Source organism: Martelella alba, assembly GCF_005217455.1.
In the GTDB taxonomy this organism is placed as follows: Bacteria; Pseudomonadota; Gammaproteobacteria; order Enterobacterales; family Enterobacteriaceae; genus Acerihabitans.
The window spans coordinates 57,672-115,342 of record NZ_SZPQ01000019.1 but is presented as its reverse complement, the minus strand read 5'-3'; the positions used below and the strand labels follow the sequence as shown (position 1 = coordinate 115,342).

The following is a 57,671-nucleotide window of genomic DNA, read 5'->3' as shown; positions in this document are numbered from 1 at the left end:
CTCCAGTGAAGAGCTTATTCCCCTGGCGATACGAATAAAATTTTTGACGAGGGTTTTATTATTGTCATCACGCCAGGCGATATCCAATTCAGCATAAGGCGATTCCATACCGGCGATGTTGCGATAAATCACTCCGTGATTATTATTCCTCGCCACCGACAGGGGGATCAGGGCCAATCCCATCCCCGCCCCGACCAGACTCAGCAAGGCATGCAACTGATTTACCTCCTGAACGATAATCGGGAACATGCCGTGCCGTTTGAAGATTGGCATAAATTTACTATTGATATACCTGGCCTTTTCAATTGAGGTAAAGATGAACTTTTCGTTGTTCAACTGACGAAAATCCACTTCATCAAATGCGGCCAGATCATGCTCCCGCCACATGGCGATTACGTAGGTTTCCCGTAGCAGCGTGGCGGAGCGAAGCCAGTCGGCATCAAACATCGGCCGTAACAATCCCACATCGATTTTGCCCTGTTGCAGGGCGCTAAACTGCTCCCCCGAGGTCATTTCATGCAAAGAAATCCGCACATCCGGGTACTGCCTGCGAAAGGCGATAAGCAGGGGGGAAAGTATGCTGAATGGCGCGGCATCCACATAGGCGATGGTCAGTTTGCCTAATTGCCCTTTTGCCGCCCGGCGCGCCGTTTCGACTGCTTTATCAATCTGGGTTATGACATCCTGGGCGTCGCTTAAAAAAACCTGCCCGCAGTCCGATAGCCTGACCGACCGCTTGGTACGCTCGAATAGCGCCACGCCCAATTCTTTCTCCAGACGGGCGATTTGCTGGCTTAATGCGGACTGCGTCAGCCCCAGCCGCGAGGCGGCGCGGCTGAATTGCAGTTCTTCCGCCAGGACCAGAAAGGAAATCAGACTTTTTTGATCCATAAATGTGATGTGCTCGTAAAATTTTCATAACTAATAAGTAACATTAATTTGTAGCATGTTTTTTATTAATTATCCTGTTCAATATCCCAGAAATGCGTGTCGCGTCGCATCGGCCTTATCGCCGTCGGCGTGGCGCAGAAAACCCAGGAAATATAGGATGGAAAAACCACTGACGGCTACCGGCGCGCAACCGCGTCCCAATGTGCTGTTTATCAGCGTCGATCAATGGCCCGGGCATTTGTTCGGTTTCGCGGGCAATCGTACTATCGACACCCCAACCCTCGATAATCTGGCGCGTAACGGCGTTTATTATCCCAATGCTTTCGCCGAATGCCCCATTTGCATTCCAGCCAGACGTAGCATGATGACCGGTACATCGCCGCGCAGGCACGGCGACAGACTGTTTCAGCCCGCTTTGCCGATGCCGCCGTTGCCCACTTTGGCGAAAACGTTTGTTAATGCCGGTTATCAGGCGCTGGCCACCGGCAAGTTGCATGTGTATCCGCCGCGCGACCGGATAGGCTTTGAGGAAGCTTTTATCGCCGAGGAAGGCCGCAGCCATTTGGGCGGCGTGGATGATTATGAAATTTTCCTGGCCGAACAGGGACATGCCGGCGAGCAGTTTATGCATGGCATGAGCAATAACGAATACAGCTGGCGCACCTGGCACCTTGAGGAAAAACTGCATGTCACCAATTGGATAACCGCCACGGCGGCCAAGCACATCCGGCGGCGCGATCCCACCCGTCCGGCCTTTTGGCATGTCTCCTATACCCATCCGCATCCGCCGATCACGCCGCTGGCCGCCTATTTTGAGCGCTACCGCCATCGCGACATGGAAAAACCGCAACGGGGAAGTTGGTCGGACCGTGAAAATCTCCCCTATGCGCTAAAAATGGCGCGACAGTTATGGCCGGCGCTAAGCGACGCGCAATATGCCGATATGCGCCGGGCTTTCTATGCGCAATGCACGCATATCGATCATCAAATCCGACTGCTTATCGGCTCGTTGCGGGAAGAAGGCATTCTGGATAATACCGTGATCCTGTTCACCAGCGATCATGGCGACCTGTTGGGTGATCACCACCTGTTCGCCAAGCGGTACCTCTACCAGGGATCGGCACAAATCCCGATGATCCTGGTGGAATGCGCCTCTGCCCCCGAACAGCGCAGGAACCGGATCGACCATCGCCTGGTCGGATTACAGGACATCATGCCGACATTGTTATCGCTGTGCGGTATTCCCGTGCCGGAAAGTTGCGAGGGTTTGTCCATGGCCGGCTCCGTAACCCGGGAGTCTCTGTATTGCGAAGCATTAGGCGGGCCGCTGGCCACCCGAATGATCACCGACGGCCGATTCAAATTGATTTGGTATCCGGCCGGGAATCATTTTCAACTGTTCGACCTGGGCAAGGATCCCCATGAGCTCACGGATATCTACGCCCAGGCGGAATACGGCGACATCGGCGGCGCATTGCGGACGCGATTGCGGCGTGAATTGTATGGCGAAGATCTGCAATGGGTTGACGGCGAGCAGTTTATCGGCTGCGCGGAACCGGCGGTTACTGCGCCGGCCAATCGGGGGTTATCGGGTCAAAGGGGGATCCATTACCCGCCGTTGCCCATGGCAAGCGATCCCGGCCATGTTGTGGGATTCGGTTAGGTTATCCGGCACGCGGGCAATAAGACAATGTGAACTATAACGAGTCTATAATTTAATTCATTCTGGAAGGTAGAGCGATATGACACAAGAACCGACAGCATTGCCGGCGGATGCCGCATTGCATAATGATGAGCTGGCCAGAACATCGTTTAATAAGATTGCCGCGCGATTATTGCCTTTTCTGGTGTTATGTTATTTTTCCGCGTTTCTCGATAGGGTTAATGTCGGTTTCGCCGCCTTGACCATGCGCGGAGATATCGGGTTGTCCGCCATCGTTTTCGGTTTGGGCAGCGGGATTTTTTTCATCAGTTATTTCCTTTTCGAAGTTCCAAGCAATCTCATGCTCGATCGCGTCGGCGCCCGGCGCTGGATTGCCCGGATCATGATTTCCTGGGGAATACTTTCCGCCTGTTCGGCGTTTGTCTGGAACGGTACGTCTTTTTTGGTTATCCGTTTTTTGCTTGGCGCCGCGGAAGCCGGGTTTTACCCTGGTATTTTGGTCTATCTGACCCAATGGTTTCCCAATAAGAAACGCGCGCAGATTATTTCCGTATTGTTGCTGTCCAATCCGCTGGCAACCATCGTCGGCGGGCCGGTATCGGGATTTATTTTGCAATACGGCGCCCATTATGGTCTGCGGGAATGGCAGTGGCTGTTTATCCTTGAATCCATTCCCGCTATAGTGCTGGGGTTTATCGTATTATTCCGACTGCCGGAAAAGGTCGAGCAGGTCCCTTGGCTGACGGTGGATGAAAAAAAGGCGGTCAGGCATGTCCTTGATGTGGATATGCGCGAGCGTCGGCAGACCGCAAAGGTGGCGTTAGCCAATATTTTTTTCCACCCGTATGTATTGAGTCTGGCGCTGGTTTTCCTGGGGATTTCGATGACCAACGCCACGGTGAATTTTTGGTTGCCGCAACTGATTAAAAGTTCGGGATTCTCACTCCTGGCGACCGGTTTTCTGTCGGTTATCCCGTATGTGGCGGCCGTGTTGGCGCTGCTGATCTGGGGCAAACGCTCGGATCGGAAAAACGAACGCGTATTTCATATCATTGCCCCGCTGGCGCTATCCATCGTCGGCATCGCCATTACCGCCGCCGGCCATCAACCCCTGTACAATATCCTCGGGCTGACTATGGCCTCCGCCGGATTGTTTGCCGTGCTGCCGGTATTCTGGACACTGCCGCCGCAATTTATGGTGGGCGCCGCGGCGGCGGGCGGGATCGCGGTGATTAATTCCATCGGTAATCTGGGGGGATTTTTCGGACCTTCGGCCATGGGCTATATCAAGGATATGACAGGCAGTTTTTCCTCAGGTCTGATGGTCAACGTGGTGATGTTATCCGTCAGTCTTATCACGGTTATCCTGTTTTCCTATAAAACGGGCCTTCGACGCCTCAACCGGGCGACGCAACAGTCGCCGAAACCCTGACGGCGGCGTTCCCGCCCAGGCGCGTCTTAACCGCCGTCCTCAAGGCCGCGTAACAGCGGCCGTTTTCCCGTTCCGGTCCTTCGCGCCGCCCGCAGACGAAGCGGTTTCTCAGACGGCATGCGCCGGCGAAAGCCGCTACCCGTAGCGACGATGGCGATGTGTTAATGCTTTTGGCTGTTTTGGCTACCGGTCGGATCACGATCCACCGCTAACTATGCGCATCATCACAAATCCGCTATTTCCCCTTTATGCGCATTGACTGCGCAGCGGCAACAGCGCACCATTATCAAAATACAGAACAATAGTTCTATATACAGAACTAAAACCATACCCTTTCAAATGACTGTGAAGGAACGGAGCAATGACCACTGTTTCAGATAAGCCCCTGACCCGGGGGCGTTGGTTGCATATCATTCCCGCCACGATACTGGTCTATATCGTGGCATACATGGACCGGACCAATATCGCCATCGGCATCGCCGGCGGCATGGAAGAAGACCTGGGCATGGCGGCTTCTTTCGCCGGCCTGGTGGCGGGCATCTTTTTTATCGGATATATCTTCCTGCAGATCCCGGGGGGACAAATCGCCGAGCGCTATAGCGCCAAAAAACTTATCGCGTTCACCATCATCGCCTGGGGCGGTTTTGCCCTATTGACCGGTTACGTGCGCAGTCCCGCCGAATTGCTGATGATTCGCTTTACCCTTGGCGTGGCGGAAGGGGCGGTGTATCCCGCCATCCTGGCACTCATAGGCCATTGGTTCCCCAATGAGGAGCGCGCCAGGGCGATCGCTTATTTTCAAATGAACCTGGCGATTGCATCGATTATCACGGGCCCGCTGTCCGGTTGGCTGATTGAACTGCACGGTTGGCGGATCATGTTTATTGTGGAAGGGGTCTTGTCGCTCGGTTTGCTCTTTGTCTGGCTGCCGCTGGTGTCCGATCATCCCTATCAAGCGAAATGGCTGGACCCCCGTGAACGGGACTGGATCGCGCAAAAACTGGAGCAGGACCGGTTGCTTAGCGTCGGGAATTGCGACAGCAGCGTGAGAGACGTTATCGGCAGTCTCAATCTTTGGAAGCTGGTAGGCATTTACTTTTTGGTCCAGGTGGGTTTTTACGGCTTTGCGCTGTGGATGCCCAATTTGATTAAACATCTTACCGGCAGCGGTATGACCACCGTGGGATTTTTAACCGCGGCGCCCTATGTGTTGTGTGTATTCGGGCAATATTTCATCGCCAAGTGGTGCGACAAAACCCTGAACCGCCGGTTGTACACCGCTATTCCCTTGCTCGGGTTTGCGCTTTGCCTGACTTTGTCGCTGCTCCTGAAAGACAATGTCTGGCTCGCTTACGGCATGATGGTGATTTGCGGCTTCTTCCTGCAAGCTTATGCCGGTCCGTTCTGGACCCTGCCGCCTTTGCTGTTCACGTCCAATGTGCTTGGCGGCGTGCGCGGCACCATCAATGCCCTGGGTAATATCGGCGGTTTTATCGGCCCCTATCTGGTGGGTTTGCTTACGGTCGCTCTCAGCCAGACCGCCGGCTTGTTTGTGTTGGTTTCCGCTTTGCTGCTGGCGGTGGCGCTCCTATTTACGTTGCCGGGCATCACCGCCCGTCCGTTGGGGACGCAACAACCCGCCAAGACGGAAAACGCTCCGCTGCTTAAACATCAAGGAATTGCAAAATGAACCAGAAATGTCATAACGCCCGTGATCTGTGGTCGCAACTCGACGCCCTGCGGATGGGAATGAACTACAGCAAGGAAGATATCAATAAGCCCCAGGTCCTGGTGGACGATTGCTATGGCGAAAGCTATCCGGGAAGTTTCCATCTCAACGCCTTAGGCGATGAGGCGGTGCTGGGGGTGCATGAAAGCGGCGGCCGGGCGGTTCGTCATCATGTTACCGATATCTGTGACGGCTGGGGGCAGGGCCATGACGGCATGAATTACATCCTCGCCTCGCGCGAGGCCATCGCCAATATGGTGGAAATTCATGCGTCGGTGGTGCCTTACGACGCCGGCGTGCTGATTTCCAGTTGCGATAAATCCGTGCCGGCGCATCTGATTGCCGCCGCCCGTTTGGATCTGCCCCTGGTACACATCCCAGGGGGGGCGATGCGCCCGGCGCCCAATATGGGTACCTCCGATTTGGGCGGTTTGACGGCCAAACTGAAGAAAGGAGAAATTGGCGTTCAGCAGGTGGAAGCCATGCAACAGTGCGGCTGCCCGACGGCGGGGGCCTGCCAGTTCATGGGTACCGCCAGTACCATGCAATGCCTGTCCGAGGCATTGGGATTGGCGTTGCCCGGTAGCGCCATCATCCCGTCGACACTGGCGGAAATTCGCCGCGTGGCCCGCGCCGCCGGCCATCAGGCCATGTATCTGGCGGAAAAGAATATCACCAGTCGCAAAATTTTAACGCCCGCCGCATTTGAAAACGCCATTAAGGTACATGCGGCCATCGGCGGCAGCACCAATGCGATGATCCATTTACCGGCCATAGTGCATGAACTGGGATGGGAGTTGAAACCGGCGCTATTCGATAACATTAACAGCCAGATTCCCTACCTGACCAATATCCAGCCGAGCGGCCAATATGTGACCGAGATGTTTTGGTTTGCCGGCGGCGTGCCCATGGTGCAGTGGCTTTTGCGCGACCAGCTTGATTTGGATGTCATGACGGTCACCGGCCGTACCCTGGGCGATAACCTGGAAATGCTACAGCAGTCCGGCTTTTTCACCCGTAACCACGGCTATTTGAGTAACTACCGCGTTGCGCCCGAAGAAGTCATCCGTAAACCGGAAAACGCGACGAAAACCGGATCTATCGCCGTACTGAAAGGCAATATCGCGCCAGATGGCGCGGTGATCAAATATGCGGCCTGCCATCCCGATATGCACCATCATGTCGGCCCCGCCCGGGTGTTCAATTCCGAGGAGGATGCGCAGCAGGCCATTATTCACAACCACATCGAACCCGGCGATGTGCTGTTCATCCGCTATGAGGGACCCAAGGGCTCCGGCGCGCCGGAAATGCTGATGACCACCGACGCCATCGTTTATGATCGCCGGCTGGACGGCAAAGTGGCGCTTATTACCGATGGCCGTTTTTCCGGCGCCACCAGCGGACCTTGCGTGGGGCATGTGTCTCCCGAGGCGGCGGACGGAGGACCTATCGCCCTGGTACGGGACAATGATCTTATCGAGATGGATGTCGCCGGTCGTGCGCTGAATATGATAGGCATCGACGGCCAGCGCCGGTCGCCGGAAGACATTACCCGCGAGCTGGCCTTCCGGCGGGAGCAGTGGGTGAGGCCGGATTACTCCGATCGGCGCGGGGTATTCAGACAATTTACCTTGCACGCCGCATCCCTGATGGCCGGCGCCTATACCGAGTAACAAACCCACCGGGCGTCGCGCACCAGAGGCGCCCGGTCCATCTCTTCGAAAGGAAAAAAAATGTCGAACTTAGCACAGTTTAGCGGCGTCTTCCCACCGGTACCGACCGTGGTTGATGAACAGGGACAATTGGACAAAGCGGGTATGGCGGCCCTGATTGATGATCTTATCGGCAAGGGCGTCAACGGGTTGTTGTTTCTGGGCAGTGGCGGCGAATTTTGCCATATGACCAAAGAACAGCGGTTCGCCGTTGCCGAGTTCTGCGTCCGTCATGTCGCCCGGCGGGTGCCGGTGCTGCTTGGCATCAGCAGTAGCGCCACGACGGAAGCGATTGAGTTCGGCAAGCACGCCGACAGCCTTGGGGTGGATGCCGTTTTGACGTTGAATCCGTATTATGCGCGTTTAACGGACCAGTCAATCTACCGGCATTTCCGCCAAATCGCCGAGAATGTGCGCACGCCGATCATTATCTATAATTTCCCGGCTCTGACCGGCCAGGATATCACTATTGCCGTGCTTAAACGGCTGGCCGCCGATGTCCCCGGTATCATCGGTATCAAAGATACCGTGGACAACATCAGCCACATACGGGAAATCATCAATGAAATCCGGCCGTTGCGTCCTGACTATGTTATCTTTTCCGGATACGACGAGTATATGCTGGACAATCTGATCCTGGGCGGCAACGGCGGCATCCCCGCCACGGCGAATTTCGCGCCGGAAATCACCTGCGGAATTTATCACGCCTGGCGGGACAAGGATTACGCCACCCTGTTCGCGTTGCAACGCAAACTGGCGTCGCTCTCCACTGTCTATAGCCTGGATACGCCCTTTTTCGGCATCGTCAAGCAAGCCATCCGGTTGTGCGGGCTGGATATCTCCACCCAGGTACTGACCCCGGCGCTGCCGGCCGATGAAGAAAAAACGGCCGGGCTTATCACCGTGCTTAAGCGGGCCGGTTTGCGTCTGACGGTTTAAGCGGCGGCGCGGTTGGCGCGCCCATTGGCCGGCGGGCCGTTTGCCGGTATGACACGGCTTCAGCGCAACCGGGCGGAGAGCTTGTGTCCCGCGTCTATCATTAACTGCGCCAGCGATTCCCGTTTATCGTCCGGCATCTGGAACGTGACGCCGGATACGCTCAGCGCCGCCACCACGTTTCCCCGCGAATTGCAAACCGGCACGGCAATGCAACGCACGCCGGGACTGTCCTCTTCATTATCATAACCCCAGCCTCTGGCGCGAATCTGCGCCAGCTCGTTTTTCAACTGGCCGATATCGGTGATGGTGGCCGGGGTATAACGGGCCAACGGCTGGCTGGAGGGCAGCAGCGCATCAAGCTCCTCTGGCGCAAGCCAGGCTATCAATACCTTGCCAAGGCCAGAACTGTGCAGCGACAGGCGTTTGCCTTCCCAACTGCGGATAATGATGGCCTGGGGGCTTTCCACTTTAAGCAGATAAATGGGCGCCGCGCCCTCCAGCACTCCGAGATGGCAGGTCAACCCGGTGGAATCCCTGATTTCCTCTAAAATGGGCAGGGCGATTTTTTTGATATCATATTGTTCGGCGGCTTTGTTGCCCAATTCGTACAGGCGCAGTCCAAGATAAAATTTGTCTTTATCCTGGCGCAGCAGGCCATGCGCCAGCATGCCATTCAATAGCGATGACGCGCTGCTCTTGGCGATACCGACGTTCTGATAAATCTGGGTAAAGGTCGCGCCCTGGGTCTGCGAGAGGTAATCGCAGATGCGCACGACTTTATCAAGGGCAGGGACAGGCGTTGTAATCGATTTCATAGGCTAATCAGCGACTCATCCGTTTTTTTCTTTTGTGAATCGCCAGTATACCCGTTTGCCTACCCGAAGGCAGTCTTCGTCAGGCGGCCTTTGCGGTTGCTATTAATCGATAAGCCCGTGTTCGTCGTAAAACGGCCAGGGGCCATCGAACCGGCCGATAGGACAATAGTGCGTGACGATGCCCTGGTCCTGACGCCAACGGTGCAGCAGCAATCCGGGCGGCTCCAGTACGAAGTTGGCCGGGCCGTCCGGCGAAAAATCCGGCGCCACTTGATGCGCAAGGCCCGGCGCGCTGCACACCGGGGTGCTTCCCAGCCGCGTGACCATGAAGCGATGTACATGGCCGCAAAGCAGCAGCTCGACCTGCGGCGCGCCGGCCAGCAAATGCTGAAGTGGTCGGGTATCGCGCAGATTCTGCCGATCCATATGGCCGATTCCGCTATAAAACGGATGATGGTGCAGCATCACCACGGTGGGTTTTGCCGGCAAGGCGGCCAATTGCCGCTCTAACCATTCCAGCCGCTCGGCGCACAACGCTCCCCAGGGTTGTCCGGGGACGGTGGAGTCCAGACCTATCAATCGCAGTGGGAACCGGTCCGTCGTCCAGTGGAGAAACGCTCCCTGGCAAGGCAGCCAGTCTTTATCGGCAAAGGCCTGACGAAACGCCGCGCGATCATCGTGATTGCCGGGAATGGCGAACCAGGGGGCGGACAGGCGGTCTAGCGCCCGGCGCGCTTCGGCATATTCTTCCGGGCGACCGAAATCGGTCAAATCGCCGGTAACGACCACCGCGTCGGCAAGCGGCGTCAGTGCGTTGATTTGGGCCACGCCGTTTTTCAGCGCGCCAAGGGTATCCACTTTGCGGTATGACAGCCGGCCGCCGGCCTTGATGTGCAGGTCGCTTATCTGGACCAAAACAAAACTTTTTTTCAACTACGGACTCCTCAAGAAAAAGGATCGATACGAAACAAATCCGTGACGGCGGCGTGCAGCCCCACCCGCTGACCCGGCGACCAGCACTCTCGCGCGGGGCAGTCCACCAGTATCGGGCGCTCCTGGCCGGTGTTGACCTGTACCCGCTGAGTCTGGCCGAGAAAGGTGCTGTGCAGGACATTGCCGCTTATCAGCGCGCCGTCGTTGTCCCCCAGGCGGAGGTTTTCCGGGCGGCAATAATAGGCGCCGGTAGGCAATGACAGGCGGTTAATCGCACCAACGAAATCCGCGACGAAGGTCGTGGCGGGGCGCTGATAAATGTCGCGCGGCGTACCTATCTGCTCAATACACCCGTGCCGCATCACGGCGATCCGATCACCCAGCGCCATGGCTTCTTGTTGATCGTGGGTCACATAAATCGATGTGATTCCCAGCCGGCCAAGCAGCGTGCCGATATCCTCGCGCAGTTTCTCGCGCAATTTGGCGTCCAGCGCCGCCAGCGGTTCATCGAACAACAGCACCCGTGGCCGTGCCGCCAGCGCCCGGGCTAGTGCCACCCGTTGTTTCTGCCCGCCGGACAATGCCTGCACTTGTCTATCGGCGAAGTCGCCTAAATCCACCATCGCCAGCATTTCCGCCGCCCGGGCGCGGATTTCCGCTGCCGGGAGGCGTTGGATACGCAATCCATAGGCCACATTGCCCATCACATCCAGGTTGGGAAAGAGCGCATAGCTCTGAAATACCATGCCGACGTTGCGTTTCTCAATGGGCAGCGCGGAAACATCTCGTTCGTCAAACCATATCTTTCCTCCCGGATCGCTGCGCTCCAGTCCGCTGATGATTCTCAGGGTCGTGGTTTTACCGCAGCCGGACGGGCCAAGCAGCACCAGATTCTCCCCAGGGCGGATATCCAGGTCCAGCGGGCGGAGCGCCACATGGTCGCGATCAAATGTACGCGCGCAGCGGCGCAGGCGGATCCCGACAGGTTGTGTCATATCGCTTTTCCTTGATGTTTCGCCGCCTGCGCGGCGGGACGGCCGAGAAAATGCAACCCCGCCAACAACGGGATCAGCATGATCAAAAACAGCGTCGTGTAGGCGGAGCCGATCTCCAGCCGCAAAGAGGCATAGCTGTCGGCCAGGCCCACGGGCAGGGTCTTGGTCAACGGGGTATGCAGCATCCAGGTAATATTGAATTCGCCCACCGACAGCGTCACCACCATAAAGGCCCCGGCGATGACCCCGGACAGACAATTGGGCACCACCACCGTCAGAAAACGGCGCAAGGCCCCCGCGCCAAGACTGGCGGCGGCTTCCTCCATCTGGCGCATATCCACCGCTTTCATCACGGCCAGTACCGGACGTACCATAAACGGCAGTGTGAACAAGACATGGCCTATTAAAATAAACGTCCAGCTTTGTCGTAAAACGGAAAATCCGCCATAAACCAGCAACAGTCCCAGCGCCGTGGCCAGCCCCGGCACCGCCACAGGCAGCATCAGGCACTCTTCGATGACGGCGGCGAACCGCGTTGAACTTTGCGACAGCCCCCAGGCGGCGGGGACGCCCAGCGCCACGGTACACATAAGGCAGGCCAGGGCGATGATCAACGACAACCAAAACGTCGGCGCATACATCCCCCAGACTTCCCCTATCCAGCGCAAGGTCAGCCCGCTTCTAAGCCCGATAAAATAGTTTTCGGTAAAACCCGCCATCACCGACATGCCCACCGGTACGATCAGGAACAGGCAGACCAGCAAGGTTACGGTGCATTGCAGCCATAGCAGCGGCCGGTTCATAGGGCGGCCTCCGCGGTCACCGTGGTGAAACGGCGCGCCAGCAGCAATGCCGCCCAGGTCACCAGGCCCAGCAGTACCGACAACGCCGCCGAGGTGGCGAAATTGGCATAATTGGTAAATTCTCCATAGATCGTCAGCGGCAACACGTTGAGATCGGTACCGAGGGTGAACGCGGTGCCGAAGGCGCCCATGCAGGTCGCGAAGCACAATGCGGCGCTGGAGAACAGCGCCGGCGCCAGCCCCGGTAAAATCACGTCCGCCGCAATTCGCCAACTGCCGGCGCCCAGCGAACGCGCGGCCTCTTCCAGGTTGCGATCCAGTTTGCCGCAAGCGGCGGTTAGCGTCATGATGACACGGGGGAGAGAGAAATAAAGATACCCGAGAAACAGGCCCGTCATGCTGTAGGCGAAAGTCCAGCGTTCATTGGTCAATGCCATGCCCAAATGGGCGAACAGGCCTTGCCGTCCGCCAAGCATGATAATCAGAAAACCGACCACTACCCCCGGCAACGCCAGGGGAAAGGTGAGAAGCGCCAACAACAATCCCTTGCCTGGGAAGCGCCGACGGGCGAGAAAAAACGCCACTATCGTGGCGATCGCCACTGTCGCCAGCGCCACGGCGATGGAAAGCAGCAGGGTGGCAACCAGACTTTGCAGGTATCGCGGGTGCGTCAATACAATCCAGTAGGCGTTTTGCCGCGAGCTATTGTCCAGCGTGGTACCCAGCGCCACCAGATAAGCAAAGGGTATCAGCCAGAAGGCGCAGAATACCGCGAGCGCCGGCGCCAGGGCGAACCCGGCGGCGCGCGGCAGGCGGAATCGGCGCCGGCGCCGGACCGGATTGCCGAACCCCGGCGCGGCGATTTGCCGGGAAAACGGCATCACTTCACCTCACTCATATAGCGTGCCGCAAAGCCTTTTTGCGCCTCCGCCATTTGCTGATAATTCACCGTGCGGGCGCGGGCATAGTCGCTGTCCGGCAGAAACTGCGCCTTGGCGGCGGCGGACATGGCGCTTTGTCGCACCGGGCGCAGCCAAGCGTTGGCCCAGATGGCCTGGCCGCGGTCCGAGAGCACATAATCAATCACCTTTTTGCCTTCTTCGGCATGCGGCGCGTTCTTCACCAGGCTGATGACATAGGGAACCTGGATACTGCCTTCTTTGGGAATTACAAAGACGACATGCGCGTGATCTTTGTAGCGGGCGCGGTAAGCGTCGAAATCATAATCGAGCAGAATAGGGATTTCGCCGGACAGCACGCGGGCATAAGATGTTTGTTTCGGGACGATTGGTTCGTTTTTGATCAGTTTTTTGAAATAATCGATGCCCGGCGTGAAGTTATTCAATGTACCGCCTTTCGCCAGGTTGACCGCCACGGCGGCGGCATAGCCGACAAAAGCGCTGGCCGGGTCGAGATACCCCACCATGCCTTTATATTCCGGTTTGAGAAGATCATCCCAGGACTGAGGGACCGGAGCGCCGTTCAGCGCATCGACGTTAACCATAAAGCCGATGGTGCCGGAGTGTATCGCCACCCATTTACCGTCGGGATCCTTCATGTCCGCGGGGATAGCGTTCCAGCCCGCCGGGCGGTAAGACGCCAGCACGCCGGTTTTCGCCGCCTGGATGCCAAAGGTCACGCCGAGATAAACCACATCCGCCACCGGATTGGCGCGTTCGGCCACCAGTTGGGCCAACGCCTGGCCGGAGTTTTTGTTGTCCGGCGGCACGACGATGCCGGTATCCCGCTTGATGGCGGCAAGCTGAGCCGCCCAATCGGCCCATTCCGGCGGACAGTTATAGCAGATGGCGGTAGCCGCCCGGGCTTGCGCGGACAGCACCATGGCGCCGGCCAGGCAAAGTGATGCAAGAACGGAGGTTTTCATGACGTTTCCCCAATGGTGGTACGATGGTTGAGAGGGGCCGCGGCGATACTTTCGCCATGGCGAAGGGTGAAATCAAGAATTCGCGACGCGGCATTCCCGCCGGCCAACAGCGCCATCAGGTTTTCTATGGCTGCTTCGCCCAGCATGCGGCGCGGCTGGACCACCGAGCAAAGCGACGGATACACCATTTCGCCGAGCGAGATGCCGTCGAACCCGACAATGGACAACTGCTCCGGTATGCGATAACCGATGCGTTGTAAACTGCCGATGGCGCTAAGCGCCAGCATGTCGTTGGAACACAGCAGGGCGGTCAGTGCCTGCGCCCCCGATAGCCAGGGCCGGAGCATATCGACTTCCACACGCGTGTGGTGCGCCATCTCAATCAACGGCAGCGGGACGACGTTTTGTTCTTCCATGGCCTGGCGATAGCCCAGGTATCGCAGGCGGGCGCGATCGGATTGCCGCACTGGCCCGGCCGCCATACCGATGCGGATATGGCCGAGGGATAATAGATGGCGTGTCGCCTGGTACATTGCCCGTTGATTGTCGACGCTGACGGTAGCGAATCGGCAATCAGCGGCGGGATTATGCACTAACACCACGGGCAGGCTTTCCCGCTCCAGTAACGTCAGGCATTGGCTGTGCCGGGCGTCGGCCACGGTAAGCACCAGACCGTCCACCCGATGGCGGAGCATCTGTTCCAATACCACGGATTCACGCGCCGGATCGTAATCGGTGGTGGCCACCATCAGCGAATAGCCGTGCAGGCGCGCAGTGTTCTCCATCCCCTGCAACTGTTCGCTGAATACCGGATTGGCCAGTGTGGGTATCATCACGCCGAGGATTCGGGTGGACTGGGTCCGCAACTGGCGCGCCACATAGTTCGGTCTAAACCCCAGGGTTTTTGAGGCGGCATAGACCTTTTGGCGGGTGGCCTCCCGAACCTTATCCGGGTCCGAAAAGGTTCGGGCGGCGGTGGCGCGCGATACGCCGGCCAGTCGGGCAACACTCAATAAATCCGTCATCGCCACTCCTTGCGCATGTTTGCGATCGATCTCATTTGGCCGTCAGCCTAGGCAGAGAAGATGTCATTTTCATGAAATGGAGATGAAGAAAAGATGTCGCCGATAAAAGATGTCGCCGGTCAGGACGCGCTGCCGTTCACCCGTGACCTTATTCAGGCTGGTTGCTCAGGGCAGGCCAAATCCATTGATTTCCCGCAGGTGTGGGGCGGCTCAAGCAGGCTTTGGCGCGTGGTATTACCATGTCGGCCGCCGGCCATTTCGTTTTGCCGCGCGGTTGCGCCGTAAAAGAGGGCTTGATTTGGAAATGATCATTCTCTAATATGGTCGGCATGAAGACGACAAACCCCTTATCAGTGCCGCGCTTGCCGGGAAGACCCCGCGAATTCGACGCGGAAGCAGCCCTTGACGGCGCTCTCCAGGTATTTCGCGAGCGCGGCTATCATGCGACATCCATCCCTGATCTTTGCCAAGCCATGCAATTATCTGCTGGTAGCCTATACAAAGCGTACAAGGATAAACGCAGTCTGTTTCTGGCCGCTTTCGACCGTTATGTCCGCCAACGCCATACCCAATTGCGGCCGTTGCTGGAGAGGCAGCCCACGGGACGCGCCAAGATCGGAACCCTGTTGCAATTTTATGCCGAGTCTTCTTTCGGCAGCGAGGGGCGGCGAGGCTGCCTGGTGGCGGGCAGCGCCGCCGAACTGGCCACTTATGACGATGAAATGGCGGCGAGGGTCGTTGGGGCATTGCAGGATCTTGAGTGTCTGCTGGCTAAACTTATCCGCCAGGGACAAGCCGACGGCTCCATTGCCGATGGCGTGTCGGCCGATGACACCGCCCGTACCCTGCTATGTGTGGTGCAGGGCATGCGCATTATCGGCAAACTTGGCAAAAGCCGCGAAGGAATGTTATCAGCGGCGCAGGCCGCGCTATGTTTGCTGTGATTTTTTTAGGGTTAATTAGGAAACAATCATTTCCTATTCTATTCGTCAGGTTCCGGCACGCATGGCCGTTTAGGAGAGGAGGGGACTTATGACCAGAGAAAGAACGGCGGCGCAACCTGTCGCTCAGTGGGTTGACGCCGGGCCGGCGTCGCGTCCGGTGGTCGGGCTGCCTGGATTTACCCATCGGTTCGCCACCGTTGAGGGCATCCGGCTGCATTATGTCATCGGCGGTAAAACCGACGGGGATTGGCTGGTACTGGCCGCCGGTTTTCCGGAAAGCTGGTATGCCTGGCGCTATGTGTTGCCGTTGCTGGCGGCGCATTTTCGGATTATCGCGCCGGATCTGCCCGGACAGGGCGATTCCGATCGCCCCGCCGCCGGTTACGACACGCAATCGCTGGCCGGGGTGTTGCATGGGTTATTGCAGCAGTTGACGCTTCGCCGCTATTATCTGGCGGCCCATGATGTCGGCGCCTGGGTCGCCTGGTCCTATGCCGCGCTTTATGGCGATGAAGTACGCCGGCTGGCGTTACTGGATGCCGGTATACCGGGCGTCACGTTACCGGAAAATCTACCGGCCGGACCGGAACGTGGTTGGCGCACCTGGCATTTTGCTTTTCATCAGATAGCCGATCTTCCTGAAACGCTGATCAGTGGTCGTGAACGTGAATATCTCAATTGGTTTTTACGGCGTAAAGCGGCTGATCCCGGCGCCTTTAACGATGAGGCTCTGGAAGAATACCTGCGGGTGTTTGTCAAAGAGGGCGGATTGCGCGCCGGACTGGCCTATTACCGGGCTGCGGAGGTATCGGCCCGGCAGAACCAGGCGCAAAAGGCGGCCGGCAAATTGCGCATGCCGATGCTGGCCGTCAGCGCCGACCAGGGTTCTATCACCGATATGGCCGGACCGCTCAGACCTTTTGCCGAGAATGTGCGTGGTGTGGTAATAGCCCATTGCGGCCATTTTATACCGGAGGAACAACCGGCGGCGCTGGCAGGGGAACTGCGGGCGTTTTTCCGCGCGTGACCCACCGCCGAAAAGCGGTTTGCGCGACATTTGCCCAGAGAAAAAGAGAGGCGTGCGGGTCAGGAACGCTGAGATAAAAAAACGGGCCAGGGTAGGCCCGAATGATGAAGACAATAGCAATGCGTTCTAATGGACGCACCTTAAAGGATTCGCCGCAACGCGGCAAACTTACTGATCATCTCTGCGAAGCTCCACGCAAAATCCGAAATTCATTTTATTCAATGAAATTTGTTTATATTAAGTTGAAAAAACATTATCGGGGTAGAGAGGGTAATGCGATGCTGTCGTGCGTCTTGTCGCAGCTCGGATAGCGGCGGCGAGCGAATATCGCACATAGACTCGTTATACTTCAATCTGCCTCTTTGTTGGCTGCGCTCGCTCACCCCCGTCACATCGTGATCCAGGTTTCTGAGATTTGCCCACTTGCCGTCGCGATGCAACTCGAAGTATTTCGAGTATACGATGATCGCTAAAATTATATTTTTTGACATTCATACTGTGATTTATTTTGCAGTGTTTCTTTAACCTGCCGGGTTGATTTCTCACTCGGAGAAACCTTGATGTTTAACATTATCTGGTAAATTCAAAGCATACTATTCTCGCTTTTGGTCGTTATCTTAAAATGAATGCTGATTGTCCCCTTGCCGGTGCCAATGGGTTTCCGATAAATTTGCCGCCGCTGATCGTCGCAGTGCGACCTGAAGTATGACGAGTGGGTATACGGATCTTTTTACAACAACAACATCACCACCACAATAGGAAAACTGAGAGGCCAGGTAAAAGCGATTAATACCGCGCACAGGGCGCGTATTTTCCACGATGGATCACAACTCACCCGGTAGGTAATGATACCGGAGATGGCAACGCCCAGGGAATAAATTAATTTGATATAATCCCAGCCCGTGATCAGTTCAATATCCATTTTATTCCCGTCATATTCCAAGTCGCCTCTCTGTAGGCCGCGCTCGCTCGCCCCGTTGCAGCGTTGATTATGCTGCTGGGGACTTCTTTGCTTGCCGCCGTGATGCAACTCGAATTAATCAGAGTATACACGGTTTTCATTACCCGCTTGATTGATTACAGTCCGTTATTCGTTAGGCTTTACATATCCCAGACCGTACTCGTCTCAGGTCATGTCGTCTCTTTATTGGCGGGCTGCTAGCATGAAGGATTCACCGTCCGCTCGCCGCCCTCTTGCAATGCGGATATTGGGGTTGAAATCAGAACATCAAGCAACGCGCGGGTCCGCGAAACGGGGACAATGCATCTGGACAAGACCGGCTTTTAATCGATCAAGAAACAAAACAGGCTTATGATACCAAGGGCGATAGCCAAAGCGGATATGACATTAACGTCCTGATTATTCAGATACATGGTCGCCTCCTCATGCTGTTGGAAAACATCATGGGGCTTTTCCACCCGCCGGGTTGTGACTTACTGTGCAAATTTGTAAATTTCCATTTTATACTTGTCATACTTCTCGCTGCCGCTTTGTTGGCCGCGCTCGTTCACCCCGGTCACAGCGTCATCTCTGCGCGCGGGGACGATGGGAGGCACCCCGCCTCTCGCCGGAGGCCCGATGTTGGCGGTTCACATACGTTCCCGGCGAATGTGCCATTGTCTTGCCGTGGTGATGCAACGCGAAGTATTCAACGTGTATCTTTCATCTCGCGGCGCAAAGGACGGCGCCCAAGCATCGCCATCGTATGCCTGTTATCCGGCTAAGCCTGGAACCGCTTTTTCACCCATTCCCTCGCGCGCTGGATGTGCAAGTACAGTGCCGGGATCAAAATGATCCCGACCGCCGTCGCCGCCAGCATGCCGCCAAAAACCGTGATACCAATAATTCGACGACTCATGGCGCCGGCGCCGCTGGCGAATACCAGCGGCATCACGCCCAAGATAAAGGAAACCGCGGTCATCATGACGGCGCGAAAGCGTTGATGGGCGCCATCGCGAGCGGCCTGGGCAATCTCGGCGCCTTCCTCGCGCCGCGTCTTGGCGAACTCGACGATGAGAATGGCGTTTTTCGCCGACAGCCCAATCAGTAGCACCAAGCCAATCTGCGCATACACATCATTGGAAAATCCCATCGCCCGTAATCCCGCCACGGCGCCGGCGATGGCGAAAATAACTGAGAGCATGACCGCCAGCGGAATACTCCAGCTTTCGTATTGCGCCACCAGAAACAGATAAGCGAAAATCAATGCCGCCGCGTAAATGTACACCGCCTGTCCACCGGCCTGCTGTTCCTGCCAGGACATGCCGCTCCAGGCATAACCGTAGCCGGCGGGCAAATGTTGTCGCATAAGGTGTTCCATGACCTGCATGGCCTGGCCGGAACTGACGCCGTCGGCGGCCGAGCCGCTGACCGATACCGCGGGAAACTGATTGAAATTACTGATAACCGGCGCGCCCAGGACAGGCATTGTCCGTACCAGATTGGCCAACCGCACCAGCGCGCCATTGTCGCTGCGAACCGTAATTTGCCCGATTTGTTCCTGGCGCTGGCGAAAGGTCATGTCGTTTTGTAATTGAACGTGAAACAGCCGGTTATTCCGGGTGAAATCGCCGACATTGGCGCCCCCCATGGCGGTTTGCAGCGTGGTGAAGATTCGGCTTACCGGTACCCCCAGCAAAGCCGCGCGATCCCTGTCGATGCTCAGGCCGATTTCCGGTACCGTGGCGCTGAATGTGGTGAAGACGCGGTTAAGCCGGGGGGATTGATTGGCGGCCAGAATCACCGCCCCGGCCACTTGCGCTAATGCCTGGGGCGATTGTCCTTCCAACGCCTGAATACGAAGATCGAAACCGGCGGCGCTACCCAGACCGCTGATTGCCGGGGGGTTAAACGCCATGATCATGGCGGACGGAATGGCCGACAGGTTGGCCTGGACTTCAGACAAAATCTTATCGACCGGCGGCCGTTCGCCCCAGGGTTTGAGCATAACGAAGGCCAGGCCGGCATTGGCGGCATTGCTGCCGCTAAGCAAACTGAATCCGGTGATCTCTATCAGATTCGCCACCGCCGGATTGCCCGCGATCTGCCGATAGACCTGATCCATAACCCGTTGGGTGCGTTCCAGCGAGGCGCCGTCGGGAAGTTGAATGTTCACAAAAAAATAGCCTTGGTCTTCCTCCGGTAAAAAAGAGGTGGGAAGCCGGCTGTAGCCGAACCAGGTGGCGGCGGCCACCGCCAGCAGCACGACGATGACGGTGGCCGACCGTTTGCCGGTTGCCATGGCCAGGGTGACGTACCCGTCTCGTATTCGGTTCAACGTTCTATTGAAAGCGCCGAAAAAACCTCCGCTGGCCGGCGCGCGACGCGTTATCAGCGCTGCACACAGCGCCGGCGTCAATGTTAAGGCGGTAATGCTTGAGAGGATAACCGCCGCTGACAGGGTAACGGCGAACTGGCGGTACAATTCGCCGGTAATGCCCGGCAGCATGGCGATAGGCGCGAATATCGCCATCAGCACCAGCGTGGTGGCGACGACCGGACCGGCTATCTGCCGCAACGCCTGGCCGGTGGCCGCTTGCGGCGAAAGCTCGGGATGTTGCTCCAGCAGGCGTTCGACATTTTCCACAACCACAATAGCGTCATCCACCACCACGGTAAGCGCCAGGATAATCGCAAACAGGCTTAATGTATTGGCGGAATAACCGAACCCGTACAACACCGCGAAGGTACCGAGGAGTGAAACCGGAATCGTCAGCGCAACGATAAAGATGGCCCGCAGACTTTGCAGGAACAGATAGACCACCGTCAGCACCACCGTCAATGTCAAGGCCAGTGAAATGAGAATCTCATCAATGGTGGCGGTGACCGTGGTGGTGGAATCGTACTCTATCGAATAAGCCATGTCGTCGGGAAAGTCGCGGGCCAGCCGGGCCATTTCCGCCTTTACCGCGCCGGCCACTTCCAACGCATTGGATCCTGGCGTCGGGTAAATGGCCAAAAAAGCGGATTCCGCGTTATTAAGGGATGAATTGACCTGATAATTTTGTGCGCCGAGATCCACACGCGCCACATCGCCGAGCCTGACCATCCCGCCCTGTTCGTTGGTGCGGATGATGATCCGGCTGAACTGCTGGGCGTCCTGCAGGCGCCCCTGGCCGCTGATAGTCAGGGTTTGTTGTTGTCCGGCGGGGGCGGGGGCCGAACCGATTTGACCGGCCGCCGCCTGGATATTTTGCTGCTGCAACGCCTGGACGATATCCTGCACGCTGATGTCCAGCGACTCCATACGCTGCGGATCCAGCCACACGCGCATGCTATAGTCGCGTGCGCCGAAAATCTGCACATCCCCCACACCGTCGATCCGCGCCAGGGCATCTCGCAGGCGCAGGTTGGCATAATTGCTGAGAACCAAATTGCTCAGGGTTCGTTCGGGGGAGAATACACTGACCCCCAGCAGTATGTTCGAGGCGCGCTTGCGTACCGATACGCCGTTGTTCAAGACTTCTGCCGGCAATTGCGCGCTGACTTGCGAAAGACGATTCTGGACTTCGACTGCCGCCATATCCGGATCGGTGCCGCTGGCGAAGGTCACATTCAATTGATAGCCGCCGCTGTTGGCGCTATTGGATTCCATATACAGCATGTGTCCGACCCCATTGATCTGCGCCTCGATGGGGGAGGCCACCGCTTCCGCGACATCTCGAGCGCTGGCGCCGGGATAGAGCGCGGTCACCGAAACCACCGGCGGGGCGATATCGGGAAATTGCTCCACCGGAATGACTTTAAGGGCCGTCAGGCCGACCAGCATGATGACGATCGCGATGACCATGGCGAATTTAGGACGCCGGATGAAAAAAAGCAGCATGGGCGGGCCTCACTCCTGTATCGCCGGCACGGCGGCCGGATTGTCCACATCCGGGCCTTCCGGCACTGCCGGGACGGGATTAACCGCCATCCCGGGCCTAACGCGCTGTAATCCTTCGATAATGACCCGATCGCCCGCCGCCAACCCCTGCGTAATCTCGTACTCCTGATCAAACTGGCCGCCAAGCTTCACCGGCCTGACCTCCACCTGATCCCGTTTATCCACCAGCAAGACGAAAAAGCCCTGGCGGTTTTGCTGCAACGCGGCGATAGGCGCCAATACCACGGGGGTAACATGCTCCGACGTCAGCGACACATTGACAACGCCGCCGGGCAGCAGTAAATGCCGCGGATTGGGGAAACGGGCGCGCACGGTTACCGTCCCGGTCCGGCCGTCAATCCGGTTATCCACGGATTCGAACACGCCCGATTCGGCATATTGCCGACCGTCAGCCAGTTGCAGGCGAGGGGTATAGCCGCTGTCGGCCAGGTTGTCGGCGTCGACATGCGGCCGACCGGCCGCCTCCAGGTAATCCCGTTCGTTAATGGCGATGGCCACCCGTATCGGATCCAACTGCACCAGATGCACCAGAGAGCCGCTAGCCGGATTCACCAGGCTGCCTATGCTGAAATGGCTATGGCCGATGCGCCCGGCAAATGGCGCGGCGATGCGGGTGTAGCCCAATTGTAACTGCTGGATGCGCAGATTGGCCTGCGCCTGCGCCTGCGCCGCATCGGCGCCGTCGCGCTGAGCTTGCGCGGCATCCACGTCCGCCCGGCTGACGGATCGCTGATCCCCAAGCCGTTGCAACCGGGTCAAATTGAGCTGGGCATGACGCGCCGCGACCCGGGCGCTGTCGAGTTGCGCTTCAGCCTGGGCCACGGCGGCTTGATGCAAGGCGGGATCGATTTCAAAGAGGATATCTCCAGCCTTGACCATCTGGCCGTCGTTAAAATCCTGCTTGGCGATAAAGCCTTCCGTGCGGGTAATGATATCCACGGCTTTAATGGCTTCGACGCGGCCGAGATAATAGAGCGAGTGCGGCGGAAGCCTTTTTTCAATAACCGCGACGGTCACCGCGGGCAAAGGTTCGGCCCGCACGTTAAAAACAACGTAGAATGACAGTAAGATCAGTAAAGAATAACGTCCTGGCGTGATGCGGTTAAAAAGCTGCATGGTGTTGTCCGATATTGATTGTGGTGTTTTCGCCGATGACAGCCATACCCGTTATCGTTTTTATCGCTCCTTGGGAACCATCAATGGGTATTCACCGCCGCTTCAGGCGTTGACGGCTCGATTTTGTTATCTATACGTTGCAGCATATAAGGGTAGAAAGGGTTAGATGAGAGCCGCATTAATGAATCCAGTCCAACCACCAGCACCGAGCGTTCTCCGCGGGCGGCAAAGGCGCCGAGGCTGATACCGTACTGATTCCGCGGATTCGGATAACGGCCGTACAGCGAATCGCTGGTGGGAAAAGGCAGCGCCACATGGGACAGCGAGAAGATATCCGCCGGATATTCGATTCCCAGTGGCTCTATGGTTTCCACCGTTTCTCCCGCCAATACGGTCTTGGCCACCGTATCAAGGCTATGGGGGGAGACATTGGTCACCACGGTCGTGGTATAACGGCGCGGCGGGGGGGGCAACACCCTGGAAAGCGCGGTGTAGGACGATGACCGGAGCAGGGGGCCGAAGCTTTCCGCCTGGTTGAGATCGAACAACACCACCTCGCTGCCATTGGCGGGCAAGTGATCATAGAGCGCGGTGATAATTGCCCGGGTGCTGACTGTTGAATCCATCAGGGACTGGAAAGTCAGAATCGGCGGCAAGGCCGCCAGCCGGCCATTACGGGCATCGCGGGCAATTTGCTGTTGCAATACCTGGGTCAGCTCGTAGGATTGCCGCGCGGCATTGACCGGAAATGAATTGTATTTAAACGGGTTGAATTCCGGTACGATCCCGAGCCAGGCGGCTTTGGCGAAAGCAGGAAAAAAAGCCGGCCAGCCGGCGATACCGGCGAAACGGGCAAAACGGGTCACGCCTATCATGGGGGAAATCAGTATCACCCGGGAAGGCTTGGCCAGGTTGGGATTATCCAGTGAATCCAGGGTATACTTCATGGCCAGCGCGCCGCCATTGGAAAATCCGACGATATGCAGCGGCAGGTCAGCGCCGCTGAGTATTTTGGCCTCGCGCACCGCAAGGCGGGTGGCGGCTGTCCAATCCGGCCATTTGGCCTGGGTCAGCCCGGCCGGCACCGTGCCGTGACCCGGCAACCGGATGCCCACGGCCACATAGCCGCGCCGGCGGTAATTTTCGGCTATATGTCTCAGGCTATAGGGCGTATCGGTCAGTCCATGGAGTAAAACCACCGCGCCGCGAGGCGCGCCATCCGGCATCATGATGTATGACCGATTCCAATCGGTGGCAAAGTGTCCCGGATAGATTGGACTGCCGGAATAATAACGATTGAGTGGTGTTTCTACCGCCGGCTGCAGCTTATCGGTGACATTTTCCCGCACGCTTTGGAATAAGGCATCTTCCGCCTGGATGTAATCGTCCCAACTGGATCTGTCGATATCACTCGCTGTCATATCATCGGGAACATAGGTATGCCAAAGTTGTAGTTGCGGCCCGCTTTGCGTTTGATAAACCCTTACGCTAAATACCGCGACAATAAAAATCACCAGAACCCAGATACAGCGGATCAGCCATTTTTTTACGGCCTTAATCGACATAATGGATTACCCCTGTTAATGACAAAGCCATCGATACACGCCATACTTCGCGTTGACTTTATGTTTACAGCGCCTGCCCCAGTCATGGCGTCGTCCATGCTCCTGGGAAAGCATGAGAAATATCCAGTCTCTCATCGGCGGCCCGTCGTTGACGGTTCATCATCGTTCCCGACGAATTTGTCGCTCTACTTGTCGCCGCGGTACGACTCGAATGCGTTAATGTCTATGTGAAATATAACCTGCGCGGCATGACAATTTAGATTTAGCGCACTTTTATCGAGTCATACCGCGTGGTATCGGGATGCTATCTCAACCGAGGGTTAGCGCGGTCCGCTGCTTTTCTCCAAAGCGGCCTAACCCGGCGGGTGGGTCAGCGCGGAGAAACCGTGGTGGTGCTCCCGTTCGTGGCGATAGCGACGCGCTGTCCTACATGGAACTGGCTGGTTCCCTGGGCCTGGACCACGATAATGGTGCTTCCGTCATCGCGGCGGATTTCCAGTTCCACGCCGCTACTGCGATTAGCGGCATTTTGAATGCCGGCGCCGGCGGCGGCGCCACCCACGGCGCCGGCGGCGGTGGCCAGGCTCCGTCCCCGTCCGCCCCCGACGGTATTCCCCAAAAATCCGCCTACCACGCCGCCGCCGATGGTGCCCAGGGCATTTTTGCCGTCGCCGCCCTGGATAGTGACCGGACGAACCGAAATCAGGGTGCCGTAGGTTACCGTCTGGATCTGCCGTGCTTGCGCCGCCGTAAAGGTATCGCCGGAGGATGTGCGGTTAGCGGCGCATCCGCTTAATAATGCCATGGTGATCGCAATAACAATGCCGTTTCGCTTCATAATAATCCTCGGTGATATTTCCCTTTGCCCGTGAAGGGGGGTGAACCCGCCTGTGACAAAGGGCAAATATTATTGACCGCGTTGCGGATGTGAAGATATGCGCTATCCAGCGCCAACCCTTATACATAACGTCATATTTTCGCTAGCTGCATTCACTCACGACAAATGTGCCGTTCGCCTGCCGCCGCGATGCGACTTGAATTATTGAGAAGATATCTTTCTTTTGCACGAGAAATAAATATTAATAGTTTTCAATTTATAAAAAATAATAATCAAATTAATTTTTTAATTTTGATAAAAGGAACCCTCCTTACTTGATGGTGGTTTATGTATTTCTCATACCAGAAAGAAAATGAGCCAGCGGGATTACCCTGCCTATACCCTGCGCCACTCAAGCCGCATTGCGGCGACAAGGGAGCGAGCCCCCAGAAGCGTGGCCGACTATGTGACCGGGGTGAGCGAGCGCGGCCAACAAAGAGGCAACGGGTAGTATGACGAATCTATTTTCATAATAATCGACGGAAACGATATCCGGCAAGCCTATTTTGATAAAAAAATGGCTCAGCCGCAAAATGCGCCGGAATAACTATGGCAATGATTTCACTCATGCGCGCGGGAAAAAACGGCTTGTTCGATAAATGGGACCGTCGATGGGAATAGTGACTGTCGGTGATGGAAAATGGCGGGAAACAAGTAGCGTGGGTACAGCCGCCGTCGTTGGACGGGACATTCTTTGCTCCCCGAGATAAGTTTTAGCTGCGAATTTCTTTATTGACCCAGTCGGCGATTTCCTGATAAGGCACAAACATAGTTTGTCTTCTGGCCGGATGGGTCGCCGTGAACACGCCCACCACCGCGCCGTCCTGGGCATATACCGGTCCACCGCTCATTCCGGGCACGCCCCCCGCGTTGCTCAGGCCATACAGGCAACTGGTGCCCGGTTTGTCCCACCAGCCGAATTCCTGTAAAACGCCGCTTGAAGAGGTTGGCATGGCGGTATAGGCGTTATAGCCGTAGAGATTGATTTTAGTGCCTTTATCCGCGGTTTCCAGTCTGGGAATTTTGCGTCCGCTATTGTCATGATAAATAATCGCCACATCGCAAAGGGGGTTATAGGCTTTGACCTTCACCATCATCACTTTTGCCACATGCGCGGCGGTGAGACTGTATTTCTCGCTGATAGGAAAGCTCGACCCGATTGCGCCGGCCAGCACCGGAATACCGACGAAATGAAAATCGGCTTTACTTTCCGCGGTCTTATCGACTTTATAATGTCCGACAGCGGTACAAGCGGACAAGAGCAAAGGAAATAACATTGTCGAAACATTCTTTTTCATCATTGCCGCTTCACTGTGTTGTCGCGAAATTCAAATACGCTCATGGAGCGATCGCCCTTGACTGTTATAAAGTCAAAAGTGTTAACGGCCTGATTTTGATTTTCTTTAACGGGATGATGAGGCATGGACGAAACGGGAGGCGGCGGGAAAAGGCAGGATGAACGGTTTATCTTACTTAACGTAAATTATCGAATCGATCATGCTTATTACCCTAAATAATTCCGAGGAAACACCCTAAATAGACGTGATCTTTTTATTGTAAATCTATTATGGCCCCTACAGCGTTCGCGCCTCATGGCGGCGGCGCGCAAGGAAGCCCTTCGTCGGGCAATAATGTGAACTATTTATGATGCAGCTGCCGGGGAGCGCCAACGCTTATTGACGCCGGCCATAGCGCAGACGAGGACATTGACAGGCGCGAACGCCGTAAAATAACAGGGGCGCGCCATAGCCCGCGCGGCGGGTTCTTGCGGAATGGCTATTTTGTTTAAGCTCGGTTAATGGACGGCCGGTTATGTTGAATTTTTTTACGGGAAGCCGGACGCATGCTGAAAATCCTGTTTTGTCTGTTGGCGACTCTCTTGGCGGGATGTCGGGGAAGTCACGGCAACATCGATCGGGGCGATTACTGGGCGGATACCTCCGTCGCGTCCCGGAGTCAAAACGAACGGGTCCGTTTTCTGGTGTTGCATTATACCGCGGCGGACGACGCCGAATCATTGCGGTTGTTGACCACAGGAGAGGTAAGCGCACACTATCTGGTGGGCAGCATGCCGCCCCGCTTGGCCGGAAAACCCGTTGTCAGGCAGTTGGTGCCTGAGCAAAAACGCGCCTGGCACGCGGGGGTCAGCTATTGGCAAGGGCGGGAAAACCTCAATGACAGCGCCATCGGCATCGAGATCGTCAATCCGGGTTATCGGGAAACGTTTGCCGGCAGACGGTGGTCCCCTTACACCGCCGCGCAAATCGATTTAGTATCCCGACTTGCCAGGGATATCATTCGCCGTTATCAGATAACACCGGATAATGTGGTCGCGCATAGTGACATCGCGCCGCTGCGCAAATGGGATCCCGGTCCGCGTTTTCCCTGGGAAAACCTGGCAGGCCAGGGTATCGGCGCCTGGCCGGACAAGCAGAGAGTGGCCAAGTACCTGGCGGGCCGGCCCGCCGGCGCTCCCGCATCGGTCGCGCTTGTACAGCGCGCCCTGGCCGCCTATGGATATCGCATTCCGCAAACCGGGGTGGCGGATGAAGAAACCCTCAAGACTCTCAGCGCTTTTCAGATGCACTTCCGGCCGGCCGATATATCCGGTCGACCGGATGCCGAAACCGAGGCCATTGCGTTGGCGCTGGTGGAGGAATACCGTCCGTCCGCGCTGACCGATTTTCCGGCGGCGGCAAGGAATCACACCCAGGAAAATGTTGAGCATAAATAGATTTAGCGCATAATTTGTGCAAAAGGCTCACACAACCACTTGCCGATCAGGTAAAATATCCTCCCTTTTTGACAATAGAATGAAAATGCGGAGGTAACCTGTCATGAATCTGAGCAGCGAGCAAGCAACTGAAACCAACCATAAGCCGATTATCGCCACCCTGTCGGGCGTTATCACCAAAGCGCCATGTCGTATCAAAGGCACGGCTGGCCGCCCGATGGTTAAGGCAACGCTATTGGCGGAAAGCGATAAAAGAAGTTCCTATCCCCTGACCGTGGTGGGTTTCGATATCATGGCGTTGGAGTTGATGGTTCATCTGCGTGGCGAAAGGCTTAAAGTGACTGGACGTATGGAGTGGAATGGAGGCTATTCAATTGTTGCTGATCAGATTATCTCAATCTGAAATGGACATACCCAGCGACGGCGGGCACAATTCGCTAGACGATATGCTTTTATCCCTTATCAATTATTCCCTGTCGTCACCGACTGGCAATGGCTCCACCCTTTGAACATCGGCGAATCGAAAGAAGCGAAATCTTTTAGTCACCAGGAAAATGGCCTGGGATAATACCAATTAAATCAAAAAGTTAGATCGCTTTGTTTCGATTTGCTCGCGATTCGCGCATCGCAGTGAATATCCCGCCAGGTTATCGACTAGAAAAATTACACTGTAATGGCATGGTAAACACATGATTGACGTGCTTGCCGATGCTGACATTTGTACTCTACATATTTCAAGTTGCATGGCGGCGGCAAGCGGGAACGTCTCCAGGAGCCTGGCCGACGCTATGACCGGGCGGGCGAGCGCAGCCAACCTAGAAGCAACTTGAATTGGGCGAGTATCGACGCCAGATATATTATGCATAGGGTAGCGAATGCTTTTAACAGCCGGCCTGCTTTGATGCTAGAATTTCGCCTCGTCTGAATAAGGATAGGGATATGAAGAAAATTTTCGTCGCCGGCCTGCTGACGCTGCTTCTCGGTGGATGCGCGGGTACAATGGATTACGCCAAAGTTATCAAAACACCCCCACCGCAGGGGTTGGATGGCGTGTGGATGAGCGATGGGCCGCAACGCGCGTTGGTAAGTCCGGAGGCTATCGCCAGTTTAATCATCACCCGCTCGGGGGATACCCTGGACTGTCGCCAATGGCAGCGCACGATCGCGCGACAGGGCAAGTTATACTGGCAGGATGGTAAACTGTTTAACGTCAATGTGAAAAACGAAAACCATCAACTCGTCATGACTAATGGCATGTTGCATTATGATGGTTTATCGCTTCGGCGGGTTGCCAGCCCCACGGTGGAGTGTCAGGCATATCTAACCAAAGTGGACGGCGCATACCTGTTGGCCATACGGCCCGCGCCAAAGCTGTCGGCACCCCATACCGACAAACCCCATAAAAGATCCGGTGTTCAGATGCGTAACAGCAAAGACTGAGCATGCCAGGGGTGCCAGCGAGCCGGTAAATCGCCGGCATACGTGTGGCCGGCAATCGCGCGCGGCACCGATTGGCGGTTAAGGGATACCGGTTAATCGACTGTCGCCCATAACCCAATCCTGTAAAAAAGCCTATTTTCTGAACGCTAATCCGACCATCGTTTTTGACGGGCATTTTTTATAATCGTCTTTTATTCCCTTGATTTCGGAATCAGATGATGGACATTATGCGGCGTAAGGCCTGGATTATGGTTTTCGTTTTCAGCGCGCTGTTTTGGGCAATATTCCTCACTTTTTCCTGGCATCTCTATTCAAGATAATTCAAGCCGTAGCGCGGCGACATGCCAGACGGCCTTTAAAAGCATGGCTAACACTGTGACCAGGCCGAGTGTCCGCCGCCAACAAACACAACTGGTGGTATGACGAGTAAATATAAGCATTGATTTTCCGCGATGGCTATTCCCCCTGGAGTCTCACCCGATGATGGTGGGTGAATCGCCAGGCAATAAAGGGTATTACGCTTTGGCGACATATAAGTAACAGGATTGAAAAAAAACCGGGCCTAATAAAAAGCTCACAGTCATTTCGGATTAATCCTACCGTATCACTGGCGGTGATTGTGAAGCCGATCACAGCTAAAACCGCAGCGCAATTTTCATTTTATCAATTATAATATCATGATATATAAGATTATTTACCAAAGTTACCCCACTGGCGTTTAGCGTGCGTCATGGATGGGGAATATCGCTTAAGATTTTGTTACTAATATTACAAAAAATTACCGGTTCACCTTTTGTTCTGATTCGCTACACTATTCATTCTTGTTTAAAAGTGCTGTTTTCGACCTCAAATATTCTCTTATAGGTAAACTATGTCACGCTATGGCCGCTCTCGGGCTCTGTCGCTGTTAGCTATCATGGGCATGTCCCTGGCTAGCTTTTCCACCTTCGCCGATACTGATATTTTCACTGCGCTGGATGATCCCTCAACCGCGAAAAAAAGCTTCGATGGCGATGTCCAGGGGAGTTACAACAAACAATCCGGCAATACCACCAGTTCATCCCTGGCCGCCAGCACCACCATGACCTGGTTCAAGACCGATAACGCCTACAGTATTTGGGGCGAAGCGCAGAATGACTCCTCGGATGATGTGCGTTCTTCGGAAAAATATCAGGCGGGCGCTCGGGCGCGGCACAATCTGGACACCAACAATTTCCTGTTCAGCCAAGGCAGTTGGTTGAGCGATCGCTATAATGGCTACCGTTCCCGTTCGACGCTGACCGCCGGTTATGGTAGGCAGATCCTAAACGGCCCAGTTTCCAATTTGCGGGTGGAATTTGGTCCCGGCGTTCGTCATGATGAATTCGAAGGCGGCGGTCGTCAAACCAAAGCGCTGGCTTATGCGGCAACATCGTTTACTTACCAGTTGACGGATACGACGCAGTTTATCCAAGGTGTCTCGATATTGGGCAATGAAGACATTACCGCCAACTCGGAAACCGGACTGAATGTCGCCATCAATAAAAATTTCGCGCTGAAAGTAACTTATGATGTGACCTACAACAGCAGTACGCCGGACAGCGCCCCGAAACACACGGATACCAAAACCGCCGTGTCGCTGGTGTACAATCTGTAGCGACCCTGAGGCATGCCGTTGGGAACATGAATTGTCACGATAATTTATGCCAATGGGAGTTATCTGCAGGTAAAAATCTTATTTTGCGAACTTTTATCATGTTTCGGCGACTTTCAGCTGGACAAATGGCTTACCAATTGCTGTACTACGCATGACACAGAGTTTGTGTCTCTCATTTATTTAAAGGTAAGTTTGATGTCCAAGATTAAAGGTAACGTTAAGTGGTTCAATGAATCCAAAGGGTTCGGTTTCATTACTCCTGAAGATGGCAGCAAAGATGTGTTCGTGCACTTCTCCGCTATCCAGAGTAATGGTTTCAAAACGCTGGCAGAAGGCCAACGTGTTGAATTCGAAATCACTAACGGCGCCAAAGGCCCTTCGGCCGCTGACGTTACAGCTATCTAATCCATAGCCGATTTCCAGGAAACCCGCCAAGTGCGGGTTTTTTTATGATCCCCTTGAACGTTTTTCCGTTATCGGCCATGCCGGGGCATCATGGCCGGCGAGGCGCTGCTTTATCGCTGCCAGCGCCGCCGCGGTCCGGGGGCGATTTGCGTCCGGATGTAAATCTGTTACAGATATCACTTGTAATGGGGCGGTAATAGCGGTACAAAGCGTTTAAAGTTAGCTGGATTTATGAGCAAGCATCAAGAAGGTGATTATGGAAGGTTTAAGCATTACCAAATTATTAGTGATCGGCGCCTTGATTGTGCTGCTGTTCGGTACCAATAAATTGCGCAGCTTGGGCGGTGACCTGGGTGCTGCCATTAAAGGGTTCAAAAAGGCCATGAATGACGAGCCGTCGGCCCAGAAAACCCAGTCCGATGAACCGGCCGCACCGCGGGTAACCGAGCACAAAGACTGAATCTGGTCCAGGGTTGCGACTCAACAGGGCGAAACTGCGTTTCCCCAGCAAATAGGATGGCGCCGGAAGCCATCCTTTTTTATTGAATTGATAATATTGACATCGCAAGCTCGATGTATGGCAAAACAGGATCCTGTTTTGGCAAAGGCACGGTTATTTCACCTCAATGCCTTTCGCCTGTAAATCCGCATGATACGATGAGCGGACGAACGGGCCGCAAGCCGCGTGGGTAAAGCCCATGGCCAGCGCTTCGCCTTTCATGTCGTCAAACTCCTGGGGACTGACATAGCGTTTGACCGCCAGATGATGGCGACTGGGCTGCAAATACTGGCCAAGGGTCAGCATGGTCACGCCATGGCGGCGTAAATCGCGCATGACATCAATGATCTCTTCGTTGGTTTCACCCAGTCCCACCATCAGCCCCGATTTGGTCGGCAGATTCGGGTTGGCTTCCTTAAAGCGTTCCAGAAGCTTTAGCGACCAATGGTAATCGGCGCCGGGACGTACCTGGCGGTATAACCGCGGCACATTTTCCAGATTGTGATTGAACACGTCCGGCGGGGACGCGTTAATGATCTCCAGCGCGCGATCCATTCTGCCGCGGAAATCCGGTACCAGGGTTTCAATTCTGATGGAGGGGTTTTTCCCCCGAATGGCGCGGATGCAATCGGCAAAGTGTTGTGCGCCGCCATCGCGCAAATCGTCACGGTCCACCGATGTGACCACCACATAACGCAATCCCATCTCCGCAATGGTTTGAGCCAGTTTTTCCGGTTCATTGGCATCGGGCGCCAGGGGACGTCCATGGGCCACATCGCAGAAGGGGCAACGGCGGGTACAAATGGCGCCCAGGATCATGAAGGTGGCGGTGCCATGGTTGAAACATTCCGCCAGGTTCGGGCACGAGGCTTCCTCACAGACCGAATGCAGACCGTTTTTGCGCATTGCGGCTTTGATGCCCTGAATACGGGTGGAATCCGACGGCAATCTAATGCGCATCCATTCCGGTTTGCGCAAAACCTCCTGACGTTCCACAGCCACGGTCTTAACTGGAATTAACGCCATTTTATCGGCGTCGCGATACTTCACGCCGCGTTCCATGTGTATCGGTTTAGTCATAATCGTGCGGGTCCCGTCCCAAAAATATAGGTTTGAACAGCCTGTTATCCAGTTGTTCAACTATTTTTGATAAATCTTTAAAAAATTATAACATAGTTGTCTGGCAAGGGGCATCCCCCTCGGTTGGCCTGGCGAAATACTCCCCCTGCCATGGCTGACGTTCGATCGGCGGCTGGCCCAGTAAAGCCACGAGCGACGCCACCAGAACCGGCGCGACATCCTCTACACGCGTGCCTGGCACATGTTCGCTGACCTGGGTCATTCGCAGTCCGGCGTAGCCGCACGGATTAATCCGTGAGAACGGCGACAAATCCATGGCGATATTCAGCGCCAGTCCGTGAAACGAGCAGCCCTTACGGATGCGCAGACCCAGCGAACAAATTTTGTCATCGCCCACATAGACGCCCGGCGCGTCGGCGCGGGGATGGGCGACGATGGCGAAACGGGCGAGCGTCGCCACTACCGTGTCTTCCAGCAGGCTGACCAGTGGTCTGACGCCCAGCTTGCGCCGCTTCAAATCAAGCAGGACATACATGACCTGCTGTCCGGGACCGTGAAAGGTGACTTGGCCGCCACGATCGCTTTGAATTACCGGGATGGTTCCGGGATTAAGAATATGTTCCGCTTTGCCGGCCTGGCCCTGGGTAAATACTTGGGGATGTTGCACCAGCCAGATCTCGTCAGCGGTATTCCGGTCCCGGCGATCGGTAAAGTCATGCATGGCCTGCGAGACGATAGCGTAGGGTTGCAGCCCCAATTGGCGGACGATGATTTTATCCTGTGGCACCGACGGCTCCCGTTACAGTACCATACGGACCCTATCGATATTGCCCAGCTCTTCATAGAGCTTTTCCACTTGCTCGATATGGGTTGCGGTAATGGTAATGGAAATAGAATGATAGTTTCCCTTGCTGCTGGGTTTGACCTCGGGGGTATAATCGCCCGGCGCATGACGTTGCACCACTTCGACCACATCATCGACGAGCTCAGGCCGCGCGATACCCATCACTTTATAGGTAAAGGGACAAGGAAATTCGAGCAGTTCATTCAGTTTGGTTTTCATTGACGCTCCGGATAGCCAGACTGTTCCGGCAAGACCAGCGGATCATGAAGCCGGAACAGAAATAGGGCACTTCCGCCAAAGCGGGAGTGTGAATGAATGGATCTACATTTGCCATCATTCCCGTTATGGCGCGGCGGCAAACAACGCAAACCCCGGCCGCCGGGTTAGCCATGCCCACGGGGATGTGGGAAACAGGCTGCCTTTTATCGGGGGCTGAACACATCGGTTTGCGGCGAAACGTCGCCGTCTTGCCGCCGCGATACGAATTGATTGACAAAGATTATAGCGTCACGGCCGCGACCCTGACAAGGGATGCTTCCCTCGTCAAGGCTTGGCGTCGGTGCGGCCGACGGGATAAAACCGTTTAACCAAACCATTTATGGAACATCAGTTTGACGTAATCGATCATTCTGCTGAAGAAATTGCCTTCTTTGACTTCTTGCAGCACCACCAGGGGCCGTTGATCGATGGTTTTGCCGTCCAACTGGAAATTAATCGTTCCCACCTGTTGATTCAATGCCAGGGGCGCCTGCAATTCCCGTGTATTGAGAGTATAGCTGGCCTTGAGATCTTTCCTGCGCCCGCGGGGTATGGTGAGATAGGTGTCTTTGTCCACACCCAGCTTGACGGTGTCGCTATCGCCAAACCAGACCGGTTCAGTGGCGAACTCTTTACCGGCTTCAAGCGGTTCCACGGTTTCAAAAAAGCGAAACCCCCAGGTCAGCAGTTTGCGGGTCTCGTTTTCACGGCCCTTTTCCGAGTGACCGCCCAGCACCGCGGAGACCAGCCGCATCGGCCCATCCGTCGCCGAGGCGACCAAGTTGAAGCCGGCGGACTCGGTATGTCCGGTCTTAATCCCGTCCACGTGCAGATTGGTGTCCCATAACAATCCGTTACGATTAAGCTGTTTGATGTTGTTATAGGTAAATTCTTTTTCTTTGTAGGTGGCGTACTCGTCCGGCACATCGCGAATCAAAGCTTCGCCGATAAGCGCCATATCGCGGGCGCTGCTGAATTGCCCTGGCGCATCAAGGCCATGTACCGTTTCAAAATGGGTATTCTTCAGACCCAGGGCCTTGACGTAATTGTTCATCAGAGCGACGAAGGCATCCTGGCTGCCGGCGACATAATCGGCCATGGCCACGCAGGCGTCATTGCCCGATTGCAAAATAATGCCGTGATTCAATTGTGAAACCGTCACCCGATCGCCTGGTTTTAGAAACATCAGCGACGACCCTTTGAACACCGGATTACCGGTCGCCCAGGCATCCTTATGCACGGTAACCACGTCATTAAGGGAGATCTTGCCTGCCTTGATGGCCTGGCCTATGACATAACTGGTCATCATTTTGGTCAGGCTGGCAGGGTCACGGCGGCTATCAGCGTTTTGCTCGGCCAGCACCTTGCCGGAATTGTAATCCATCAGGATGTAGGATTCGGCATCGATTTGCGGCACGCTCGGAATCATGGTTTTAAGATTGACGTCGTCGGCTTGGGCATGCGCCAGCGGAATCAGCGTGACGGCAATGCCAAACGCCACGCGCCTGAGGACAAGGTGGGTCATTTCTCTATTCATGTCAGGACAATAGCATCCGTGGAGGTGAGTTGAAAACGTGCCACACTATAGCAGATGTCATTCACTGCGGCATTAGCCAATCGGCCTGGCGGCGGGGGAGAACCTTTTAATAATGTTTCCAATGTTTCCGCGCGGCCGAACGGCGTGACGACTCCGCCGATTCGGCCGGCACCGGCCGTTACATTCCCGTCGCGGTGGTGATAAAAGATTGCTGCCGCCCTTCGCTGGACAACCGCTGCTGCAGTCCGGCGGCTTGTTGCCGGTTAGGGAACGGCCCTAACTGGACGCGGTAGAGATTACCGTTGGAGGTGACCCTGCCCGGTACGCCGAAGCGTTGGGACAGGCTTTTTTGCCAACGTATCGCCCGTTGCCGGTCGGCCAGCGCGCCTACCTGTACGACGTAACGGCCGCTGGCCGCCGCGGCGCGCGGCGCGACCGTCGCCGACGCTACGGCAGGCGGCGTGGCGGCGCCATGTGTGGCGTTATAAGCGGATCCCGTTGCCGGGGAAGGGGATGACGCCGTGGCGGCATGATCGGATTCCAACACACCCGCCGGCAAAGCGGAAGGCGCGACGAGAAAACCGCCGCTGCCCGCGCCCGCCGCCGGCTGGCCGGGTTGCTGCGTTGTCGCGGTCGTGGTCTCAAGCCGGGTGTCGTTCGCCGGCATCGTGGTGGAGGGCGGGTTGGCGATCGGCATCGTTGTGGTGCCGACCCGGGTATCGTCCACCGGCATCGGCGAGGTGACGGCGGCGCCGGAACTCAGATTGGGGCGCGGCGGCAAGGCAAAGCTTTGTTTGGCCACCACGGTACCGACGGTGCCCGGACCGGAAAGGGTGCCATCCGGCGCCACCTGGATGAAATCCACGCGGACCGTGGTGTTGTTGGAAATGTTCAAGCGTTCGGCGGCGGCCTGGGAAAGATCGATGATGCGGCCTGGTGTATAGGGGCCGCGATCATTGACCCGCACCACCACTTGGCGGCCGTTGCTTAGGTTGGTTACCCGGACATAGCTGGGCAGCGGTAAGGTCGGGTGGGCGGCGGTAAGGGCCGTGGCGTCGAAAGGTTCGCCTGTGGCGGTGGTATTGCCGCGCTGTTCGGCGCCGTACCAGCTAGCCAGGCCCGTCTCACTGAAATTCTGCGGGTTCTTAACGATATGATAGGTTTTACCGTTAACCTCATAATCCTGGTTGGTATTGGGATTGTAGGGTTCGTAGCGCGGCTCGACGCCGGGAATCTCCACCACGGGGCCGTTATAGGCCGGCGCGGGGGTCGTCTGGGTCGTCTCGGTCGTCGTACAGGCCGTCAGCAGCAGCCCGATAATGCCGATCCAGTGCCATTGCTTACGCATTGCTCACCTCTATAGATTTTTGGACAACATTTTCCGATGAGTATGTATCGACATAACGATACCGAACCCGGCCATTAGCACAATGAGGGCGGACCCACCGTAACTTACCAGCGGTAGCGGCACCCCGACCACCGGCAGAATACCACTTACCATACCGATGTTCACAAACACGTAAACGAACAGGATAAGCATCAAACCGCCGGCCATCACCCGGCCGAAGGTGGTTTGCGCCTTGGCGGCAATCACCAGTCCACGCATGATTAGACAGATATACAAGCCTATCAGCACCAGCGCGCCGATAAGCCCTAACTCCTCGCCTAGCACCGCGAAGATGAAATCGGTATGGCGTTCGGGCAGGAACTCCAACTGGGACTGGGTGCCTTGCAGCCAGCCTTTGCCGGTTAGCCCGCCCGAACCGATGGCGATTTTCGATTGAATGATATGATAGCCCGCGCCGAGCGGGTCGCTTTCGGGGTCCAGCAGCATCATCACCCGCTCGCGCTGGTAATCGTGCATCAGAAAGAACCAGAGCACCGGAATAAAGGCCGCAATCAGTAACACCGCCAGTCCGATAAGCTTCCAGCTCATCCCGGACAGGAACAGCACAAACAGGCCCGAGGCGGCGATGAGTATGGCGGTGCCCAAATCGGGTTGAGCCGCAACCAGCAGAGTCGGCACGAAGATCAGCACCAAGGCGATGGCGGTGTTCTTTAATGAAGGTGGACAGCTATCGCGATTGATGAAGCGCGCCACCATCAGCGGCACGGCGATTTTGGCGATTTCCGACGGCTGAAAACGCACGACGCCCAGATCCAGCCAGCGCTGGGCGCCTTTGCTTATCTGTCCGAAGGCGTCCACCAGCATGAGCAATATCAGACTGAAGATATACAGATAGGGTGCCCAGGCCTCGTAAACCCGAGGCGGCACCTGGGCCAACCCCAGCATGATCAACATGCCCATCAGGATTTGGCCGATTTTCCTCTCCATCATGCCGACGTCTTGACCGCTGGCGCTCCACATGACAAAGGCGCTGTAGCCAAGCAGCAGGGTGATGATGACAAGAAACGGCAAATCGATGTGGAGCTTGGCCCAGAACGTGCCGTTTTGCTGATTATCGGTCATGATCAATCACCTTCGGAACCCGGCGGAGCGGGCGGCTCGGCCGGCAGATTGGTTTTATTGTCGCCCAACAGAATATGATCGAGTATCTGCCGGGTTATGGTGCCCACCGCGGGGCCGGCGCCGCCGTTTTCCAATACCACCACCACCGCCACCCTGGGATCATCATAAGGCGCGAAGGCGGTCATTAATTTATGATCGCGCAGGCGTTCCGGGATCTTGTGCACATTGTAGACTTCATTGGCCTTCAGGCCATAGACCTGGGCGGTGCCGGATTTGGCCGCCGCCTTGTAGGGCGTGCCGATGAAACTCTTGTGCGCGGTGCCGTTTGGCCGGTTGGCGACGCCGTACATCCCGTCTTTGGCAATCTCCCAATAACCGGAATGCGGATCGCCGATCTGGACGTGCTTGGTCTGGACATACGGCACCAGCTTGCCGTTTTCCCGCGTACTGTTCAGCAGATGTGGAATACGCACCGAACCGTCGTTGATAAGCGCCATCAACGCCTTGGTCATCTGTATCGGCGTGGCGGTCCAGTAACCCTGGCCGATGCCCACCGGAATGGTATCGCCTAAATACCAGGGCTTTTTGAAGCGTTTCATCTTCCATTCACGGCTGGGCATGACGCCGGTGCGTTCTTCCAACAGGTCGATGCCGGTCAACGAACCGTAGCCGAATTTGGGCAACCATTCCGACAACCGGTCTATGCCCATGTTATACGCGACCTGATAAAAAAAGGTGTCGGCCGATTCTTCGATGGCTTTGGTGACGTTGAGCTTGCCATGGCCCCATCTCAACCAGTCGCGATAGCGTTTCTCCGACCCCGGCAACTGCCACCAGCCCGGATCGAAAATAGTGTAGTTTTTCGTGATGGCGCCCGCCGTCAGCGCCGATACCGCGATATAGGGCTTGACGGTGGAGGCCGGCGGGTAAATACCCTGGGTGGCGCGATTGATAAGCGGCCGGTCCGGATCGTTCAGGAGGTTGCGGTAATCCTTCGAGGAAATCCCGTCCACAAACAGATTGGGATCATAGCTGGGATTGGAGACCATGGCGAGAATCCCGCCATTGCGCGGATCCGCCACCACCGCCGCCGCCCGGCTGCCGACCAGCAATTGTTCGATATATTGCTGCAAATGCAAATCCAGGGTGAGGTAAATGTCCTTGCCGGCCTGCGGCGGCTGCTCGTGTAATTGGCGAATGACGCGGCCGCGGTTGTTGACTTCCACTTCCTCGTAGCCGGTCTTGCCGTGCAGCACATTCTCGTAGTAGCGCTCGATGCCCAGCTTGCCGATATCGTTGGTGGCGGCGTAATTGGCCAAAAGGCCTTCTTTGTCCAGCCGTTCAACGTCTTTATCGTTGATTTTGGATACATAGCCGATGACATGGGTCAGGGCGGAACCGTAAGGATAATAGCGCTGCTGATAGCCCTTGACCTCCACGCCGGGAAACTTGAACTGGTTGACGGCGAAACGGGCCTGTTCCACGTCGGTCAGACCCACCTTGAGCGGCACGGGGGTAAAGCGGTGCGCGCGCTTGCGCTCTTTTTGGAAATTGGCGATGTCGTCGTCGGTCAAATCGACGATGGGCTTTAAGGCCTGAATGGTGGCCGCCAGGTTATCCACTTTTTCGGGCATCACCTCAAGCTGATAGATGGTACGGTTAAGCGCCAGCGGAATGCCGTTGCGATCATAGATAATGCCGCGGCTGGGCGCGATGGGCACCAGCTTGATCCGGTTCTCGTTGGACCGGGTCCGGTAATCCTCATAGCGGGTGATTTGCAAATGGTAAAGATTGGCAATCAGGACCCCGGTCAAAAGCAGGATCCCCAAAAATGCCACCAGCGCACGGCGGATGAACAGTGCCGACTCCGCAGAATAGTCGCGAAAGGGATTGTGATCGATTTTCATTCCGCGAGATTATTTCACATTGTCCGTTTTCATCGGTTTATTCCCGATGATAAGGATGATGGGTGGTAATGCTCCAGGCACGATAAAGGCTCTCCGCAACCAACACCCGAACCAGGGGGTGAGGCAAAGTTAACGGCGACAAGGACCAACTCTGTTCCGCGGCCGCCTTGCAGGCCGGCGCCAGCCCCTCGGGCCCGCCCACCAGCAGACTGACGTCGCGCCCGTCTTGTTTCCAGCGTTCCAACTGTTGCGCCAATACCGGGGTGTCCCAGCCAACGCCGGGAATGTCCAGCGTGACAATGCGGTTACCCTTTCCCGCCGCGGCCAGCATCAGCTCACCCTCTTTTTCCAGAATCCGGCCGATATCGGCATTTCTACCCCGTTTCCCGGCCGGAATTTCAGTCAGTTCAAACGGCATGTCTTTCGGGAAACGGCGCACATACTCATCGAACCCGGCTTGCACCCAGTCAGGCATTCGGGTGCCGACCGCGATCAACTGGAGTTTCACCCGTCAGCTCCAGAGCTTTTCCAGCGCGTAGAGCTGCCGGCTTTCGGCCTGCATAACGTGCACAATGACATCGCCCAAATCCACCACGATCCAGTCGGCCGTCTGATCGCCTTCGACGCCGAGCGGCGCCAGACCGGCGGTACGCGATTCCTGCACCACGTGATCGGCGATGGACATCACGTGCCGGCTGGACGTGCCGGTACAAATGACCATGCAATCGGTTATGCTGGATTTGCCGCGAACATCAAGGGAAATGATGTCCTGCCCTTTAAGATCGTCAATTTTATCAATAACAAAGTCTTTGAGCGTGTTACCTAGCAAAAGCTACCCTCCGGTATGTCGCGTGGGCATTGTCCCGCCGATTTCGCCGCGATCGGTTTCATGGCCGCCCGCAGCCAACAAAGAGGCAACGTGAAATAGAATCGGTATAGTCTAACATGGGCCGCCACACTAACGATATAAACCCTGTTCGTCAATATACCGTTGCACTGAAGGCGGTAACATATCATTACAGCGCTGCCCGCGGCGGCGGCGTTCACGGATAATCGAGGCTGAAATGGAATACTGCGGGGTGGACGCCAGATAGATAAGCCCGGCGGGTTGCCGGTGCAACCGGCCGGCATCGGTGGTCAGGCGCGCCTCCAGCCACGATTGCAGTTCCGGGGTATCCATTTTAGTCCCGTAGCCGGGGCGGGCGCAAACCAGTAAATGACACTTATCCAGCAATTCCAGTCCGCGGTGCCAGCGCGGCAGCGTCAATAGAGAATCCTGGCCGATGATAAACCCCAGCGGCGCGCTGCGTCCGCGTTCCTGGCGCAGTGTTTCGAAGGTGTCCACTGTCCAGGACGGGTCGTCCCGTTTCAGTTCGCGATCATCGATATCGAACAGCGCGCCGCCGATATCCTCCAGGGCCATTTCCACCATAGCCAGTCGCTGCTGCGCGCTGGCCTCCGGTTGGGGACGATGGGGCGGTACATTATTGGGCAGCAGAGTGACCCTTTGCAGACCGACCATTTTCGCCAGCGCTATGACGGGCTTAAGGTGGCCGTAATGGATCGGATCAAAGGTGCCGCCGAACAAGGCGGTTAAAGCGAGATCGGTGCCGGTGTCAGACATGAATGGATATTCCGGGCGTCAATTTACCACATAACATCAGGGTCAGGGCCTCCAGATCGGGCCAGACGGGCGCGCCATAATCCTGTTTGAGCGCCACTTCCGTGCGGGCCATCAACGCCACCGCGCCGTGCAGTTGCCTGGGGGAGAGGCGTTGCAACGCCTGGGTCAGCAGCGGCCGGCGGCTTTGCCAGACTTTATGCTGGTCCATAAGCGCCCGCAGCGACGTGCCGGCCGATTGTCTTTGCAGCATCAATAACAGCATCAGTTCCCTTTGCAGACTGCGCAGCAATATAACCGGCTCTTCTCCTTCCCGGCGCAATTGCCGCAAGATATGGCCGGCCCGTTTGCATTTGGCCGCCAGCACGGCGTCAACCCAGTGAAACGGCGTGAAATGCGCGGCGTCATTCACCGCCGATTCCACTCGCGGCAGCGTCAGCTTACCGTCTGGAAAGGTGAGCGACAGTCTTTCCAGTGATTGGGATAACGCTAACAGATTACCTTCGTAACAGTAGCAGAGCAATTGATTAGCCGCGTCGTCCAGGACCAGATGCATGGCGGCGGCGCGGGTCGCCACCCAGCGGGGAAGCTGAGCCCGTTCGGGCGTCATGCAACTTACCTGGACGGCGTCTTGACCCAGCGTCTTGTACCATGCGCTATTTTCCTGGGCCCGGCTCGGCCTGTTACCGCGCAGTATCAATAGCAAATCGGGATGAAGCAGAGCGGCCAACTGCGTCAGTTTTTCGCCGAGGGCGGCATTGACGCCGTTTTCCGGCAGCAGCAGCGTCAGGGTACGGCGACTGGCGAACAGGCTCATGGCCTGGCAATGGCCGAAAATCGCGTTCCAATCGGTGGACGGATCGAGGATCACGCTTAAATGCTCGGCAAAACCCGCCGCTTCCGCCTGGCGGCGGATGGCGTCCTGGCTTTCCTGCAATAACAGCGGATCATTGCCGAACAGAAAAAAACACGCGCGTAGGGTTTCTCGCAATTGCGCGCCGAGCTGCTCGGGGTAAAGCCGGATCATTCCACTACCTGGGGCGCCATGGCTTTTTGCGGCGCCAGGGCGGCGTTATTGCCCTGGCCGGCGTTTGACGCCATTTCGGCGGCATGCACCGCCAGCAGCCTGCGCACCAATTGCTGGGCGGCCTGCTCGCGCAATTCCTGACGGATGATATCCCCTTCGTTATCCTTGGCCAGCGCGGTCAGCGGGTTGTCGAAAAATGACCGGAATACCCGGACGTTGATGGGGTACAGGTCCTTGCCAGGGGTCAGCAGCGATGCCTGAACATCCAGCATCAACTGATACTCGGCGGTTTTGCCGTCCTGAAATACCGACACGGTTTCCTGACTTTCCGACGAATTGGTGATACGCAGGGAAGGAAGCAGCCGACTCTTCGGATCCGAATCCTTGACTATTTTCATATCATTGAGCCGCAGCTCTTCGCGCACGGCCCGGGTCAGTGGACCGTATTGATCGTAGCTGTTAAGGGTCAGTGTCTTTAGCTCCTGAGGCACGGCGGTATTTGCCGTGGAGCCGCGCAGATGAAAACCGCAACCCGCGGTAAGCAGCACCGCGAACCCCAGCAACAACGCTTTGTTACGATGTCGCACAACGCCTCCTTGTCTTAACCCACCACCAGGTTAAGTAATTTGCCGGGCACGTAAATCACTTTACGTACCGTGACGCCTTCGAGATATTTCGCCACCAGGTGTTCCCGGGCGGCGCGTTCGCGCACCAACGCCTCATCGGCATCGGCGGGCACGGTTATTTTACCGCGCAGTTTGCCGTTGACCTGGATAACAACCAGTTTGGCGTCTTCCACCATGGCGGCTTCATCGGCCACGGGCCAGGGCGCGTTATCAATATCGCCGTCGCCGCCGAGCGCCTGCCACAGGACAAAACAGGTATGGGGAGTAAAGGGATAAAGCATCCGCACCACCGCCAGCAGCGCTTCTTGCAGCAAGGCCCTGTCCTGGGGGTTGTCCTGGCCCAGGCGTTGCAGTTTGTTCATCAGTTCCATGATGGCGGCGATAGCGGTATTGAAGGTCTGGCGCCGACCGATATCGTCGGTGACTTTGGCAATGGTCTTATGCAGATCGCGCCGCAGATCTTTTTGCGCATCGGTCAGACCATTGAGATCCAGCGGGCCCGCCGGCCCCTGCGAGGTATGATCAAACACCAGCTTCCAGACCCGTTTCAGAAAACGGTTGGCGCCTTCCACGCCGGACTCCTGCCATTCCAGCGTCATTTCCGCCGGCGAGGCGAACATCATGAACAACCGCACGGTATCCGCGCCGTATTTCTCCACCATCACTTGCGGATCGATGCCGTTGTTCTTGGATTTGGACATCTTGCTCATGCCGGCATAAACCAGCGAGTGGCCGGCGCTGTCGGTGGCTTTAACGATGCGGCCTTTTTCGTCCCGCTCCACATCGACATCCACCGGCGAGACCCAGATGCGTTCGCCATTATCGCCGGTGTAGTAAAATGCGTCCGCCAGCACCATGCCCTGACAGAGCAATCGCTTGGCGGGCTCGTCGGAATTGACCAGGCCCGCGTCGCGCAACAGTTTATGATAAAACCGGAAATACATCAGATGCATAATGGCGTGTTCGATGCCGCCAATGTATTGGTCCACCGGCAGCCAGTAATTGGCGGCGGCCGGGTCCAGCATGCCGCTGTCGAAATGCGGGCAGGTATAGCGGGCATAATACCAGGACGATTCCATAAAGGTGTCGAAGGTATCGGTTTCGCGCAGGGCCGGGCGCCCGTCCACCCGGGTTTTGGCCCAATTGGCATCGGCCTTGATGGGACTCACGATGCCATCCATCGCCACATCTTCCGGCAACAGCACCGGCAATTGGTCATCGGGGGTGGGGATGACCGTGCCGTCCTCCAGCGTCACCATGGGAATCGGCGCGCCCCAATAACGCTGACGCGACACACCCCAATCCCGTAGACGATAGTTGATTTTACGCTCGCCGACGCCCGCGGCCACCAGCTTGTCGGCGATGGCGTTGAACGCGTCGCCGAACGCCAGACCGTCGAATTCGCCGGAATTGAACAATACGCCTTTTTCAGTCATGGCCTGAGCGCTGAGATCCGGTTGGCTACCGTCGGCGGCCAAAATGACCGGTTTTATGGGTAAACCGTATTTTGCGGCGAATTCCCAGTCGCGCTGATCATGGCCGGGCACCGCCATGACCGCGCCGGTGCCGTAATCCATCAGGACGAAATTGGCGACCCACACCGGCACCCGCTCGCCGTTCAGGGGATGGATGGCGAAAAGACCGGTCGGCACGCCCTTTTTCTCCATGGTCGCCATATCGGCTTCGGCGACCTTGGTATTGCGGCACTCGTCGATAAAATCGGCCAGGGCAGGATTGGTCGCGGCGGCGCGCAGGGACAAGGGATGCCCGGCGGCGATGGCGACATACGTCACGCCCATAAAGGTATCCGGCCGGGTCGTGTATACCCTCAGCTTTTCATCGCCGCCTTCCACGACGAAACTGATTTCCACGCCCTCGGAGCGGCCGATCCAGTTGCGCTGCATGGTTTTCACCTGCTCCGGCCAGCTTTCCAGCTTATCCAGATCGTAAAGCAACTGATCGGCGTAGGCGGTGATCTTGACGAACCATTGGGGAATTTCTTTGCGCTCCACCTTGGTATCGCAACGCCAGCAGCAGCCGTCAATGACCTGTTCGTTGGCCAGCACCGTCTGATCATGGGGACACCAGTTCACCGCCGATGTTTTTTTATAGACCAGGCCTTTTTCATACAAACGGGTGAAGAACCATTGTTCCCACTTATAGTATTCCGGCCGGCAGGTGGTGACCTCACGGTCCCAGTCGTAGCCGAATCCCAGCGATTTGAGCTGGGCTTTCATATAAGCGATATTGTTATAGGTCCAGGGTGCCGGCGCGGTATTGTTTTTTACCGCCGCGCCTTCGGCCGGCAGACCGAAAGCGTCCCAACCGATAGGCTGCAATACGTTTTTGCCCAGCATGCGCTGATAACGGGAAATGACGTCGCCGATGGTGTAGTTGCGCACATGCCCCATATGTAAACGGCCTGAGGGGTATGGCAGCATGGACAGGCAGTAATATTTTTCCTTGCTGTCGTCTTCGGTAACGTGGAAAGTGCGGTGTTCATGCCAGTGAAGCTGGACGTGGGGTTCAATCTCTTCCGGGCGATATTGCTCTTGCATGGCAGCCAGTGGTCCTATGGTGAAATACAGCGACGCCCGTGTTCAATGCGGACGTTTATAACTATGAGATCCGCATAGCATAGCTGATAAGCGGCGGCGGCAACAACACCCGCCGCAGTCCGGAGCGGTATTTCTGCCCACGCCGGCGATTCGCGGCCGAAATATTTTGCTTTTGCGGGCCGGATTAACCTCCTGACATGCGGCCATGGACTAGAATTATCAGTATGTTAGTCAAGGCTGTCCGGACGGCGGCAACGTCCGGGGCGCGGATATCGGGAGAACATCATGGACAAGGTCACAGCGCACTATCGCACATTACTGGCCTCCCTCGGTCGGCGGATCGAGCAAGGCGAACGGGATATCGACGCGCTGGTGGACGAGGCCCACCGGCGCCTGCTGGCCGGCGGGGAACTGACGCCGGCGGAAGCGGACAGCGTCACCCGTTCGGTACGGCGCGATATTCGGGAATTCGCCCGCAGCTACGATGAAAGCCGGGCGGACGATGGCGACAGCGTATTTACCCGGATCATCAAAGAAAGCCTCTGGCAGGAACTGGCGGATATCACGGATAAGACCCAGTTGGAATGGCGGGAAATTTTCAAGGATGTCGCCCACCATGGGGTTTACTCCAGCGGCGAGGTGGTGGGGCTGGGCAATCTGGTGTGCGAACGCTGCCACCACGCCATCGCATTCTATACGCCGGAAGTGCTGCCGCTTTGCCCGCATTGCGGCTTCGATCAGTTTCAGCGTCGGCCATTCTGACCCGGCTTCGGCCTGCCCCTGGACGGGGCAAGGCCATTGCCCGCCGTTTCGCCAAGGGGATGCCCGGCGAAAATGACCGGCCCTTAGTGCAGGATTTTCGCCAGAAAGTCGCGGGCGCGATCAGTTTGCGGATGCTGGAAAAACGCGTCTTTATGGGTATCCTCGATGATGCGTCCCTCGTCCATAAAGATAACCCGGTTGGCCACTTTGCGGGCGAAGCCCATTTCATGGGTCACCACCATCATGGTCATGCCTTCCTGGGCCAGTTCCACCATGACATCCAACACTTCATTGATCATCTCCGGATCCAGCGCCGAAGTGGGTTCGTCAAACAGCATCGCCACCGGGTCCATACACAGCGCCCGGGCAATGGCCACCCGCTGTTGCTGGCCGCCGGACAATTGCCCGGGAAACTTATGGGCATGGGTCGCCAATCCCACCCGATCCAACAGCCGTTCGCCTTTTTCCCGCGCGGCGTCTTTGTCGCGCTTGAGCACCTTGATTTGCGCCAGTGTCAGATTCTGGATAATGGACAAATGGGGAAACAGTTCGAAATGCTGAAATACCATGCCGACCTTAGCGCGTAACTGGGCGAGATTGGTCCGTTTATCGTTCACCACGATATCATTGATCTGGATGGTGCCTTGCTGGATAGGCTCCAGCCCGTTGACCGTCTTGATAAGCGTCGACTTGCCGGAGCCCGACGGACCGCATACCACCACCACCTCGCCGGTTTGCACATCGGCTGAGCAGTCGGTCAGCACCTGAAAATGCCCGTACCATTTAGAAATATTTTTCAGGGAAATCATCTAACCGTCCTTCTCTTTAAAAAATTAACCAGCAGCGATGCGCACAGGCTAATCACGAAATACACCGCGCCGGCAAACAAAATCATTTCCACCTCGGTACCGTCGCGTTCGCCCACCGATGTGGCGGTACGGAAAAAATCCGCCAGACTCAGGACATACACCAGCGAGGTATCCTGAAATAGCACGATACCCTGGGTCAGCAACAAAGGCACCATGGCGCGGAATGCCTGCGGCAGGATAATCAGCTGCATCGACTGCCAATGGGTCATGCCCAGCGCCAGGGCGGCGGACGACTGGCCACGGGCGATGCTGAGTATGCCGGCCCGGATAATCTCGGAGTAATAAGCCGCTTCAAATAAAGCGAATGCCACCATGGCCGAGATCAGGCGGATATCGGTACGCGGCGATAGACCCAATACTTTCTGCAGGAAACCGGGCACCACCAGATAAAACCACAGCAACACCATCAACAGCGGCACGGAGCGAAATAAGTTGACGTAAATTTTCGCCAGCCAACTGACGGGCTTAAAGGGCGACAAGCGCAAAATCGCCAGTAGGGTACCCCAAACAATGCCGACCACCACCGCGGTAAGGGTGATCCTCAGTGTGATCCCCATGCCTTGCAGCATATAGGGCATGCTCGGCGGAATTGAACTCCAGTCAAACTGGTACATCATTTCCCTCCTATATGGCCGGGCAGACGGATCTTGCTTTCCAGCAACTGCATGGCGATCATGATAACGGCGTTGATGATAAGGTAGCCAACGGTGATAGCGGTGAAGGATTCATACGCATGCGCCGAATAATCCAGCAGTTTCCCGGCCTGGGCCGCCATATCCATCAAACCGATTGTGGACGCCACTGACGAATTTTTGACCAGATTGAGCATTTCCGAGGTCATCGGCGGCAAAATCACCCGATAGGCGTTAGGCAGCAGCACGTAGCGATAGGTCTGACCCAACGTCAGACCCATGGCCAGACCGGCCGAACGCTGGCCGGACGGCAGCGATTGAATGCCGGAACGCACCTGTTCGCAAATTCGGGCGGCAGTGAACAACCCGAGACAGACCATGGACGACACGAAAAACTGTATGTTGGGGTCCAGTTCGGATTTGAACCAGGTGCCAAGGCGCTCCGGCAACAGTTCCGGCACAACCAGATACCAGATAAAGAATTGGACGATCAGCGGCACATTACGGAACAATTCCACATAACATGTACCGATGCCGGATAGAAACCGGCTGGGCAGCGTGCGAAGAATGCCGAACAGCGAACCGACCGCCAGGGCGATGATCCAGGCGCAGAACGAGACTTCCACCGTGGTCAAAAAGCCTGACCATAGCCAGCCTAGATAGGTGGTGTTGCCGAAGGGGGCGGGTTGCAAAAAGATTCCCCAGTCCCAATTAATTCCCATAAAAAGCTCCGGTGAAAAAAGGGTAGCATCGCTACCCTGAAGATTGATGAAGACCACTTGTTCATAACGCGGGGAACGGCCGCGCCATGTCTGTCTGTCCAGGACCTCAAGCAATCGAGAGGGCGGGGTTGCGACCCGCCCTTATAGTCGTTATTAGTTTACGGCTTTGTCGTTGGGATGTTGGAAAAGCTGTTTGATGTCATCGTTCATTTCGAAATTCATGTTGAGATTTTTCGGCGGAATCGGCTGTTTGAACCACCTGTCGTACCATTTGGCCGCCTGACCGGATGTTTCAATAGAAGAGATGGTGGCGTCCATTAACTGCTTAAACTGGGTATCGCCTTTGCGCAGCATGCAGCCGTAAGCTTCTTTGGACTGCGGCGTTCCGACAATTTCCCATTGACCCGGGTTTTTGGATTTGGCCCGTTCCCCGGCCAGCAAGGCGTCATCCAGCATAAAGGCGGCTGCCCGGCCGGTTTCCAGGGTACGGAACGAATCACCGTGATCCTTGGTGGCGATGATGTGCATATTCATATGCTTTTCATCGTTAAGCTTATGAATAAGCACTTCCGACGTGGTTCCGGCGGTCACGACCACCGTTTTACCCGCCAAATCAGAAAAATCCTTGATGCCACTGCCTTTTTTAACCGCCAATCGCGTGCCGATAATAAACAGGGTATCGGAAAAATCCACCTGCTTTTGGCGTTCCAGGTTATTGGTGGTCGAACCGCACTCAAAATCGTAGGTGCCGTTTTGCAGCAGCGGAATACGGTTTTGCGAGGTGATAGGCAGATATTTCACCTGCAAATTGGGCGCATCGATTTTTTTCTTGATGGCGGCGACGATAGCGTTGGAAAAGTCCTGAGAGTAGCCCACCACTTTTTGCTGATTATCATAATAAGAGAAAGGGACGGAGGACTCGCGGTGGCCGACGACGACAACGCCGCTGTCTTTGATTTTTTTCAATGTGCCGGTGAGATCTTCCGCATGAGCCATGCTTCCCGCCATGCCCAATACCAGTAATGATAGGGCCAATTTGCGCATTTGCATCTTCCTACTCCTTTGCTGTCATTACGTTGCCCGTCCGGAGACGGGACATAATCGTGAAGAGCGCCATAGACCGCTGTCAATCTAAGGCGTGAATCCAATGAGTCATGTTAAAAATAGTCGAATGTAAATGATTTGAAATAACAAAGTTCGCGTTTTGTGAGATATGGCGCACCATAATGCAGCGCAACTGACCGCATAGCACCGGATGGGTGCGTGATTTGCACCGCGACGGCGCAATAATGGCACAATCAACGCAACGATGAACCGGATTAAACGACTATTGTCGTACTGGGCAGCAAGATATATGCCAATGTTAACAATCGGCCTATTGCCGCTTAATTCTCAGCCGGTTCGGTCGGCGGCCAGCGCCAGATGCGCTTTGAAAACCTCGCTTGCGGCGGGTACCCGGGCCGGGTCCGGGTGTTTTTCCGGGTTCCACAAATCAGCAAAGCCAATGGCCCGACCGCAATGGATAAAGGCTTCCTGTACCTCAATACACACCACGCTTTTAGCGGGGTGGCCGTTTAAGGAAAAACGGGCGCATAGCGCCGGATCAACGGAGATGACGGCCCGGCCATTGACCCGGAAGGTTTCCTGCCAACCGGGTATCAGGAATAACATGCCGACGGCGGAATGATGAAGTATGTTACGCAGACCGTCGAGACGATTGTTGCCGGCGCGATCCGGCAAAAGCAGCGTTTTTTCATCTTCCACATGGACAAAGCCGGGTTCTCCGCCTTTGGGCGAACAGTCGAGGCCCTGCGGACCCTGAGTACCCAATATCATAAAAGGCGATAAACCGATAAGCCGGCGGCCGTAGGCATCGATATGATCGATTTGTTTCTGCACCACGGCGGGATACGGGGCGGGGTAATGATCGCGCAGTTGGTCGGGGTCGGTCAGCAGATAGCGGGTATCGGGTATCATGCCGGTCTCCAGTTCGGTTGTCAGGGAGGGGCACGATAGCAGTAATGATAATGATTAACAATGTCAATCAACCGGGACGGCTTTGCCGTCCCGCCACGGGATGCTCAGCGCCGCCGCCGGCCGAACAGCAAGGCGGCGAATCCCCCAAGCAGCGTGATAATCCACAGCGGCCAATCGCCGAAACGGGCATAAGGCGTCAAGCCGCGAGTGGGCGCCACCCGGACGGTGAGGGCGCCGCGCGTGAATTGCGGTAGGATGGCCTGAATGTCGCCGTCGGCATTGATGGCCGCCGTAACGCCGTTATTGGTGCCGCGCAACAGCGGCCTCCCCAGTTCCAGTGATCGCATACGGGCCATCTGGAAATGTTGCCACGGACCGATGGAGTGGCCGAACCAGGCGTCATTGGAAATGGTCAGCAGAAAATCGGTGTCCGGGCGGAAATTGTCCCGCACCTGGGACCCCAGGATGATTTCGTAACAGATGGCCGCGGTCAGCTTCATGCCGGCCGCTCTGAGCTGGGGCTGGATATAGGGGCCGCGGCTAAACGAGGACATCGGCAAATTGAACAGCGGCGCCAGTGGACGCAGCAGGCTTTCCAGTGGCACGAACTCGCCAAACGGCACCAGGTGGTGTTTGGCGTAGCGATTGGTTCCGGGATAATGGTAAGGGGTGTTTTCGCCCAATACCACGATGCTATTGTAATAGCGGTAGCCTGTGGCAGAGGGCCGAGCGTCGATAATCCCGGTAATCAGGCTGGTATGCTCGTCGCGCAACAGCGAATCCAGCGCCGTCAGGAAACCGGTCTGATCGCGCTCTTCATCGGGGATGGCCGATTCCGGCCAGATGATGAGTTGCGATTTGCCCAGCGCCGGGCGACTGTGGTTCAAGTAAATATCCAGCGTCGGCCTGACCTGGTCGGCTTCCCATTTCAGCGATTGCGGAATGTTGCCTTGCACCAGGGTAACATTTATCGCCCGTTGGTTTTCCACATGATACCAGTGCAGATCACGCAGCGGCCAGGGCAGCAACAGCAGAATCAGCGCGCCGACCAGGGACAACGGGTTGCGCAGGGCCGCCGCCGCCACCAGCAGGCCGCTGATCGCCATCAGCACAAAGGTCAGGGACTCAACGCCAAACAGCGGCGCCAGCCCTTTGAGAGGACCGTCGATTTGGGTGTAGCCGAACTGTAGCCAGGGCAGACCGGTAAATATCCAGCCCCTTAGAAATTCCGTCACCTGCCAGAGTACCGGGGCGCCCAGTCCCAGACGCCATAGGGAGGTTTTCGGCCAAAAGCGGGCCAGCAGACCGGCGAACAACGCCGGATACAGCGCCAGATAGGCCGCTAGGAGCGCCACCAGCGCCACGTTTACCGGACCGGGCATTCCGCCGAACTGGGCGATACTGACATAAATCCAGTTCATGCCGGTTCCGAACAATCCGAATCCCCAGACGAACCCCAGCCAAGCGGCCTGGCGTGGCCGGCGGTTCAAGGTAACGGCCAGCAAACCGGCTAACGATAGCAGGGCCGCCGGCCAGATGTCGTAAGGTGAAAAAGCCAGGGTGCCGCAGGCACCGGTCAATAACGCCAACAATAACCGCAATCGTTGGCGTTCAAACTGTTCGGCGATAGCCATGGGGAGGTTATTCTTCCATTATCGGTTGGGGGGAATCGTCGGGGATTTTGACATGAACCTGGATGATGCGTCTACTGTCGGCCATGGCCACTTTAAAGACATAACCGTCGATTTCGATAATTTCGCCGCGGGCCGGCAGGTGGCCGAATGCCTGCATGACCAGGCCGCCGATCGTGTCCACTTCCTCGTCGCTGAAATGGGTGGCGAACGCGTCGTTAAAATCCTCAATGGAGGTCAGGGCGCGGACTGTGAAGGTATGCCGGTTGAGCTGCCGGATATCCCGGTCTTCCTCGTCGTCGTATTCGTCTTCGATTTCGCCGACGATAAGCTCCAGGATATCCTCGATGGTCACCAATCCGGATACCCCGCCGAACTCATCGATCACGATGGCCATGTGATAGCGTTGAGAACGGAAATCCTTGAGCATACGATCCACCCGTTTGCTTTCCGGCACCACCACGGCGGGGCGCAGTACCTTCTCGATACTGAATGGCTCGGAATCGCTCAGCATGAAGGGCAGCAGGTCCTTGGCCATCAGAATGCCTTCGATATGATCCTTGTCTTCGCTGATGACCGGAAAACGGGAATGGGCCGATTCGATGATCACGTCCAGGCATTCTTCCAGAGACTGGTTATTCTTCAGGGTCACAATCTGTGAACGGGGAATCATGATATCCCGCACCCGCTGCTCGGCGATATCCATCACGCCTTCCAGCATGTCGCGGGTATCGGGATCAATGAGTTCGTTTTGCTCGGAATCGCGGATAAGCTCCAGCAAATCATTGCGGTTTCGGGGCTCGCCGTGAAATAACTGATTAAGGATAAGGGTAAAAAAGCCTTTCTTGGGACTGGGGCTATCGTTGCTTTGCGAATGGTCGTCGCTCATGGCGTTTTATGGGTTTCACTTATTGTCAGTATGTGAATGGGATCCCGGGCCTGACAAGGCCCGGGTTATTGATTATTCCACCGCGCACGCCGGGCTTGCGCGTCAGGCATTTTTTTCCGCCCGATAGGGGTCAGGATAGCCCATGGCAAGCATGATATCGGCTTCCAAACCTTCCATCTGTTCGGCTTCGTCGTCCAGGATATGATCATACCCTAGCAGATGCAGGCAACCATGGACAACCATATGCGCCCAATGTGCGTCTGGCGCCGCATCCTGCTCGGCCGCTTCCCTCTCCACCACCTGCCGGCAGATGACCAAATCGCCCAGTAGCGGCAACCGCACCTGCGGCGGCGCGTCGAAGGGAAACGATAGCACGTTGGTGGGCTTGTCCATGCCCCGATAAGTCAGATTCAATGCATGGCTTTCCGCTTCATCCACCAGACGGATGGTCACTTCCGCCTTGTCGCGAAAGCGCGGCAGCACAGCCTGCAGCCAACGCGTGAAATCCGGCTCGCCAGGCAAACCGTCGGGATTGTCGCAGGCCACTTGCAAATCCAGGATGATATGACTCATAGCGCCGTTCCCCGGGAAATATCGGCCTCGGAGCGCCGGTTTTCGCCTTGCGCCGCCGCGTCGCGCCGACGCTGCTCCGCCAGAGCGTCCTTACGTTTTTGTTCGGCGTTTTCCCATTGTTCGTAGGCGGTGACGATGCGGGCCACCACGGGGTGGCGTACCACGTCTTCGCTGTGGAAAAAGTTGAAGCTTATCTCTTCCACGCCGGCCAGGACGTCAATGGCGTGGCGTAAGCCGGATTTGGCGTTGCGCGGCAGGTCTATCTGGGTGATATCGCCGGTGATGACCGCCTTGGAGTTGAAACCGATACGCGTCAGGAACATTTTCATCTGTTCGATGGTGGTGTTCTGGCTTTCATCGAGAATGATAAAGGCGTCGTTCAAGGTTCGCCCGCGCATGTAGGCCAGCGGCGCGACTTCGATGACGTTGCGCTCGATAAGTTTTTCCACCCGCTCAAAGCCGAGCATTTCAAACAGGGCGTCGTACAGGGGACGCAGGTAAGGATCGACTTTCTGCGCCAGGTCGCCTGGTAAAAAACCGAGTTTTTCTCCCGCTTCCACCGCCGGACGGGTCAGCATAATGCGGCGGATCTCCTGGCGTTCCAAGGCGTCCACCGCCGCGGCCACCGCCAGATAGGTTTTGCCGGTGCCGGCCGGCCCGACGCCGAAAGTGATATCGTGATCGAGAATGTGGGCGATATATTGCGCCTGATTCGGCGTGCGGGGCTTGATGACGCCGCGCTTGGTCTGGATATGGATCGCCTTGCCGTAGTCCGGCACGCTGTCGGCGGTTTGCTCCAGCACCCGGCTTTCTTTAATGGCCAGATGGATTTGTTCGGGTTCGATATCGGTGACAAGACCGCGTACCGGCGCGGTATCCACATATAGAGCCCGCAATATTTTGACCGCGGCGTCCACGCATAACGGCGCGCCCACCAGTTTAAAGACGTTGTCGCGACGATTGATCTCAATGCCCAACCGGCGCTCAAGATGTTTGATATTGTCATCAAACGGCCCGCAAAGACTCATAAGACGGGTATTGTCCGCGGGTTCCAGCACGATTTCTTTGGTATCGACGTTCAAACTTTTCCTCTTGGTCATCAAGACCAGGTTAAGGGGTTGCTCGGGTTTCCGCGCCGGCCTGTGCCGGGCGCATAAGCCATTACCGGCGTCGGAATTGGGCAGGCATTAACAGCAGTAAACACCCGGCGGCGGCCGGGGCGCAAGCCACAGTAATGACATGGGGGCACAAAGGGTGAAAAACAACCGGGCGCGGGACCGGAAAACGCCGGAAAAGCGTGATTGCCCTTCCGGAGGGAGGGGGGTGGGGTCACGGCTGATAAATACCCACGCCCAGCTCGTTTTCCTTGCGGGTGCGCGCCATCACCGAGGCCGGGCTCTCGTTGACGCGCAACCCCATTTGTTCTTCGCTGCGCACCACGACGCCGCGCAGGGAATTGGGGTAGACATCGACGATCTCCACATCGACGAATTTGCCGATCATGTCCGGCGCGCCTTCAAAATTCACCACCCGGTTGTTTTCGGTGCGTCCGGACAGTTCCATGAGATTTTTGCGCGAGGTGCCTTCCACCAGAATCCGCTGAACGGTGCCCAACATCAGGCGGCTGTAGCGCATGGCCTGCTGGGTGATACGCGCCTGTAGACGGTAAAGTCGCTGTTTTTTCTCTTCTTCGCCGACATCGTCCACCATATCGGCCGCCGGCGTGCCGGGACGGGCGGAATAAATGAAACTGTAACTCATGTCGAAATCGACATCGGCGATAAGCTGCATGGTCCGCTCGAAATCCTCGTCGGTTTCGCCGGGGAAACCGACGATAAAATCGGAGCTGACCTGGATGCCGGGGCGTGCGCGGCGCAGTTTACGGATGATGGATTTATATTCCAGCGCGGTATGGCCGCGCTTCATCATTGTCAGCACGCGATCCGAGCCGCTTTGCACCGGCAGATGCACGAAACTCACCAATTCGGGAGTATCCCGATAGACATCGATAATATCGTCGCTGAATTCAATGGGATGGCTGGTGGTATAACGGATCCGATCGATACCGTCGATGGCCGCCACCAGACGCAGCAGTTCGGCGAAGCTGCAAATACCGCCGTCGTAACTGGCCCCGCGATAGGCATTGACGTTCTGGCCGAGCAAATTGACCTCGCGCACGCCCTGTTCCGCCAGTTGAGCGATTTCGAACAGCACGTCGTCACAGGGGCGGCTGACTTCCTCGCCGCGAGTATAAGGCACCACGCAGAAACTGCAGTATTTGTTGCAGCCTTCCATAATGGAAACGAAGGCGGTCGGTCCGTCGGCGCGCGGTTCCGGCAGCCGGTCGAATTTCTCGATTTCCGGGAAACTGATATCCACCACGGGGCTACGGGTGCCGCGCACATGGTTGATCATTTCCGGCAGCCGGTGCAGGGTTTGCGGCCCGAAGATAATGTCCACGTAGTGGGCGCGCTCGCGGATGTGTTCGCCTTCCTGGGACGCCACGCAACCGCCGACGCCGATAATGACTTCCGGGTTGGCTTCTTTCAAGGCGCGCCAGCGGCCCAACTGGTGAAACACTTTTTCCTGGGCTTTTTCGCGAATAGAGCAGGTATTGAGCAGCAGGACATCCGCCTCCTCGGCGATATCCGTCAACTGGTAGCCATGGGTGCTATCCAAGAGATCGGCCATCTTAGATGAATCGTATTCGTTCATCTGACAGCCCCAGGTTTTGATGTGCAGTTTCTTGGTCATCGGATCGCTGTTACTCGGTACGGATAAAGGGCATCAGATCCTGCCCCGCCTTTTGCCATGGCGCCGGCGGCCTGGCGAGCGGCCCGCCTTCGGGACAGTGGCGCAGGGCAGGATCACGTGTTCATGCTGGCCGCGTATTGTAATCCTTTGCCCCGGCTCTGACCAGTCCGGCGCGTCTCGGACCTGCGGGGCAGGGGCCAACCTGCATTCTCCCCGTCAGACTTGCCGTGGCGCCCTCGCAGGGGCGCCCTCAAAGGCCGTCGCGATACAACTCGGCGTATTTAGAGTATACAATGCCGTATTCATTCAGGGCTTTCCGGGTTTGACCCTTATGGCGAAGATAGCAAGTGTTGATGCCGTGGTGGCGGGCGGCGGCATGGTGGGCGCGGCGGCGGCGCTGGCGTTGGCGCAGGCCGGTTTTCGGGTTCTGGTGCTGGAGCGCACGCCGCCGGTCGACGGCGCGGCGAATGACGGCGTGCCGGATTTGCGGGTCTCGGCTTTCAGTTGTGCCTCGGTGGCGTGGCTCAGGCGTCTGGGCGCCTGGGATCGCATCGCCGCGGACCGGGTGGCGCCTTATCGTCGTCTGGAAACATGGGAATGGGAGGATGCGCGGGTGTCGTTCGATGCCGGCGCGCTAAAACTACCGGAACTGGGGTTCATGGTGGAAAACCATCGGGTGCAGCGGGCGCTGTGGCAAGCGGGCGAGGAGCAGGACACGCTGACGGTACGCTGCCCGGCGCAATTGGCGGCTTGCCGTTACGACGGCGGCCAATGGCATTTGACGTTGGATGATGGGCAAACCGTCGCCGCCCGCCTGCTGGTTGGCGCCGACGGCGCGCACTCGCAAGTCAGGCGCCAGGCCGGCATCGGCGTATCCGGTTGGCAGTACCGCCAGTCCTGCCTGCTAATGACGGTGGAATGCCGGACAGACGCGGGAGACACCACCTGGCAGAAGTTCACGCCGGATGGACCGCGGGCCTTTT

At 56.6% G+C, this 57,671-nt stretch carries 54 protein-coding genes (2 of these 54 cut by a window edge); 17 read left to right on the top strand and 37 right to left on the bottom strand.

Annotation, left to right across the window (positions count from 1 at the left end):
* Window positions 1–891 carry the 5' portion of a LysR substrate-binding domain-containing protein gene (locus FCN80_RS14165; RefSeq protein WP_136990806.1) on the bottom strand. It extends 18 nt beyond the left edge of the window, so 891 of the gene's 909 nt are visible here — the first part of the coding sequence; the start codon lies at window positions 889–891; its stop codon lies off the left edge, out of view.
* A gap of 157 nt (window positions 892–1,048) precedes the next feature.
* Here FCN80_RS14165 and FCN80_RS14160 point away from each other — a divergent pair, with 157 nt between their 5' ends.
* From FCN80_RS14160 to FCN80_RS14140, 5 genes are all read left to right on the top strand, one after another.
* Window positions 1,049–2,554 (top strand): sulfatase-like hydrolase/transferase, encoded by a 1,506-nt coding sequence (locus FCN80_RS14160; protein ID WP_136990805.1) that lies wholly within the window; start codon window positions 1,049–1,051, stop codon window positions 2,552–2,554.
* 79 nt (window positions 2,555–2,633) lie between these two features.
* Complete coding sequence (locus FCN80_RS14155) at window positions 2,634–3,986, top strand: MFS transporter (protein WP_136990804.1); 1,353 nt, start codon at window positions 2,634–2,636, stop codon at window positions 3,984–3,986.
* A 361-nt stretch (window positions 3,987–4,347) separates the two neighbouring features.
* Window positions 4,348–5,676, top strand: coding sequence for an MFS transporter (locus FCN80_RS14150; RefSeq protein ID WP_136990803.1), 1,329 nt, complete (start codon window positions 4,348–4,350; stop codon window positions 5,674–5,676).
* Window positions 5,673–7,388: a dihydroxy-acid dehydratase gene (ilvD, locus tag FCN80_RS14145; protein WP_136990802.1), complete on the top strand. Its 1,716-nt coding sequence runs from the start codon at window positions 5,673–5,675 to the stop codon at window positions 7,386–7,388. Before FCN80_RS14150 ends, ilvD begins: the two co-directional genes overlap by 4 nt.
* A gap of 60 nt (window positions 7,389–7,448) precedes the next feature.
* A complete protein-coding gene (locus tag FCN80_RS14140) occupies window positions 7,449–8,366 on the top strand; it encodes a dihydrodipicolinate synthase family protein (RefSeq protein WP_136990801.1) in 918 nt (305 codons plus the stop codon).
* Between the two features lie 59 nt (window positions 8,367–8,425).
* Here the strand turns inward: FCN80_RS14140 and FCN80_RS14135 are convergent, their stop codons facing one another.
* The 7 genes from FCN80_RS14135 to FCN80_RS14105 form a co-directional block, all read right to left on the bottom strand.
* Window positions 8,426–9,181 carry an IclR family transcriptional regulator gene (locus FCN80_RS14135; RefSeq protein WP_136990800.1) on the bottom strand — a complete coding sequence of 252 codons (756 nt, stop codon included), beginning with the start codon at window positions 9,179–9,181 and terminating at the stop codon, window positions 8,426–8,428.
* A gap of 102 nt (window positions 9,182–9,283) precedes the next feature.
* On the bottom strand, window positions 9,284–10,114 hold the full coding sequence (locus FCN80_RS14130) for a phosphodiesterase (RefSeq protein WP_136990799.1): 831 nt from the start codon (window positions 10,112–10,114) through the stop codon (window positions 9,284–9,286).
* An 11-nt stretch (window positions 10,115–10,125) separates the two neighbouring features.
* On the bottom strand, window positions 10,126–11,109 hold the full coding sequence (locus FCN80_RS14125; protein WP_136990798.1) for an ABC transporter ATP-binding protein: 984 nt from the start codon (window positions 11,107–11,109) through the stop codon (window positions 10,126–10,128).
* On the bottom strand, window positions 11,106–11,912 hold the full coding sequence (locus FCN80_RS14120) for an ABC transporter permease (protein ID WP_136990797.1): 807 nt from the start codon (window positions 11,910–11,912) through the stop codon (window positions 11,106–11,108). The genes FCN80_RS14125 and FCN80_RS14120 overlap by 4 nt, the downstream gene beginning before the upstream one ends.
* Window positions 11,909–12,793: an ABC transporter permease gene (locus FCN80_RS14115; protein ID WP_136990796.1), complete on the bottom strand. Its 885-nt coding sequence runs from the start codon at window positions 12,791–12,793 to the stop codon at window positions 11,909–11,911. Before FCN80_RS14115 ends, FCN80_RS14120 begins: the two co-directional genes overlap by 4 nt.
* Window positions 12,793–13,797 carry an ABC transporter substrate-binding protein gene (locus FCN80_RS14110; protein ID WP_136990795.1) on the bottom strand — a complete coding sequence of 335 codons (1,005 nt, stop codon included), beginning with the start codon at window positions 13,795–13,797 and terminating at the stop codon, window positions 12,793–12,795. The genes FCN80_RS14115 and FCN80_RS14110 overlap by 1 nt, the downstream gene beginning before the upstream one ends.
* Window positions 13,794–14,822, bottom strand: a complete 1,029-nt coding sequence (locus FCN80_RS14105) for a substrate-binding domain-containing protein (RefSeq protein ID WP_136990794.1) — start codon at window positions 14,820–14,822, stop codon at window positions 13,794–13,796. Before FCN80_RS14105 ends, FCN80_RS14110 begins: the two co-directional genes overlap by 4 nt.
* A gap of 93 nt (window positions 14,823–14,915) precedes the next feature.
* Here FCN80_RS14105 and FCN80_RS14100 point away from each other — a divergent pair, with 93 nt between their 5' ends.
* The 3 genes from FCN80_RS14100 to FCN80_RS14090 all read left to right on the top strand — a co-directional run bounded on the left by FCN80_RS14100 (window position 14,916) and on the right by FCN80_RS14090 (window position 16,793).
* Window positions 14,916–15,107 carry a hypothetical protein gene (locus tag FCN80_RS14100; RefSeq protein ID WP_136990793.1) on the top strand — a complete coding sequence of 64 codons (192 nt, stop codon included), beginning with the start codon at window positions 14,916–14,918 and terminating at the stop codon, window positions 15,105–15,107.
* 44 nt (window positions 15,108–15,151) lie between these two features.
* Window positions 15,152–15,766, top strand: a complete 615-nt coding sequence (locus FCN80_RS14095; RefSeq protein WP_136990792.1) for a TetR/AcrR family transcriptional regulator — start codon at window positions 15,152–15,154, stop codon at window positions 15,764–15,766.
* 88 nt (window positions 15,767–15,854) lie between these two features.
* Window positions 15,855–16,793, top strand: a complete 939-nt coding sequence (locus tag FCN80_RS14090; protein WP_136990791.1) for an alpha/beta fold hydrolase — start codon at window positions 15,855–15,857, stop codon at window positions 16,791–16,793.
* Between the two features lie 730 nt (window positions 16,794–17,523).
* On the opposite strand, the gene FCN80_RS14085 is transcribed toward FCN80_RS14090, so the two are convergent.
* From FCN80_RS14085 to FCN80_RS14060, 6 genes are all read right to left on the bottom strand, one after another.
* Window positions 17,524–17,715: a GhoT/OrtT family toxin gene (locus FCN80_RS14085; RefSeq protein ID WP_136990790.1), complete on the bottom strand. Its 192-nt coding sequence runs from the start codon at window positions 17,713–17,715 to the stop codon at window positions 17,524–17,526.
* A gap of 799 nt (window positions 17,716–18,514) precedes the next feature.
* Window positions 18,515–21,619 (bottom strand): efflux RND transporter permease subunit, encoded by a 3,105-nt coding sequence (locus tag FCN80_RS14080; protein ID WP_136990789.1) that lies wholly within the window; start codon window positions 21,617–21,619, stop codon window positions 18,515–18,517.
* Window positions 21,620–21,628: 9 nt separating this feature from the next.
* Window positions 21,629–22,795, bottom strand: coding sequence for an efflux RND transporter periplasmic adaptor subunit (locus FCN80_RS14075; RefSeq protein WP_136990788.1), 1,167 nt, complete (start codon window positions 22,793–22,795; stop codon window positions 21,629–21,631).
* 80 nt (window positions 22,796–22,875) lie between these two features.
* Window positions 22,876–24,360: an alpha/beta hydrolase gene (locus FCN80_RS14070; protein ID WP_136990787.1), complete on the bottom strand. Its 1,485-nt coding sequence runs from the start codon at window positions 24,358–24,360 to the stop codon at window positions 22,876–22,878.
* A gap of 370 nt (window positions 24,361–24,730) precedes the next feature.
* On the bottom strand, window positions 24,731–25,198 hold the full coding sequence (locus FCN80_RS14065) for an outer membrane lipoprotein (RefSeq protein ID WP_136990786.1): 468 nt from the start codon (window positions 25,196–25,198) through the stop codon (window positions 24,731–24,733).
* Between the two features lie 752 nt (window positions 25,199–25,950).
* Window positions 25,951–26,538 carry a trypsin-like peptidase domain-containing protein gene (locus FCN80_RS14060; protein WP_136990785.1) on the bottom strand — a complete coding sequence of 196 codons (588 nt, stop codon included), beginning with the start codon at window positions 26,536–26,538 and terminating at the stop codon, window positions 25,951–25,953.
* Between the two features lie 542 nt (window positions 26,539–27,080).
* On the opposite strand from FCN80_RS14060, the gene FCN80_RS14055 reads away from it, so the two are divergent.
* From FCN80_RS14055 to tatE, 7 genes are all read left to right on the top strand, one after another.
* On the top strand, window positions 27,081–27,971 hold the full coding sequence (locus FCN80_RS14055) for an N-acetylmuramoyl-L-alanine amidase (protein WP_136990784.1): 891 nt from the start codon (window positions 27,081–27,083) through the stop codon (window positions 27,969–27,971).
* Between the two features lie 103 nt (window positions 27,972–28,074).
* The gene (locus FCN80_RS14050; protein WP_136990783.1) at window positions 28,075–28,374 is read left to right on the top strand and encodes a hypothetical protein; all 300 of its coding nucleotides are present in this window, start codon (window positions 28,075–28,077) and stop codon (window positions 28,372–28,374) included.
* A gap of 536 nt (window positions 28,375–28,910) precedes the next feature.
* Window positions 28,911–29,411 (top strand): lipoprotein YedD, encoded by a 501-nt coding sequence (yedD, locus tag FCN80_RS14045; protein WP_136990782.1) that lies wholly within the window; start codon window positions 28,911–28,913, stop codon window positions 29,409–29,411.
* 215 nt (window positions 29,412–29,626) lie between these two features.
* A complete protein-coding gene (locus tag FCN80_RS27450) occupies window positions 29,627–29,731 on the top strand; it encodes a YmiA family putative membrane protein (RefSeq protein ID WP_136990781.1) in 105 nt (34 codons plus the stop codon).
* A 551-nt stretch (window positions 29,732–30,282) separates the two neighbouring features.
* Window positions 30,283–31,047, top strand: coding sequence for a DUF481 domain-containing protein (locus FCN80_RS14035; RefSeq protein ID WP_136990780.1), 765 nt, complete (start codon window positions 30,283–30,285; stop codon window positions 31,045–31,047).
* A gap of 195 nt (window positions 31,048–31,242) precedes the next feature.
* The gene (gene cspE / locus FCN80_RS14030) at window positions 31,243–31,452 is read left to right on the top strand and encodes a transcription antiterminator/RNA stability regulator CspE (RefSeq protein WP_025244663.1); all 210 of its coding nucleotides are present in this window, start codon (window positions 31,243–31,245) and stop codon (window positions 31,450–31,452) included.
* A gap of 256 nt (window positions 31,453–31,708) precedes the next feature.
* Window positions 31,709–31,912 carry a twin-arginine translocase subunit TatE gene (gene tatE, locus FCN80_RS14025; protein ID WP_136990779.1) on the top strand — a complete coding sequence of 68 codons (204 nt, stop codon included), beginning with the start codon at window positions 31,709–31,711 and terminating at the stop codon, window positions 31,910–31,912.
* A gap of 153 nt (window positions 31,913–32,065) precedes the next feature.
* Here the strand turns inward: tatE and lipA are convergent, their stop codons facing one another.
* The 13 genes from lipA to leuS all read right to left on the bottom strand — a co-directional run bounded on the left by lipA (window position 32,066) and on the right by leuS (window position 45,879).
* The gene (gene lipA / locus FCN80_RS14020) at window positions 32,066–33,031 is read right to left on the bottom strand and encodes a lipoyl synthase (protein WP_136990778.1); all 966 of its coding nucleotides are present in this window, start codon (window positions 33,029–33,031) and stop codon (window positions 32,066–32,068) included.
* 85 nt (window positions 33,032–33,116) lie between these two features.
* Window positions 33,117–33,818, bottom strand: a complete 702-nt coding sequence (gene lipB / locus FCN80_RS14015; RefSeq protein WP_136990777.1) for a lipoyl(octanoyl) transferase LipB — start codon at window positions 33,816–33,818, stop codon at window positions 33,117–33,119.
* Window positions 33,819–33,830: 12 nt separating this feature from the next.
* Complete coding sequence (gene ybeD / locus FCN80_RS14010; RefSeq protein WP_136990776.1) at window positions 33,831–34,094, bottom strand: DUF493 family protein YbeD; 264 nt, start codon at window positions 34,092–34,094, stop codon at window positions 33,831–33,833.
* A gap of 364 nt (window positions 34,095–34,458) precedes the next feature.
* Complete coding sequence (gene dacA, locus FCN80_RS14005) at window positions 34,459–35,658, bottom strand: D-alanyl-D-alanine carboxypeptidase DacA (RefSeq protein ID WP_136990775.1); 1,200 nt, start codon at window positions 35,656–35,658, stop codon at window positions 34,459–34,461.
* 190 nt (window positions 35,659–35,848) lie between these two features.
* Entirely contained in the window at window positions 35,849–37,018 is a 1,170-nt protein-coding gene (rlpA, locus tag FCN80_RS14000; protein ID WP_136990774.1) for an endolytic peptidoglycan transglycosylase RlpA, read from the bottom strand.
* A 9-nt stretch (window positions 37,019–37,027) separates the two neighbouring features.
* The gene (gene mrdB, locus FCN80_RS13995) at window positions 37,028–38,140 is read right to left on the bottom strand and encodes a peptidoglycan glycosyltransferase MrdB (RefSeq protein ID WP_136990773.1); all 1,113 of its coding nucleotides are present in this window, start codon (window positions 38,138–38,140) and stop codon (window positions 37,028–37,030) included.
* 2 nt (window positions 38,141–38,142) lie between these two features.
* Window positions 38,143–40,047 carry a peptidoglycan DD-transpeptidase MrdA gene (mrdA, locus tag FCN80_RS13990; protein WP_136990772.1) on the bottom strand — a complete coding sequence of 635 codons (1,905 nt, stop codon included), beginning with the start codon at window positions 40,045–40,047 and terminating at the stop codon, window positions 38,143–38,145.
* A gap of 37 nt (window positions 40,048–40,084) precedes the next feature.
* Window positions 40,085–40,555 carry a 23S rRNA (pseudouridine(1915)-N(3))-methyltransferase RlmH gene (rlmH, locus tag FCN80_RS13985; protein WP_136990771.1) on the bottom strand — a complete coding sequence of 157 codons (471 nt, stop codon included), beginning with the start codon at window positions 40,553–40,555 and terminating at the stop codon, window positions 40,085–40,087.
* Between the two features lie 3 nt (window positions 40,556–40,558).
* Entirely contained in the window at window positions 40,559–40,876 is a 318-nt protein-coding gene (gene rsfS / locus FCN80_RS13980) for a ribosome silencing factor (protein WP_136990770.1), read from the bottom strand.
* A 129-nt stretch (window positions 40,877–41,005) separates the two neighbouring features.
* Entirely contained in the window at window positions 41,006–41,671 is a 666-nt protein-coding gene (nadD, locus tag FCN80_RS13975) for a nicotinate-nucleotide adenylyltransferase (RefSeq protein WP_136990769.1), read from the bottom strand.
* Window positions 41,664–42,695: a DNA polymerase III subunit delta gene (gene holA, locus FCN80_RS13970; RefSeq protein WP_136990768.1), complete on the bottom strand. Its 1,032-nt coding sequence runs from the start codon at window positions 42,693–42,695 to the stop codon at window positions 41,664–41,666. Before holA ends, nadD begins: the two co-directional genes overlap by 8 nt.
* On the bottom strand, window positions 42,692–43,282 hold the full coding sequence (gene lptE / locus FCN80_RS13965; RefSeq protein ID WP_136990767.1) for an LPS assembly lipoprotein LptE: 591 nt from the start codon (window positions 43,280–43,282) through the stop codon (window positions 42,692–42,694). Before lptE ends, holA begins: the two co-directional genes overlap by 4 nt.
* 14 nt (window positions 43,283–43,296) lie before the next feature.
* A complete protein-coding gene (gene leuS, locus FCN80_RS13960; protein ID WP_136990766.1) occupies window positions 43,297–45,879 on the bottom strand; it encodes a leucine--tRNA ligase in 2,583 nt (860 codons plus the stop codon).
* 285 nt (window positions 45,880–46,164) lie between these two features.
* On the opposite strand from leuS, the gene FCN80_RS13955 reads away from it, so the two are divergent.
* Window positions 46,165–46,641, top strand: coding sequence for a zinc ribbon-containing protein (locus FCN80_RS13955; protein ID WP_136990765.1), 477 nt, complete (start codon window positions 46,165–46,167; stop codon window positions 46,639–46,641).
* Window positions 46,642–46,724: 83 nt separating this feature from the next.
* Here FCN80_RS13955 and FCN80_RS13950 read toward each other — a convergent pair whose 3' ends face one another.
* From FCN80_RS13950 to miaB, 10 genes are all read right to left on the bottom strand, one after another.
* Window positions 46,725–47,450, bottom strand: a complete 726-nt coding sequence (locus FCN80_RS13950) for an amino acid ABC transporter ATP-binding protein (RefSeq protein ID WP_136990764.1) — start codon at window positions 47,448–47,450, stop codon at window positions 46,725–46,727.
* Complete coding sequence (gltK, locus tag FCN80_RS13945; RefSeq protein WP_230492673.1) at window positions 47,447–48,127, bottom strand: glutamate/aspartate ABC transporter permease GltK; 681 nt, start codon at window positions 48,125–48,127, stop codon at window positions 47,447–47,449. Before gltK ends, FCN80_RS13950 begins: the two co-directional genes overlap by 4 nt.
* Window positions 48,124–48,864, bottom strand: coding sequence for an amino acid ABC transporter permease (locus tag FCN80_RS13940; RefSeq protein ID WP_136990762.1), 741 nt, complete (start codon window positions 48,862–48,864; stop codon window positions 48,124–48,126). The genes gltK and FCN80_RS13940 overlap by 4 nt, the downstream gene beginning before the upstream one ends.
* A gap of 153 nt (window positions 48,865–49,017) precedes the next feature.
* Window positions 49,018–49,914, bottom strand: a complete 897-nt coding sequence (locus tag FCN80_RS13935) for a glutamate/aspartate ABC transporter substrate-binding protein (RefSeq protein WP_136990761.1) — start codon at window positions 49,912–49,914, stop codon at window positions 49,018–49,020.
* Between the two features lie 342 nt (window positions 49,915–50,256).
* Complete coding sequence (locus FCN80_RS13930; RefSeq protein WP_136990760.1) at window positions 50,257–50,841, bottom strand: MSMEG_1061 family FMN-dependent PPOX-type flavoprotein; 585 nt, start codon at window positions 50,839–50,841, stop codon at window positions 50,257–50,259.
* A gap of 104 nt (window positions 50,842–50,945) precedes the next feature.
* Complete coding sequence (lnt, locus tag FCN80_RS13925) at window positions 50,946–52,475, bottom strand: apolipoprotein N-acyltransferase (protein ID WP_136990759.1); 1,530 nt, start codon at window positions 52,473–52,475, stop codon at window positions 50,946–50,948.
* 7 nt (window positions 52,476–52,482) lie between these two features.
* The gene (corC, locus tag FCN80_RS13920) at window positions 52,483–53,361 is read right to left on the bottom strand and encodes a CNNM family magnesium/cobalt transport protein CorC (RefSeq protein ID WP_136990758.1); all 879 of its coding nucleotides are present in this window, start codon (window positions 53,359–53,361) and stop codon (window positions 52,483–52,485) included.
* 102 nt (window positions 53,362–53,463) lie between these two features.
* Window positions 53,464–53,934 (bottom strand): rRNA maturation RNase YbeY, encoded by a 471-nt coding sequence (ybeY, locus tag FCN80_RS13915; protein ID WP_136990757.1) that lies wholly within the window; start codon window positions 53,932–53,934, stop codon window positions 53,464–53,466.
* The gene (locus FCN80_RS13910; RefSeq protein ID WP_170975394.1) at window positions 53,931–55,016 is read right to left on the bottom strand and encodes a PhoH family protein; all 1,086 of its coding nucleotides are present in this window, start codon (window positions 55,014–55,016) and stop codon (window positions 53,931–53,933) included. Before FCN80_RS13910 ends, ybeY begins: the two co-directional genes overlap by 4 nt.
* A gap of 247 nt (window positions 55,017–55,263) precedes the next feature.
* Window positions 55,264–56,688 carry a tRNA (N6-isopentenyl adenosine(37)-C2)-methylthiotransferase MiaB gene (gene miaB / locus FCN80_RS13905; protein ID WP_136990755.1) on the bottom strand — a complete coding sequence of 475 codons (1,425 nt, stop codon included), beginning with the start codon at window positions 56,686–56,688 and terminating at the stop codon, window positions 55,264–55,266.
* Window positions 56,689–57,019: 331 nt separating this feature from the next.
* Between miaB and ubiF the strand changes: the two genes are divergently transcribed.
* On the top strand, window positions 57,020–57,671 hold the 5' portion of the coding sequence (gene ubiF / locus FCN80_RS13900) for a 3-demethoxyubiquinol 3-hydroxylase (protein WP_136990754.1). 530 nt of this gene lie beyond the right edge of the window; only the first 652 of its 1,182 coding nucleotides appear in the window; the start codon lies at window positions 57,020–57,022; the stop codon falls past the right edge of the window.

Bases quoted from the DNA above. Each gene is read 5' to 3' on its own strand.
- FCN80_RS14160 (WP_136990805.1), top strand. From the start codon at position 1,049: ATGGAAAAACCACTGACGGCTACCGGCGCGCAACCGCGTCCCAATGTG.
- FCN80_RS14155 (WP_136990804.1), top strand. From the start codon at position 2,634: ATGACACAAGAACCGACAGCATTGCCGGCGGATGCCGCATTGCATAAT.
- FCN80_RS14150 (WP_136990803.1), top strand. From the start codon at position 4,348: ATGACCACTGTTTCAGATAAGCCCCTGACCCGGGGGCGTTGGTTGCAT.
- ilvD (WP_136990802.1), top strand. From the start codon at position 5,673: ATGAACCAGAAATGTCATAACGCCCGTGATCTGTGGTCGCAACTCGAC.
- FCN80_RS14140 (WP_136990801.1), top strand. From the start codon at position 7,449: ATGTCGAACTTAGCACAGTTTAGCGGCGTCTTCCCACCGGTACCGACC.
- FCN80_RS14135 (WP_136990800.1), bottom strand. From the start codon at position 9,181: ATGAAATCGATTACAACGCCTGTCCCTGCCCTTGATAAAGTCGTGCGC.
- FCN80_RS14125 (WP_136990798.1), bottom strand. From the start codon at position 11,109: ATGACACAACCTGTCGGGATCCGCCTGCGCCGCTGCGCGCGTACATTT.
- FCN80_RS14120 (WP_136990797.1), bottom strand. From the start codon at position 11,912: ATGAACCGGCCGCTGCTATGGCTGCAATGCACCGTAACCTTGCTGGTC.
- FCN80_RS14115 (WP_136990796.1), bottom strand. From the start codon at position 12,793: ATGCCGTTTTCCCGGCAAATCGCCGCGCCGGGGTTCGGCAATCCGGTC.
- FCN80_RS14110 (WP_136990795.1), bottom strand. From the start codon at position 13,797: ATGAAAACCTCCGTTCTTGCATCACTTTGCCTGGCCGGCGCCATGGTG.
- FCN80_RS14105 (WP_136990794.1), bottom strand. From the start codon at position 14,822: ATGACGGATTTATTGAGTGTTGCCCGACTGGCCGGCGTATCGCGCGCC.
- FCN80_RS14100 (WP_136990793.1), top strand. From the start codon at position 14,916: ATGTCGCCGATAAAAGATGTCGCCGGTCAGGACGCGCTGCCGTTCACC.
- FCN80_RS14095 (WP_136990792.1), top strand. From the start codon at position 15,152: ATGAAGACGACAAACCCCTTATCAGTGCCGCGCTTGCCGGGAAGACCC.
- FCN80_RS14090 (WP_136990791.1), top strand. From the start codon at position 15,855: ATGACCAGAGAAAGAACGGCGGCGCAACCTGTCGCTCAGTGGGTTGAC.
- FCN80_RS14085 (WP_136990790.1), bottom strand. From the start codon at position 17,715: ATGGATATTGAACTGATCACGGGCTGGGATTATATCAAATTAATTTAT.
- FCN80_RS14080 (WP_136990789.1), bottom strand. From the start codon at position 21,619: ATGCTGCTTTTTTTCATCCGGCGTCCTAAATTCGCCATGGTCATCGCG.
- FCN80_RS14075 (WP_136990788.1), bottom strand. From the start codon at position 22,795: ATGCAGCTTTTTAACCGCATCACGCCAGGACGTTATTCTTTACTGATC.
- FCN80_RS14070 (WP_136990787.1), bottom strand. From the start codon at position 24,360: ATGTCGATTAAGGCCGTAAAAAAATGGCTGATCCGCTGTATCTGGGTT.
- FCN80_RS14065 (WP_136990786.1), bottom strand. From the start codon at position 25,198: ATGAAGCGAAACGGCATTGTTATTGCGATCACCATGGCATTATTAAGC.
- FCN80_RS14060 (WP_136990785.1), bottom strand. From the start codon at position 26,538: ATGATGAAAAAGAATGTTTCGACAATGTTATTTCCTTTGCTCTTGTCC.
- FCN80_RS14055 (WP_136990784.1), top strand. From the start codon at position 27,081: ATGCTGAAAATCCTGTTTTGTCTGTTGGCGACTCTCTTGGCGGGATGT.
- FCN80_RS14050 (WP_136990783.1), top strand. From the start codon at position 28,075: ATGAATCTGAGCAGCGAGCAAGCAACTGAAACCAACCATAAGCCGATT.
- yedD (WP_136990782.1), top strand. From the start codon at position 28,911: ATGAAGAAAATTTTCGTCGCCGGCCTGCTGACGCTGCTTCTCGGTGGA.
- FCN80_RS27450 (WP_136990781.1), top strand. From the start codon at position 29,627: ATGATGGACATTATGCGGCGTAAGGCCTGGATTATGGTTTTCGTTTTC.
- FCN80_RS14035 (WP_136990780.1), top strand. From the start codon at position 30,283: ATGTCACGCTATGGCCGCTCTCGGGCTCTGTCGCTGTTAGCTATCATG.
- cspE (WP_025244663.1), top strand. From the start codon at position 31,243: ATGTCCAAGATTAAAGGTAACGTTAAGTGGTTCAATGAATCCAAAGGG.
- tatE (WP_136990779.1), top strand. From the start codon at position 31,709: ATGGAAGGTTTAAGCATTACCAAATTATTAGTGATCGGCGCCTTGATT.
- lipA (WP_136990778.1), bottom strand. From the start codon at position 33,031: ATGACTAAACCGATACACATGGAACGCGGCGTGAAGTATCGCGACGCC.
- ybeD (WP_136990776.1), bottom strand. From the start codon at position 34,094: ATGAAAACCAAACTGAATGAACTGCTCGAATTTCCTTGTCCCTTTACC.
- dacA (WP_136990775.1), bottom strand. From the start codon at position 35,658: ATGACCCACCTTGTCCTCAGGCGCGTGGCGTTTGGCATTGCCGTCACG.
- rlpA (WP_136990774.1), bottom strand. From the start codon at position 37,018: ATGCGTAAGCAATGGCACTGGATCGGCATTATCGGGCTGCTGCTGACG.
- mrdB (WP_136990773.1), bottom strand. From the start codon at position 38,140: ATGACCGATAATCAGCAAAACGGCACGTTCTGGGCCAAGCTCCACATC.
- mrdA (WP_136990772.1), bottom strand. From the start codon at position 40,047: ATGAAAATCGATCACAATCCCTTTCGCGACTATTCTGCGGAGTCGGCA.
- nadD (WP_136990769.1), bottom strand. From the start codon at position 41,671: ATGTCTGACACCGGCACCGATCTCGCTTTAACCGCCTTGTTCGGCGGC.
- holA (WP_136990768.1), bottom strand. From the start codon at position 42,695: ATGATCCGGCTTTACCCCGAGCAGCTCGGCGCGCAATTGCGAGAAACC.
- leuS (WP_136990766.1), bottom strand. From the start codon at position 45,879: ATGCAAGAGCAATATCGCCCGGAAGAGATTGAACCCCACGTCCAGCTT.
- FCN80_RS13955 (WP_136990765.1), top strand. From the start codon at position 46,165: ATGGACAAGGTCACAGCGCACTATCGCACATTACTGGCCTCCCTCGGT.
- FCN80_RS13950 (WP_136990764.1), bottom strand. From the start codon at position 47,450: ATGATTTCCCTGAAAAATATTTCTAAATGGTACGGGCATTTTCAGGTG.
- gltK (WP_230492673.1), bottom strand. From the start codon at position 48,127: ATGATGTACCAGTTTGACTGGAGTTCAATTCCGCCGAGCATGCCCTAT.
- FCN80_RS13940 (WP_136990762.1), bottom strand. From the start codon at position 48,864: ATGGGAATTAATTGGGACTGGGGAATCTTTTTGCAACCCGCCCCCTTC.
- FCN80_RS13935 (WP_136990761.1), bottom strand. From the start codon at position 49,914: ATGCAAATGCGCAAATTGGCCCTATCATTACTGGTATTGGGCATGGCG.
- FCN80_RS13930 (WP_136990760.1), bottom strand. From the start codon at position 50,841: ATGATACCCGATACCCGCTATCTGCTGACCGACCCCGACCAACTGCGC.
- lnt (WP_136990759.1), bottom strand. From the start codon at position 52,475: ATGGCTATCGCCGAACAGTTTGAACGCCAACGATTGCGGTTATTGTTG.
- corC (WP_136990758.1), bottom strand. From the start codon at position 53,361: ATGAGCGACGACCATTCGCAAAGCAACGATAGCCCCAGTCCCAAGAAA.
- ybeY (WP_136990757.1), bottom strand. From the start codon at position 53,934: ATGAGTCATATCATCCTGGATTTGCAAGTGGCCTGCGACAATCCCGAC.
- miaB (WP_136990755.1), bottom strand. From the start codon at position 56,688: ATGACCAAGAAACTGCACATCAAAACCTGGGGCTGTCAGATGAACGAA.